The sequence below is a fragment of the Rhodoferax sp. GW821-FHT07G04 genome (genome assembly GCF_059418585.1).
Window position 1 is genome coordinate 1,028,136 of record NZ_JBWKQD010000001.1, and the last position, 57,671, is coordinate 1,085,806.

The 57,671-nt window shown below is 62.8% G+C and carries 44 protein-coding genes and 1 riboswitch (2 of these 45 cut by a window edge); of the genes, 22 read left to right on the forward strand and 22 right to left on the reverse strand.

What is annotated here, in order from left to right; translation table 11 throughout:
- A protein-coding gene (locus tag AC07OO_RS04785; protein WP_495080903.1) for a hypothetical protein crosses the window boundary here: on the reverse strand, positions 1-158 show its 5' end (the start). It extends 331 nt beyond the left edge of the window; only the first 158 of its 489 coding nucleotides appear in the window; it begins with the start codon at positions 156-158; the stop codon falls past the left edge of the window.
- 278 nt (positions 159-436) lie between these two features.
- Between AC07OO_RS04785 and AC07OO_RS04790 the strand changes: the two genes are divergently transcribed.
- The 8 genes from AC07OO_RS04790 to AC07OO_RS04825 all read left to right on the forward strand — a co-directional run bounded on the left by AC07OO_RS04790 (position 437) and on the right by AC07OO_RS04825 (position 16,213).
- Positions 437-1,288 carry a hypothetical protein gene (locus AC07OO_RS04790; protein ID WP_495080904.1) on the forward strand — a complete coding sequence of 284 codons (852 nt, stop codon included), beginning with the start codon at positions 437-439 and terminating at the stop codon, positions 1,286-1,288.
- Positions 1,289-1,294: 6 nt separating this feature from the next.
- Positions 1,295-3,058: an FHA domain-containing protein gene (locus AC07OO_RS04795; RefSeq protein WP_495080905.1), complete on the forward strand. Its 1,764-nt coding sequence runs from the start codon at positions 1,295-1,297 to the stop codon at positions 3,056-3,058.
- Entirely contained in the window at positions 3,055-4,956 is a 1,902-nt protein-coding gene (locus tag AC07OO_RS04800) for a heme-binding protein (RefSeq protein WP_495080906.1), read from the forward strand. Before AC07OO_RS04795 ends, AC07OO_RS04800 begins: the two co-directional genes overlap by 4 nt.
- On the forward strand, positions 4,941-6,749 hold the full coding sequence (locus AC07OO_RS04805) for a hypothetical protein (protein ID WP_495080907.1): 1,809 nt from the start codon (positions 4,941-4,943) through the stop codon (positions 6,747-6,749). The genes AC07OO_RS04800 and AC07OO_RS04805 overlap by 16 nt, the downstream gene beginning before the upstream one ends.
- A gap of 18 nt (positions 6,750-6,767) precedes the next feature.
- Complete coding sequence (locus AC07OO_RS04810) at positions 6,768-10,649, forward strand: hypothetical protein (RefSeq protein ID WP_495080908.1); 3,882 nt, start codon at positions 6,768-6,770, stop codon at positions 10,647-10,649.
- Positions 10,646-12,004, forward strand: coding sequence for a multiheme c-type cytochrome (locus AC07OO_RS04815; protein ID WP_495080909.1), 1,359 nt, complete (start codon positions 10,646-10,648; stop codon positions 12,002-12,004). The genes AC07OO_RS04810 and AC07OO_RS04815 overlap by 4 nt, the downstream gene beginning before the upstream one ends.
- Positions 12,005-12,015: 11 nt before the next feature.
- Positions 12,016-14,517, forward strand: coding sequence for a cyclic nucleotide-binding domain-containing protein (locus AC07OO_RS04820; protein WP_495080910.1), 2,502 nt, complete (start codon positions 12,016-12,018; stop codon positions 14,515-14,517).
- Positions 14,518-14,770: 253 nt separating this feature from the next.
- The gene (locus AC07OO_RS04825; RefSeq protein WP_495080911.1) at positions 14,771-16,213 is read left to right on the forward strand and encodes an MATE family efflux transporter; all 1,443 of its coding nucleotides are present in this window, start codon (positions 14,771-14,773) and stop codon (positions 16,211-16,213) included.
- A 136-nt stretch (positions 16,214-16,349) separates the two neighbouring features.
- Here AC07OO_RS04825 and AC07OO_RS04830 read toward each other — a convergent pair whose 3' ends face one another.
- From AC07OO_RS04830 to AC07OO_RS04845, 4 genes are read right to left on the reverse strand one after another with little or no spacing between them, the layout of a single operon-like run.
- Complete coding sequence (locus tag AC07OO_RS04830; protein WP_495080912.1) at positions 16,350-17,735, reverse strand: ATP-binding protein; 1,386 nt, start codon at positions 17,733-17,735, stop codon at positions 16,350-16,352.
- Positions 17,732-18,394, reverse strand: a complete 663-nt coding sequence (locus AC07OO_RS04835; RefSeq protein WP_495080913.1) for a winged helix-turn-helix domain-containing protein — start codon at positions 18,392-18,394, stop codon at positions 17,732-17,734. Before AC07OO_RS04835 ends, AC07OO_RS04830 begins: the two co-directional genes overlap by 4 nt.
- Before the next feature lie 10 nt (positions 18,395-18,404).
- A complete protein-coding gene (locus AC07OO_RS04840; RefSeq protein WP_495080914.1) occupies positions 18,405-19,277 on the reverse strand; it encodes a winged helix-turn-helix domain-containing protein in 873 nt (290 codons plus the stop codon).
- 11 nt (positions 19,278-19,288) lie between these two features.
- Positions 19,289-19,714, reverse strand: a complete 426-nt coding sequence (locus tag AC07OO_RS04845; protein ID WP_495080915.1) for a DoxX family protein — start codon at positions 19,712-19,714, stop codon at positions 19,289-19,291.
- A gap of 316 nt (positions 19,715-20,030) precedes the next feature.
- On the opposite strand from AC07OO_RS04845, the gene AC07OO_RS04850 reads away from it, so the two are divergent.
- A complete protein-coding gene (locus tag AC07OO_RS04850) occupies positions 20,031-22,946 on the forward strand; it encodes a TonB-dependent receptor (RefSeq protein ID WP_495080916.1) in 2,916 nt (971 codons plus the stop codon).
- A gap of 159 nt (positions 22,947-23,105) precedes the next feature.
- On the opposite strand, the gene AC07OO_RS04855 is transcribed toward AC07OO_RS04850, so the two are convergent.
- Together AC07OO_RS04855 and AC07OO_RS04860 are read right to left on the reverse strand one after the other, a co-directional pair.
- Entirely contained in the window at positions 23,106-24,227 is a 1,122-nt protein-coding gene (locus tag AC07OO_RS04855; RefSeq protein WP_495080917.1) for a hypothetical protein, read from the reverse strand.
- Positions 24,228-24,366: 139 nt separating this feature from the next.
- The gene (locus AC07OO_RS04860; RefSeq protein ID WP_495080918.1) at positions 24,367-25,929 is read right to left on the reverse strand and encodes a S8 family serine peptidase; all 1,563 of its coding nucleotides are present in this window, start codon (positions 25,927-25,929) and stop codon (positions 24,367-24,369) included.
- 67 nt (positions 25,930-25,996) lie between these two features.
- On the opposite strand from AC07OO_RS04860, the gene AC07OO_RS04865 reads away from it, so the two are divergent.
- Both AC07OO_RS04865 and AC07OO_RS04870 read left to right on the forward strand, forming a co-directional pair.
- Positions 25,997-26,512: a sigma-70 family RNA polymerase sigma factor gene (locus AC07OO_RS04865; RefSeq protein WP_495080919.1), complete on the forward strand. Its 516-nt coding sequence runs from the start codon at positions 25,997-25,999 to the stop codon at positions 26,510-26,512.
- Positions 26,509-27,276, forward strand: a complete 768-nt coding sequence (locus tag AC07OO_RS04870) for an anti-sigma factor family protein (RefSeq protein WP_495080920.1) — start codon at positions 26,509-26,511, stop codon at positions 27,274-27,276. Before AC07OO_RS04865 ends, AC07OO_RS04870 begins: the two co-directional genes overlap by 4 nt.
- Here AC07OO_RS04870 and AC07OO_RS04875 read toward each other — a convergent pair.
- The gene (locus AC07OO_RS04875; protein ID WP_495080921.1) at positions 27,273-27,797 is read right to left on the reverse strand and encodes a hypothetical protein; all 525 of its coding nucleotides are present in this window, start codon (positions 27,795-27,797) and stop codon (positions 27,273-27,275) included. The genes AC07OO_RS04870 and AC07OO_RS04875 overlap by 4 nt on opposite strands.
- A gap of 160 nt (positions 27,798-27,957) precedes the next feature.
- Positions 27,958-29,322, reverse strand: a complete 1,365-nt coding sequence (locus AC07OO_RS04880) for a hypothetical protein (RefSeq protein WP_495080922.1) — start codon at positions 29,320-29,322, stop codon at positions 27,958-27,960.
- Between the two features lie 176 nt (positions 29,323-29,498).
- Here AC07OO_RS04880 and AC07OO_RS04885 point away from each other — a divergent pair, with 176 nt between their 5' ends.
- A complete protein-coding gene (locus tag AC07OO_RS04885; RefSeq protein WP_495080923.1) occupies positions 29,499-31,640 on the forward strand; it encodes a CHASE2 domain-containing protein in 2,142 nt (713 codons plus the stop codon).
- 8 nt (positions 31,641-31,648) lie between these two features.
- Here the strand turns inward: AC07OO_RS04885 and AC07OO_RS04890 are convergent, their stop codons facing one another.
- From AC07OO_RS04890 to AC07OO_RS04905, 4 genes are read right to left on the reverse strand one after another with little or no spacing between them, the layout of a single operon-like run.
- On the reverse strand, positions 31,649-32,635 hold the full coding sequence (locus AC07OO_RS04890) for a sensor domain-containing diguanylate cyclase (RefSeq protein ID WP_495080924.1): 987 nt from the start codon (positions 32,633-32,635) through the stop codon (positions 31,649-31,651).
- Between the two features lie 11 nt (positions 32,636-32,646).
- Positions 32,647-33,270: a hypothetical protein gene (locus AC07OO_RS04895; protein WP_495080925.1), complete on the reverse strand. Its 624-nt coding sequence runs from the start codon at positions 33,268-33,270 to the stop codon at positions 32,647-32,649.
- The gene (locus tag AC07OO_RS04900; protein WP_495080926.1) at positions 33,263-33,640 is read right to left on the reverse strand and encodes a response regulator; all 378 of its coding nucleotides are present in this window, start codon (positions 33,638-33,640) and stop codon (positions 33,263-33,265) included. Before AC07OO_RS04900 ends, AC07OO_RS04895 begins: the two co-directional genes overlap by 8 nt.
- Positions 33,641-33,696: 56 nt before the next feature.
- Positions 33,697-34,725: an AraC family transcriptional regulator gene (locus tag AC07OO_RS04905; protein ID WP_495080927.1), complete on the reverse strand. Its 1,029-nt coding sequence runs from the start codon at positions 34,723-34,725 to the stop codon at positions 33,697-33,699.
- A 97-nt stretch (positions 34,726-34,822) separates the two neighbouring features.
- Here AC07OO_RS04905 and AC07OO_RS04910 point away from each other — a divergent pair, with 97 nt between their 5' ends.
- The 3 genes from AC07OO_RS04910 to AC07OO_RS04920 are packed head-to-tail and all read left to right on the forward strand — an operon-like array spanning position 34,823 to position 37,104.
- Positions 34,823-35,593 carry a class II aldolase/adducin family protein gene (locus AC07OO_RS04910; protein ID WP_495080928.1) on the forward strand — a complete coding sequence of 257 codons (771 nt, stop codon included), beginning with the start codon at positions 34,823-34,825 and terminating at the stop codon, positions 35,591-35,593.
- A complete protein-coding gene (locus AC07OO_RS04915; protein WP_495080929.1) occupies positions 35,590-36,480 on the forward strand; it encodes a bile acid:sodium symporter family protein in 891 nt (296 codons plus the stop codon). Before AC07OO_RS04910 ends, AC07OO_RS04915 begins: the two co-directional genes overlap by 4 nt.
- A 21-nt stretch (positions 36,481-36,501) precedes the next feature.
- Positions 36,502-37,104 carry a chalcone isomerase family protein gene (locus AC07OO_RS04920; protein ID WP_495080930.1) on the forward strand — a complete coding sequence of 201 codons (603 nt, stop codon included), beginning with the start codon at positions 36,502-36,504 and terminating at the stop codon, positions 37,102-37,104.
- Between the two features lie 16 nt (positions 37,105-37,120).
- On the opposite strand, the gene AC07OO_RS04925 is transcribed toward AC07OO_RS04920, so the two are convergent.
- The 6 genes from AC07OO_RS04925 to AC07OO_RS04950 form a co-directional block, all read right to left on the reverse strand.
- Positions 37,121-37,732, reverse strand: a complete 612-nt coding sequence (locus tag AC07OO_RS04925) for an OmpA family protein (RefSeq protein WP_495080931.1) — start codon at positions 37,730-37,732, stop codon at positions 37,121-37,123.
- Positions 37,729-38,211, reverse strand: a complete 483-nt coding sequence (locus tag AC07OO_RS04930) for a FecR family protein (protein ID WP_495080932.1) — start codon at positions 38,209-38,211, stop codon at positions 37,729-37,731. Before AC07OO_RS04930 ends, AC07OO_RS04925 begins: the two co-directional genes overlap by 4 nt.
- A 112-nt stretch (positions 38,212-38,323) precedes the next feature.
- Positions 38,324-39,016 (reverse strand): crotonase/enoyl-CoA hydratase family protein, encoded by a 693-nt coding sequence (locus tag AC07OO_RS04935; RefSeq protein WP_495080933.1) that lies wholly within the window; start codon positions 39,014-39,016, stop codon positions 38,324-38,326.
- Between the two features lie 56 nt (positions 39,017-39,072).
- Positions 39,073-39,609, reverse strand: a complete 537-nt coding sequence (locus tag AC07OO_RS04940) for an AAA family ATPase (RefSeq protein WP_495080934.1) — start codon at positions 39,607-39,609, stop codon at positions 39,073-39,075.
- Between the two features lie 25 nt (positions 39,610-39,634).
- Complete coding sequence (locus AC07OO_RS04945) at positions 39,635-41,809, reverse strand: TonB-dependent siderophore receptor (RefSeq protein ID WP_495080935.1); 2,175 nt, start codon at positions 41,807-41,809, stop codon at positions 39,635-39,637.
- Between the two features lie 90 nt (positions 41,810-41,899).
- Positions 41,900-42,003, reverse strand: a riboswitch (TPP riboswitch).
- A 78-nt stretch (positions 42,004-42,081) separates the two neighbouring features.
- A complete protein-coding gene (locus AC07OO_RS04950; RefSeq protein WP_495080936.1) occupies positions 42,082-42,594 on the reverse strand; it encodes an Lrp/AsnC family transcriptional regulator in 513 nt (170 codons plus the stop codon).
- Positions 42,595-42,732: 138 nt separating this feature from the next.
- On the opposite strand from AC07OO_RS04950, the gene AC07OO_RS04955 reads away from it, so the two are divergent.
- From AC07OO_RS04955 to AC07OO_RS04975, 5 genes are all read left to right on the forward strand, one after another.
- A complete protein-coding gene (locus AC07OO_RS04955; protein WP_495080937.1) occupies positions 42,733-43,827 on the forward strand; it encodes a saccharopine dehydrogenase family protein in 1,095 nt (364 codons plus the stop codon).
- Positions 43,828-43,858: 31 nt separating this feature from the next.
- Positions 43,859-45,379 carry an L-piperidine-6-carboxylate dehydrogenase gene (gene amaB, locus AC07OO_RS04960; RefSeq protein WP_495080938.1) on the forward strand — a complete coding sequence of 507 codons (1,521 nt, stop codon included), beginning with the start codon at positions 43,859-43,861 and terminating at the stop codon, positions 45,377-45,379.
- Positions 45,380-45,531: 152 nt separating this feature from the next.
- A complete protein-coding gene (locus AC07OO_RS04965) occupies positions 45,532-47,718 on the forward strand; it encodes a prolyl oligopeptidase family serine peptidase (RefSeq protein WP_495080939.1) in 2,187 nt (728 codons plus the stop codon).
- Between the two features lie 5 nt (positions 47,719-47,723).
- A complete protein-coding gene (locus tag AC07OO_RS04970) occupies positions 47,724-48,659 on the forward strand; it encodes a peptidylprolyl isomerase (protein WP_495080940.1) in 936 nt (311 codons plus the stop codon).
- Positions 48,656-50,149: a carboxypeptidase M32 gene (locus tag AC07OO_RS04975; RefSeq protein WP_495080941.1), complete on the forward strand. Its 1,494-nt coding sequence runs from the start codon at positions 48,656-48,658 to the stop codon at positions 50,147-50,149. The genes AC07OO_RS04970 and AC07OO_RS04975 overlap by 4 nt, the downstream gene beginning before the upstream one ends.
- 66 nt (positions 50,150-50,215) lie before the next feature.
- Here the strand turns inward: AC07OO_RS04975 and AC07OO_RS04980 are convergent, their stop codons facing one another.
- Positions 50,216-50,821, reverse strand: coding sequence for a DVUA0089 family protein (locus tag AC07OO_RS04980; protein ID WP_495080942.1), 606 nt, complete (start codon positions 50,819-50,821; stop codon positions 50,216-50,218).
- Between the two features lie 337 nt (positions 50,822-51,158).
- On the opposite strand from AC07OO_RS04980, the gene AC07OO_RS04985 reads away from it, so the two are divergent.
- Positions 51,159-52,037, forward strand: a complete 879-nt coding sequence (locus AC07OO_RS04985; protein ID WP_495080943.1) for a YbhB/YbcL family Raf kinase inhibitor-like protein — start codon at positions 51,159-51,161, stop codon at positions 52,035-52,037.
- Positions 52,038-52,078: 41 nt separating this feature from the next.
- On the opposite strand, the gene AC07OO_RS04990 is transcribed toward AC07OO_RS04985, so the two are convergent.
- Positions 52,079-52,939: a curli production assembly/transport component CsgG gene (locus AC07OO_RS04990; protein WP_495080944.1), complete on the reverse strand. Its 861-nt coding sequence runs from the start codon at positions 52,937-52,939 to the stop codon at positions 52,079-52,081.
- A gap of 142 nt (positions 52,940-53,081) precedes the next feature.
- Here AC07OO_RS04990 and AC07OO_RS04995 point away from each other — a divergent pair, with 142 nt between their 5' ends.
- Complete coding sequence (locus AC07OO_RS04995) at positions 53,082-54,638, forward strand: WS/DGAT/MGAT family O-acyltransferase (protein WP_495080945.1); 1,557 nt, start codon at positions 53,082-53,084, stop codon at positions 54,636-54,638.
- A gap of 160 nt (positions 54,639-54,798) precedes the next feature.
- Here the strand turns inward: AC07OO_RS04995 and AC07OO_RS05000 are convergent, their stop codons facing one another.
- Positions 54,799-57,671, reverse strand: partial view of an aconitate hydratase gene (locus tag AC07OO_RS05000; protein ID WP_495080946.1) — the 3' portion only. It continues 94 nt past the right edge of the window; the window shows 2,873 of its 2,967 coding nt (coding positions 95-2,967); the start codon falls outside the window, past its right edge; it ends in the stop codon at positions 54,799-54,801.

Here is a 57,671-nt window from a genome sequence, read left to right on the forward strand (position 1 = left end):
GGGGCTGCGGGTGATGCAGGCGTGGGCGTGACAAAGGGTTCAGCAGGTAAACGCCCCTGGCGGGCCAGCTCTTCACGGTAGGCGCGACCGGCTGCGCTACCGCCACCACCGGGTGCGGCCGCCGGTTCAGGTGTCTCCGGTGCTGCGGGTTCTGTCACGGCAACACCGGCAAGCGGCGCCCACAAGCCTTGCCGAGCAAAAGCATTGAACCGAGGCAACCCATGCACACCGTATTCAGGACCATGCTGACCCCATTTGTGCCGCTCCCCGCGAAGACGGAAGACCCGTCAATACGCGGAAAGCCGCTTGAGCACTATACGCCACACCACATGCATCAAAATGTAAACAAATCCCACTTTTTAAGTTGACTGACCGTATGATCAGCGGGGTCTTTCCTCCTACAGCGCGCTACAACTGATCAAAAACAGGCGGCAGAATGAAACACCAAGGGTTCTTAGAGTACCGGCATTTCCGCTATCTCAAAGTAGCCTGGGTGGGTAGTGCACTCGCCAGCCTGTTCTATGTCTGGCACCGGCTGTATCTCTTTCGCAATCCCGGTAAATTGGGTTATGGCGGCACCTGGCCTGGCTATTTTTTCGGTGTCAGCGCCGCCCTCTTGATGATTTGGCTGGCCTGGCTGGGCATACGCAAGCGACGCTACGACAGCAGCACCAGTACACAAGGGTGGTTGTCGGCACATGTCTATTTGGGCTGCGCCGTTGTGGTTTTGGCCAGCCTGCATTGTGGCTTTGAATTGGGCCTGAACACCCATTCACTGGCCTATGCGCTGATGTGGGTCGTGGTCGGCAGCGGCATCTATGGCGTCATCGTTTTCAACCGGGTACCCACTCGCCTGACCGAGGCCATGGGCGATGGCACGCTGTCTTCGCTGATGCTGCAGTTGCAAGACATCGATGCCCAGGCCCAGCGCCTGGCGCTGACCCTGCCCGACCAGTACAACACGCTGATACTGGAAGCCGCCAACCACACCCGCCTGCAAGGCACGGCCCTGCAGAATCTGCTGGGCACCACGGGCCGCAATTGCCCGACGACCCACGCCGTGGCCGTCATCGAACGCCTGAACACCCATTTGGACACGGCGTCGTCCCGCGCAGGGCGAGAAATCTACGCCCATATGGTGCGGCGCAAGGGCCTAGTCGACAAGATACGGCAGGCCTACCGCCTCAGCGCCAAGCTGCGGCTATGGCTGCTGCTGCATGTGCCCATGGCCTTGGCGCTGCTGGTGGCCATGGTGGCCCACATCGTCTCGGTCTATATCTACTGGTAGCACAGAATGATTCGCTGCACCATTGTTGAGACGACAGAGCAAGACGGCGAAACCGCGTCGCGCATTGCCCGCGCCACGGTATCCGAGACGCTGACCATGGGCCGTGCCGCGGCCTGCAAGATCTACCTTCCCGACCCGCGCGTGCGCCTGGAACACGCCAACATCCACCGTGCTGAAGACGGCTATGTCTACTTGACTGGTTTGGGTGGTCCGGTGGAGGTCGACGGTGAAGAGCAGGACCTGATACGCATGGCAGTCGGTCAAGTCATCAGCATAGGACCGTTTGAATTTGCAGTCGCTGCCGTAGAACATGGCCCCGATATCGAGCAGGTGCAATTGACGCTGAATTTCATGCACCGGCCAGCCGAGCAGGTGCGTGCCGATGCGCCGCGCTCCCAAGGGACTTTCCGCACTTCTTTCATTGGTATGCGCAGCCTGTCCTGGGCCGCAACCTTGCTGTGCCTGGTATTTCTCCTGATACTCCCAGTGTGGCAGGCCTACCAGCCGCCAGACTTCATCTCCGAAGACCAGGGCACCAACCTGGATGTGCTGTGGAACCCGGGAGAAATCTCTGTGGCCCACAAGACGATTGGCAATCAGTGCAAGAACTGCCACACCAAGCCATTTCAGCGTGTGCGCGACTATGCCTGTGTCTCCTGCCACCAAAACTCTGGGCCCCATATCCCCGGTCATGCGGGTCTGCAAGCGCAGACCTTCTCCGGCCAGCGCTGCGCCACCTGCCACCGTGAACACCAGGGCGAGGACGGCATGAAAAAGGTCGATGCCGTGAGTTGTGAGATCTGCCACAGCCAGGTCAAAAAATACGCGCCCGGTACCAAGCTGGTCAATGTCGGTGATTTTGGTCGGGAGCACCCCGATTTCCGCCTGAGCATGCCCGTTGGCGAACCACCCGCCGTGCCGCAGCGGTTTGAACGCAGCCCCACGCTGAAGGAAGCCACAGGGCTCAAATTTCCGCATGACGTGCATTTGCCGATAACAGGTATCCGCAGCCCCAATGGCCCGGCCGGCGCCGGCGGCCGCGTAGTGCTGGACTGCAAGAGCTGCCACCAGTTGGACAGCGCCAAGGTGCGCTACCAGCCCGTGCGCATGGAGCAAGCCTGCATCAGTTGCCACCGGCTGGGCATAGACATCCAAAACCCCGACCGACAGGTGCCGCATGCACAACCGGCGGTAGTGGTCCAAGCCTTGCGCGACAGTTTCTCTGCACTGACCCTGGACAAAAATCCATCACAGGTCGTGACCGTCAACTCCCTGCTACAAGGCCCCCAGGTCCTACCCCCACCGCCCATCATGAAGCGATCCGCCCAATGGGTGGACGACATGACACGGTCCGCGGCGCAATACATGTTTGAAGACCCCAAGGGCACCTGTCTGACCTGCCACACGATTGAGCGCGGCATAGCCAAGGATGGAGCACCCAACTGGACCGTGCAGCCGGTACTGGCCAACGACCATTGGTTCCCGCAATCCAAGTTCTCCCATGCGCAGCACGCCAACGCCGCTTGCAGCAGTTGCCACATGGCCAAGGAGTCCAAGGCCAGTTCCGACATCCTGATACCCGGCATCGCCGCCTGCCGCAATTGCCATATTGGCACTGTCATGCGCGACCTCAACCTCACCCGGCCCGACAAGGTCGTCAGCCAATGCAATAGCTGCCATGACTTCCACAGCCCGGTCCAACACGCCAGCTTTGCCAAGGAGAAGGCGCGCACGGCCAGCTCCCCTGTGCGCAGCGCCTCCGCTCCATGACGGCTTGTACCAAGTCCAACTGGGGCCAACGCGCCAGGTTGCTGGCGATAGCCGTTGCATTGCCTTTGTGGGCCTGCGGCGGTGGAAGCGGCGGTGGATCCAATGTGTCCAATCCCACTGCGGCGCCCGACTGCAGCAGCAACTGCGCGGTCGACAAGCTCAGTGTGACCGAAGTTGAAACCTTGGTGGCCCAGGCCGTGGTCGCTGCCCAGGCCCAGGGTGCCCGCGCCACCATCGCCGTAACCGACCGTGTTGGCAATGTGCTGGCGGTCTACAGCATGACCGGTGCGGCCTCTACCTTCCGCATAGACGGCGGCCGTGGTGTGCGCGGCGGCCTGGAACAGGTGGACGTGCTGCCCAGCAGCCTGGCGGCCATCAGCAAGGCTTTGACGGGTGCCTACCTGTCCAGCGCAGGCAATGCGTTTTCCACTCGCACCGCCAGCCAGATCGTGCAGGAGAACTTCAATCCACAAGAAGCCAGCCAGCCGTCAGGCCCGTTGTTTGGCGTGCAGTTCTCCCAACTCTCCTGCTCCGACCTGATGCGCCGAGAGGCCGATGCCAGCCTGGGCCCCAAGCGCTCGCCCTTGGGCCTGTCGGCCGACCCGGGTGGCCTGCCGGTCTACAAGAGCGGTCGCTTGGTTGGTGGCGTTGGCGTGATTGCAGACGGCATCTACGGGCTGGACCTGGACATCCGCAATGTGGATGCCGACCTGGACGAGCAAATCGCCGTTGCCGCCGTGCGCGGCTTCGGGGCCCCCACCGACATCACCGCCAACCGCATCACCGCCGACGGGCGCAGCCTGCGCTATGTGGATGCCGCGGCTGGCAGCAATGCAGCAGTACCAGCACTGTCCAGCTTGCCCGGCAGCCTGGTCAGCGTATCGGGCTATTTCAGCCCGCCTACCCGCACGGGCGTGGCCTTTGGCAGTGCCGAATCCGGCATCCGCAAAGACAGCGCCAACTTCGCAGCCCAAGGGGGCTATGTGGTCGTGGATGCGGCCAACAACAACCTCTACCCGCCCCGCAGCAGCGCAGATGGCCTGCTCAGTGCCGCGGAAGCCCAGCAATTGCTGGCGTCTGCACTGGACATTGCCAACCGCAGCCGCGCCCAAATCCGCAGGCCATCCGGCTCCTATGCCCAGGTCACGATATCCGTGGTCGGTGCCGGCGGTGAGGTGCTGGGCATTGTGCGCACGCCAGACGCACCGGTATTCGGGCTGGACGTGTCGCTGCAAAAGGCACGCAGCGCCGCCTTCTTCTCCAACCCTGGCAGTGGCGCAGCATTGCTGGCCCTGCCCGATGCCAACTACCTGAACCCGGTGGCCACCTCCTCCATTGCGGCCTATGTGGGCGCCACGCGCAGCTTTTTGAATCGACCTACGGCGCTGTCGGATGGCTTGGCCTTTAGCGCACGCTCCATCGGCAATCTGGCGCGGCCCATGTTCCCCGACGGCGTGGCCAGCACAGACAACGGTCCATTATCCAAGCCCTACGCGGCCTGGAGCCCGTTCAGCGTGGGCTTGCAGCTGGACCTGTCCATCAATGCCGTCACGGCCGCGGCCCTGGGCAGCCCGGCAGTGGGCTGCACGGGCCTGCCCAATCTGAAGAACGGGCTGCAAATATTCCCCGGTGGTTTTCCGCTATACCGCACCAATGGCAACACCGTGCAACTGGTGGGCGCCGTTGGCATCTCGGGCGATGGCGTAGACCAGGACGACATGATCGCCTTCCTGGGCATCGCCAATGCGTCGCGCGTCTTGGGCACCGGCCTGGGCCACCCACCCGCGTCGATGCGGGCCGACAGCATGGCTCTGCCCGGCGGGCGCCTGCGTTATGTGCAGTGTCCGCAAGCGCCGTTCAACAACAGTGACGAGCAGAACGTATGCGCTGGCCTGTAAAAAAACTACGCCAGCCCGGTGCACGCCGCACGGTCCTGGCGCTGGCCGTCTTGGCGTTGGCCCACGCACAGGCGAATTCGCAAGCGGCTCCTGCCCCAGCCAATGCAGAGCCCGCCATTGAATTGAAGCGCCCCCAATCCGAGCCACTGACCTTCACGCTACCCGAAATTGATCCGCGCCAGGTGCCACCGCCCGAGCGATTTGACCCACGCGTCAGTCTGCCGGTACCCGACCGCTGGCGGCTGGTCGAACAATTGGGCGTGCACGACCGGCGCTGGGACCCTTACAACCAAAACACCATCAAGGGCGATCGCCCGTTCGAGCCCCTGAGTGCTTGGGGACCTGACTGGTTTTTGAACCTGGGGGCCGTGTCTGACACGCTGCTGGAGACCCGCAATGTCACCACACCGGTGGGTGCGCAATCCTCCGCACGCCCGCAGGCCAACGATCTGTTTGGGCGTGGCCGGCAGACCGTGTTGGCGCAGACGCTGATCGTCAGTGCCTCGGTCGTCAAAGGCAATACCACCTTCAAGCCGCCGGACTACGAATTCAAGTTCACAGGCGCCTTCAATGCCACCGATGCGCGACTGGAAGAAGTGCGCGGCCTCACGGTAGACCCCCGCATTGGCACCGTGCGCAAGGACCGCCACTTTGGCCTGCAGGAGGCCTTCGCCGACGTGCACCTGCGCAATGTTTCGGACAACTACGACTTCGACTCGCTGCGTGTCGGCATACAGCCCTTTACCGCCGACTTTCGCGGCTTCCTGTTCAATGACCAGGCCCTGGGTGTTCGCCTGTTTGGCAACCGCAACAACAACCGCCAGCAGTACAACCTGGCGTGGCTGAGGCGGTTTGAAAAAGACACGAACTCCGGGCTCAACGACGTATCGCAGCGTATGCGCCGCGACGATACCTTCGTCGCCAATCTTTACCAGCAAGACTGGCCGGTGCTGGGCCACACCACACAATTCACGGTGGTGCACAACCGCAACCGCGAAGGGGGCGACGCCGACTACTACGACCGCAATGGCTTCCAGGTGCGCCCGGCCATCGTCGGTGATGTGCGCGGCCACGATTACGACGTAACCTACCTGGGCGCCAATGGCGATGGGCACTTTGGCCGCTGGAACCTCACGACCTCGTTCTACGCCGCGCTGGGCAATGCCAGCTACGACCCCATTGCCCAACAGTCCCAGCGCATCGAGGCCGGCTTTGCCGCCGCCGAACTGTCGCGCGACTTCGATTGGCTGCGCCTGCGCGCCACCTGCATATTGGCCAGTGGCGACAAAGATCCCTTTGATGGCCGCTCCACCGGCTTCGACGCGATTTTTGAAAACCCGCAGATAGCCGGTGCGGACACCAGCTACTGGATTCGCCAGGCCATACCTCTGATCGGCGGCGGCGGCGTGGCGCTGTCCGGGCGCAATGGCGTGCTGCCCAGCTTACGCTCCAGCAAAGACCAGGGCCAATCCAACTTCGTCAACCCCGGCCTGCAGTTGCTGGGCGTGGGTGCAGATATGGACCTGACGCCGCAGCTACGGTTGCTGGTCAACGTGTCCAATATTTCCTTCGCCGACACGGCGGTGTTGCAATACCTGCGCAACCAAGGCCCTATAGACCGGCAGCTGGGCACCGACTTTTCCGTGGGTGTGCAATACCGCCCCTTCAGCTCGCAGAATGTGGTGCTGAACGCATCGCTGGCCACGCTGGAGCCCGGCCGAGGCTACAAGCAATTGTTCGACAGTGGTGAGCGGCCCTACTCGGTGCTGGTCAACCTGTTGCTGACGTTCTAAGAAGACCCAGAGCCCACGATGACCTCGCGTTCCAAGTCCACCCTCTGGTTTTACGGCTCCGTATTGGTCACCGTGGCAGCATCGCTGTGGGCGGTGCAAGGCGCGTATTCTTCGGCCAGCCCCACTCCCAGTGACGGCGCAGCCAGCGTTGCCGCGCCCGACGCGCCGGCCCGCCAGACCGTGGCCCAGGCGCAAAGCAAATCGACAGGCTGCGAGTCCTGCCATACCGGCCTGGGCGAGGCCCGCGATTCGGCCGCCAAAGACCACCGCAGCATGCATGCCAACCCCGGCGTGGTGTTGGGCTGCACCGACTGCCATGGTGGCAACGCCTCCATCCTGCGACCGATCAACACCAAAACCCAGGATGCGGCCTACCAAGGCGCACTCAAAGCAGCCCATGTGCTGCCCCGCTTCCCCATCCAGTGGAACTACCCCTCTTCTGCCAACCCGCCGGGCAGCTTCACCCAGCTCAACCGCGAGTCGCCGGCCTTCATCCGCTTCATCAACCCCGGCGACATGCGCGTGGCACGCCAAGCCTGCGGTGCCTGCCACCTGGCTACGGTCCAGGCCAGCGAACGCAGCCTGATGTCCACCAGCGCCATGCTATGGGGCGGGGCCTCGTACAACAACGGTATCCTGCCGTTCAAGCGTTACCGCCTGGGCGAGTCCTACACGGCCCAGAGCGAGCCGGCGACCATCAAGAACCCGGTGGCGGTCAATCCGCACATGGCCGACATGGGCATACTGGACATGCTGCTGCCCCTGCCCGCCTGGGAGACCGTACCGCCGGCCGATGTGTTCCGCGTGTTCGAACGGGGTGGCCGTGTCATTGGCACGCAGTTCCCGGAAATAGGCCTACCCAATCTGGGTGGCGGCCTGCAGAAGCTGGACGAGCCCGGCCGACCCGACATCAAGCAGTCGAACCGCGGGCCGGGCACCGGTAGCCGTATCGCCGTGCCGCTGATCAACATCACCAAGACCCGGCTCAATGACCCGCACCTGTGGTTCCTTGGCACCAATGAGCAGCCCGGCGATTACCGCTCATCCGGCTGCACAGCCTGCCACACACCCTATGCCAATGATCGCGACCCCAAGCATTCCGGTCCCTATGCACGCTTTGGTCACCAGGGTCAATCTACAACGGCGGATGCCACCATTCCCAAGGACCAATCGGGCCACCCGATCTCGCACCAGTTCACGCGGGCCGTGCCCTCGTCGCAGTGCATGACCTGCCACATGCACCAACCCAATGTGTTTGTGAACTCGTTCTACGGCACGACAATGTGGGACTACGAGACCGACGCCCCCAGCATGTGGCCCAAGGAGCAAAAGTACCCCACGCCCGAAGAGGCCCGCAAGATACTGGCCCGCAACCCGGAAGAGGCGGCCACTCGCGGCAACTGGGGCGACCCCGAGTTCTCTAAAAAGGTGTCCGAGCTCAACCCGCAGTTGACCGACACCCAGTTTGCCGACTACCACGGCCACGGCTGGAACTTCCGCCAGGTGTTCAAACGCGACCGCAAGGGCACGCTGCTGGACGCCAACAACCAGCCGGTGCAGGACACCGACCCGCAGAAGTTCAAAAAGGCCGTGCACCTGACCTCCATCCACCTGGACGTAGGTATGCACTGTGTGGACTGCCACTTCTCGCAAGACGCCCATGGCAATGGCCACATCTATGGCGAAGTGGCTGCCGCCATTGAAGTGGATTGCAAGGACTGCCATGGCAGCGCCACGGCCTACCCCAAGCTGTTCACCACCGGCCCTGCCGCCAAACCTGGTGGCATGGACATGGCGCTCTTGCGCACCCAAGACGGGCGCAAACGCTTTGAGTGGCGCGGCGGCAAACTCTTCCAGCGCTCGGCGGTCGATCCCAAGCTGGAATGGGAAATGTCCCTGGTCAAGGACACGGTCACGCCCGGCCACCCCCGCTACAACGAGAAAGCGGCCCGCGCCAAGTTGATGCATGCGGGTGAGTCCGGCCAGAACGGCCAATGGGGCGCCACGGCCAACGGCCAGGGCTATGCCCACGGTGACGACAGCATGACCTGCTACAGCTGCCATCTATCGTGGACCACCAGTTGCTCGGGCTGTCACCTGCCGATACAGGCCAATGCCAAGACCGAGCGCCTGCACTACGAGGGCGGTGAGACCCGCAACTACGCCACCTACAACCCCCAGGTGGTGCGAGAAGATGTGTTCCAGTTGGGCCGACATGGGCCGGTCAAGGGCTCCAAGATATCGCCCATACGTTCCAGCTCGGCACTGGTGCTGTCGTCCACCAACACCAATCGCGAAAAAATCTATATACAGCAGGCGCCGGTGGCCGCCAGCGGCTTCTCGTCGCAGGCCTTTGCGCCCCACTACCCGCACACCGAGCGCAAGACCGAGACCAAAACCTGCTCCGACTGCCACATCAGCCAGACCAATGACAATAACGCCATCATGGCGCAACTGCTGCTGCAGGGCACCAACTTTGTGAACTTTGTGGGCTACAACGCCTGGGTGGGCGAGGCCGAACACGTGGAGGCCGTGCAGGTCACCGAGTGGGATGAACCGCAGGCCGTCATCGGCAGCTACCTGCACCGCTATGTCTACCCGGACTGGTTCAAGCAGCACCAGCGTGCAGAAGGCAAGTTGCAAGAAGCGCACGACCACGGCACAGCCGGTGCAGCCGAGTGCATCAGCCTGCGGGGCGAATACCTCTATGTGGCCGAAGGAGCCGGTGGCATGCGGGTCTACGACGTAGCCTCGATTGCCAACAAGGGGGTGTCGCAGCGCATCATCACCTCGCCGTTTTCAAGCCTGGGGCAGCAAACCCATATCGCTTCCAGCAACGCCACCTGTGTGGCCCTGCCTACCAACCAACCCATTGCGCCGCTGCGCAACCAGGGGGAGTTGATGTCAGTGACCAACCAGGAGCAGGCCTTTGACGCCATCTACCACTACGCCTTTATCAGCGATGCCAAAGAAGGGTTGATCGTTGTCGACGTGGACACGCTGGCCGACGGTGAATTCCGCAACAACTTCTTGCAGCGCGCCCTCACCTGGAACGGTGGCCCCGGCAACCCGGGTGTGCTCAATGGCGCGCGGCATGTGGTCGTGGCCGGGCACTACCTGTACATCACGGCCGACCAGGGCCTGGTGGTTGTCAACGTCGACAAGCCCTTGCAACCCACGGTGGCCGCCGTGCTGCCGCTGAAGGATGCCCGCGCCAGTGCCGTGCAGTTCCGCTACCTGTGGGTCACCACGGCCACAGGCTTGGAACTGGTGGATATCACCCACCCCGCCAAGCCGCTCCTGGTGGCCCAGGCCCAGGTACCGTTGCGGGATGCGCGCAAGGTCTACCTGGCCCGTACTTATGCCTATGTGGCTGCCGGTGCCGAAGGCCTGGCCATCGTCGACATCGAAAAGCCGGAAAGCCCGCGCCTGGTGCAGCGCTTCAACAACACCGACGCCCAGGGTCAGCCCGGCATGGGTGGCAAGTTGGGCGACACGCAGGACGTGATCGTGGGCTCCACCAACGCTTCACTGTTTGCCTATGTGGCCGACGGTGTGAACGGCCTCAAGGTGGTGCAGCTGACCGCACCCGATACGCAACCCAAGTTCTACGGTTTCTCCCCCGCGCCGGTGCCGCAGGTTGTGGCTTGGCGGCCCACCGTATCGCGGGCACTGTCCCTGTCCAAAGGCCTGGACCGCGACCGTGCCGTGGATGAGACCGGTGGCCAGATTGCGGTGTTCGGGCGTATAGGCTCGCGCCCCTTTACGCTGCCCGAAATGCAGAAGCTCTATCTGCGCAAAGACGGAACCGTCTGGACGGTGGTTGACACACCCACAAGGTCCGGCAACCAGCCGCAATCCAGCACACAGGCAGCGGCATCCCAAGGAGCAACACGATGAAAGGCCTGACCTACTCCCTGGCAAGGCGGCTTGCCGCGCTCACAGCCCTGTGCATGGCGGTGTCCGTCCACGGCGCAGCACCCACAGGCGCCACGCTGCCCGACCAATCTCCCGACACCACGCTGGGCGTGGTCAACTGCTCCAGCTCGCTGTGCCATGGCTCCGTCACCACCTGGCAAAGCTCGCCGGTGGCCCAGAACGAATACGTGGTCTGGTCCCGGCTGGACAAGCATGCCCGCGCCTACAACGTGCTGCTGAGCGATCGCTCGCGCAGCATTGCCAGCAAGCTGGGGCTGGCCAAGCCCGCCCATGAGTCCAAGGAATGCCTGGACTGCCATGCCCACAACCCCGCGCCCACGCGCACCGATGCCCGCCACAAGATCACCGACGGCGTGGGCTGCGAGGGCTGCCACGGCCCCTCCAGCCAATGGATAGCCTCGCACACCGCGCCCGATGCCAACCACGCAGCCAATGTGCAGCACGGCCTCTACCCTACAGCCGACCCGCAGGCACGGGCCAGTCTGTGCATGTCATGCCACTTCGGCAACGCCAACAAGTACGTCAACCACCGCACGATGGCCGCCGGCCATCCGCGTCTGAGCTTTGAGCTGGAGACCTTTACCAACCTGCAACCGGCCCACTTCAAGGTTGACGCGGACTACACCAAGCGCAAGGGCGCGGGCGCCACCAACAGCGCCAAGATCTGGGCACTGGGCCAGGCCATTGCGGTCAGCACGCAGATGGACATCCTGGTGGACCCCCAGCGCGGGCGTGACGGCGTGTTCCCCGAACCCACGTTGTTCGACTGCCATGCCTGCCACCACCCCATGGCCGACCAACGCTGGAAGCCCCGTACCGCTTTTGGCACCAGCATCGCGCCCGGCCTGATACGCCTCAACGACGCCAATGCGCTGATGCTGCGCCTGATACTGCGCCAGCTTGATGCCGAGCAATACGGCCGCTTCACACAGGCCGCGCAGGACCTGAACAAGGCCCTGGCCGGCAACGGCAAGCTGGCGGACAAGGCCGATGCATTGCGCCTGCAGGCCCAAGCCGCGGCCCAGAAGATTGGCACCTCCAACTTTGACGGCAACACCTTGCGTTCGATGGCACTCATCCTGATAGACGACGGTCTGGGCGGCCTCTACCCCGACTATTCCGGCGCAGAGCAAGCCACCATGGCCCTGGGCAGCCTCAGCAGCGCCATGCAGCAAACAGGCATCATCAAGAACCCGGCAGCCTACAACAAGGGCCTGGCCCAGTTGCGCGCCGTGCTGCTGAAGGACGAAGCCTACAAACCCGCAGAATTTGCCGCCAAGCTACGCGAGTTCCGCCCCCTGGTTGCAGCGCGTTAGGAAGAACCACCATGAACGCAGATTTCAAAGTCGCCATCATCGGTTCCGGCCCGGCCGGCTTGTCCGCCGCAGGTCAATGCGCTGACTTGGGAGTCAGGCACATCCTGCTGGAGAGCCAACCCCACTTGGCCGACACCATCTACAAGTACCAAAAGGGCAAACATGTGATGGCCGAGCCGGCCATCCTGGGCTTGCGCAGCCCCATCAGTTTCTCGGCTGGCAAACGTGAACGCATTCTGGACCTGTGGAACCAGGAGGTCGCCGCTTTGGCCGTGCAGGTGCAGCACAACGCCCAGGTGGTAAGCATCACCGGGGCCAAGGGCCGTTTCGTGATTGAGTTGGCCAGTTCTGAAATTGTGACGGCTGAGCATGTGGTGCTGGCCATCGGCCTACAAGGCAATCTGCGCACCCTGGGCGTGCCGGGTGAGAACCTGCCCGGCATCCAGTACCAGTTGGACAATCCCGAGGAATACCAGAACGAAACCATCATCGTCGTGGGTGCGGGTGATGCCGCAATCGAGAATGCACTGGCCTTGGCCAAGGCTTCCAACCGCGTGATCCTGCTGAACCGCAACGAAGAGTTCACGCGCTGCAAGGACGGCAACCTGTCTGACATCCAGGCTGCGGCACGCAGCAACCTGGTGAGCTGTCGCTTCAGCACCCAGGTGGACCGCATTGAGGAGATACCGGCCGGCGACGTGCAGGAAGACTTGAACCGCACGATGATGGTCTCGCACGTGGATTTGTCCAAGCGCAGTACCGGCAGAGGGCGCAAGCCCGGTCTGTCCGTGGTGCTCAACACCCCCACCGGGGAAGAGCGTGTGGAGTGCCACCGCGTCATCGCCCGCCTGGGCGCCATCCCGCCCCGCAAGCTGGTAGAGAGCTTTGGCGTGCAGTTCACCAGCCGCGACGCCACGGCACTGCCCGCCTTGTCCACCACCTACGAGTCCAGCGTGCCGGGCTTGTATGTGATCGGCGCCCTAGGCGGCTACCCCTTGATCAAGCAGGCCATGAACCAGGGCTATGAGGTCGTCGAAACCATCATGGGCCGCGCCGTGGAATCGGCCGATGAGCCACTGTTGCGCCAGAAGTTTGCCGACATCCTGAAACAACTGCCCGATCTGGGCGGCGTCAGCGGCGTGCTGGAGCTGGTGGGCAGCAGCGTGCCCCTGTTCGAAGGCCTGACAGCCCTGCAACTGCGCGAGGTGATGCTGGACAGTGACTTGCGCATGCTGCGCTCGGGCACCGAAATTTTCAAACGCAACGACTACAGCAACTCCTTCTTCTCCATCGTCTCCGGCACCGTCAAGATCCAGGGCGAGGCCCCGGCCAACGACATCATGCTGGAGAACGGCCAGTTCTTCGGCGAAATGGGCCTGATCTCGGGTCGGCGCCGCTCGGCCACGGCTGTGGCCGGCCTGGACTGCCTGCTGGTGGAGACGCCACGGCGCGCCATGCTCAAGCTGCTGGCCACCGTGGACTCGGTACGCCGCAACCTGGACCTGGTCGCGCTGCGCCGCGCTGTGCGCAAGTATGTGGCCGCCGACATCACTGAGGCCGACCTGAACACCATGGTCGAAGGCTCGGTCATCAAGCAGTTCAAGACGGGCGAGGCCTTGTTCAACGAAGGCGACCAGGCCGACGGCCTGTACCTGATACGCCGCGGCTCGGTCATGGTCTCGCACCTGCTGGGTGGGCGCGAGGTTGTCATCTCCTACGTATCGGCCGGCAACTATGTCGGTGAAATGGCGCTGATGATGGATGCACCCCGCTCGGCCACCGTGCGGGCTGCCGTGCCCACCGAGGCGATTGTGCTGGACGCCCAGTTGGTGATGGACATCATGGCGCGCAACACCGGCATGCGCAACCAGTTGGGCAAGCAGTACAACCTGCGTGTGCAGGCCAACCAGGCCGTGGCAGACGACACGCAGTCGGGCAACCTGATCTCTTTCCTGCTCAAGCAGGGCGTCGGCGAAGCCACCGATGTGCTGCTGATCGACGAGTCGCTGTGCGTGCGCTGCGACCACTGTGAGAAGGCCTGCGCCAGCACGCACGAAGGTGTGTCGCGCCTGGACCGCGAAGCCGGCCCCACCTTTGCCAACCTGCACGTGCCCACATCCTGTCGCCACTGCGAGCACCCGCACTGCATGAAGGACTGCCCGCCCGATGCCATCCACCGCTCGCCCAATGGCGAGGTCTTCATCAGCGATGCCTGCATTGGCTGCGGCAACTGCGAGAAGAACTGTCCGTATGACGTGATCCAGATGGCACCGTTGTCCACCAAGAAGAGCGGCAGCGGTCTGCTGTCGTGGATGTTCTTTGGTCTAGGCCAGGAGCCCGGCACGCGAGAGGCAACCGACCCCAAGGACAAGAGCGGCCAGAAGAAGGCCGTGAAATGCGATATGTGCAAGGACATCAAGGCCGGCCCCGCCTGCGTGCGTGCGTGCCCCACCGGTGCAGCGCTGCGGGTGAGTCCGGAGAATTTCTTGCGGTACGCGGGGACCAAGCGGTAGATTTCCATTCAGGGAGCAATTTCGTCAATACGCCCGCAGCAGGCCTGCTGCTTGGACCTTTGCCTGCGATGCGCAAACCAAGTCACGCCGTATCAATCGGGTAGTGGGTTTTGCGTAGGTAAAAGGAGGAGCCCGCGCAGCGGGCGGGGGACACGGAGCAAAACCCGCTACCCGATTGATACCAACGCCACCATGGCGCTCCCAGTCTCTGATGCTCGGCACCTTGATGCCAATCAGCGATACTGGTGCGTCAATGACTGACACGCCGCCTACACAAACCCCGCCTCCCGTACACGCCAGCTACTTCGCCTCACTGCGCGACAGCTTCTTCCGCATCCTGCCCATGGCTTGGCCAGTCTTGATCGGCCAGCTCGCCGTGCTGGGCTTCAGCACCGTGGACACCATCCTCGTGGCGCGCTTTGCCGCCAGCGATCTGGCGGCACTGTCCATTGGCATGGCGGCCTACATCACGATCTTCATCGGCTTCATGGGCATGGTGCTGGCCATCAGCCCGATGGCAGGGCAGTTATTTGGCGCTGGCAAACTGGAGGCCGCGGGCCAGCAGGTGCACCAGGCCATCTGGCTGGCGCTGGGTCTTGCCGTGGTGGGCAGCGCACTGCTGCTGATGCCCGGGCCGTTCCTGGCGCTGTCCAAGACCGGGCCCGAAGTGTCGGACAAGGTGCGCGGCTACCTGGGCATGCTGGCCTTCTCGCTGCCGGCCTCGTTGCTATTCACGGTGTACCGGGGCTTCAACACCGCGGTGTCGCGGCCCAAGGCGGTGATGGCGATACAGATCACCGGCCTGGCGCTAAAAGTGCCGCTCAGCGCGCTGTTCATCTACGGTTGGACCCTGCCGCTACCGGGCCTGGAGACGCCCTGGCGGGTGGCGCCCATGGGTGTGGTGGGCTGTGGCCTGGCTACCGCCCTGGTCATGTGGGCACAGACCCTGATCGCCTGGTGGGTGGTGCGCCATGACACCTTCTATGCCAAGTTTGGACTGCATGCGCCGGGCTTCAACCGGCCCCAGCGCAGCGCGATCCTGGCGCAGCTGCGCCTGGGCCTGCCCATGGGGGCGGCCATCATGATCGAGGTCACCGGCTTCAGCTCCATGGCGTTCATGATCTCGCGCCAGAGCGGCGATGCAGTGACCGGCCACCAGTTGGCGGCCAATCTGGTTTCCTTGATGTTCATGCTGCCGCTGGCGCTGGCCAATGGCACGGCTACGCTGGTGGCGCAGCGCGTGGGCGCCAATGACCCTGCCGAGGCGCGCCGCATAGGCTGGCATGGCGTGGAGATTGGCGTGGGCATTGCAGCCGTGTTGGGCGCGCTGGTGTTTGTGGCGCGCGAACCCATCCTGCACGCTTACACCGACAACCCCACCATCATTGCCGCGGCCATGCCGCTCCTGGTGTGGGTGTGGTGGTTCCACGTGGCGGATGCGGCCCAGACCATGGCCAATTTTGTGCTGCGCTCGCACCGCATCACGCTGATGCCGCTGGTCTTCTACGCCACATCACTGTGGGGCATAGGCTTGCTGGGCGGCTACCTCGTCACCACCAGCGACTGGGCACCGCCGGCTCTGCAAGGCGCTCAGGGCTACTGGGCGATGTCGACCGCCGGGCTGGTGGCGGCAGGGGCATCGCTGTGCGGTTTTCTGGCCTGGGTGCACCGGCAGGAGGCGCCGACTACAGGCTGACGCTGTCAAAGATAAAGATGCTTCAATATACCTAAACAGGGTATTTTTGAGGCTTCAGGGGACAAATCAGTGTTAAAAACACCTCTAGCCCTCGTCAAACTTACGTACTTAGCTACTGTTTTTATAGCGTACTCATTCAACAAGGTATCGCAATACTGAAGGTGATGCCCCGCCCATGCAAGCCACCGCTGGTGCTGATGTGCGCCCGGATCTGCTTGGCAGCCGACGCGACGATGGCCAGGCCCAGCCCCGAGCCCGAGATGTCCCGCTGGCTGCCGCGGTGGAAGCGCTCGAAGAGCTTGCCCTGCTCACGGGACGGAATGCCGGGACCGTCATCCGCCACCTCCACCTGCAGCGTGTTGTGGTCGGCCATGCGGGCGCGGACTTCGACGATGCCACCGTCCTGGCCGTAGCGCACGGCATTGCCGATCAGGTTGTCCAACACCGATTCGATCGCCTGGCCGGGCAGGGTCAACGGGATGTGCTCCGCACCGGTGTACGACAGCTCCATGCCGCGCTGGCTGGCCGCCAGTGCGTGCGCGGCCAGGCAGTCGCGGATGATGTCGGCCACGTCAATGGCGCTGGATTCCACCTCCAAGTTGGCATCCAGCCGCGCCAGGGCCAGCAGCTGGTTGACCAGGCGGGACGCGCGGGACAGCCCGCGACGCAGGCGCTCGGCCGCCACCTCGCGCGCGGCCGGCTCCTCGGCCTGTATCAGCGTGTCGACCTGGGCCGTGATCACCGCGATCGGTGTGCGCAGTTCGTGTGCGGCATCGGCCAGGAAACTGCGCTCGCGCTCCAGCAGCGCGCCCAGGCGTGCCAGCGTGGCGTTGAATTCGTCGACCAGCGGGGCGATCTCCAGGTATTGCGACGGCGACTGGATGGGCCGCAGATCACCCGGACGGCGCTGGTGCAGTTCGCGCGCCAGCACGTTCAGGGGGCGCAGCCCGGACTGCACCACCAGCAGGGCCGGCAGCAGGCACAGCATGGCAAACACCAGAATATTGGCGCTCTCGCCGCTCAGCATGATGGTGTGGAAAAAGGAGCTCCGGCTTTGGATGGATTGGGTGATCTCGATGAAATAGCGCTGGTCCGCCGACCACAGGCCATAGACCCGCAGGTCATTGCCTTGAAAACGCTGGTCGCTGAAACCCACGACACCGAACATCTGGCGGCCGTTGGTGTCGGCGCCCCTGCGGGCCTGCACCAACCTGCCCTTGGCATCCCATACATAGAAGAGGTTGAAGTCGTACGGCACTTCGGACGCAATATTGTCCGCATCGACATAGGTATCCAGGCCTGCTAGGGCCACCGACATCAGCTGGGGATCCGGCCATTGGTTGACTACCTTGGCGATCGTCTCGCCCATCAACACCAGCGCCCGCTCATAAACGCCCGTCTCGCTTCTGCGTGTGATGTAGAGACCCTGCAAGTACACGGCCCCCCACACCAGCGGGAGTGCGGCCAACAGCACAAAAGCGATGCGCCGGCGGATAGAGGGCTTGAAGAAACCGAAGTTCATAGCCCGATACGGTACCCCACTCCCCGCACGGTCAGTATGCAGTCCGCGCCCATCTTCTTGCGCAGGTTGTGGATGTGCACCTCCAGCGCATTGAACTCCATGGGCTCACCCAAGGGCGCCAGCGCCCGCACCAGCCGGTGCTTGGACACGACCTGCCCTGCATGGCGCGCCAGTTCGGCCACCACGTCGAACTCCATGCGGGACAGCTCCACCGGTTTGCCATGCTGGCACACCTCGCGCACATTCAGGTCAATCTGCAAGGAGCCCACCGACCACAGCGAGCTGGTGTGCCCGCCCGCGCGCCGCGTCACCGCGCGGATGCGCGAGGCCAGTTCTTCGGGCTCCACCGGATTGATCACATAGTCATCGGCACCCGCATCCAGCCCCGAGACCCGGGCCTGCAGGGCGTCGCGCGCCGTCAGCACGATGACGGGGAAGCGCGCACCGCGGCGGCGCCATTCCTTGAGCACGTCCAACCCCTCGCCATCGGGCAGGCCCAGGTCCAGCACCGCGCAGGCAAACAGCGTGTCCACGCCGTCGGCCATCTCCAATGCGGCGCGGGCCGTACGCACCCATTCATTGGTGAAGCCGCGCGCCACCAAGGCATGGAGCAGGGCCGTGCCCAGTTCCAGATCATCTTCCACCAACAACAAATGCATAGAAGACGCTTTATGCCATGGCCCGTGCCACTCCCTGCGCGGCCACGGCGTCTGCCGCACCCACCGATTGGGTGAACGCCATGCACAGCTGGTAACCCAAGCCGCTGACCGACTTGATGCGCACGCCCACGACGCCAGCCCCTTGCAGCCGCTTGCGCAAGCGGGACACCGCCACATCCAGCGCCCGCGAGCCATCACACAGGCCTGTTCCCTCACCGCCCCGTGTGGCCAGCGCCAGCTTGCCACGTGACGCCAGGCCGGGGTAGTTCAGCGCCAGGCATTGCAGCACTGCAAAACCTGCACGGCCGAGGTAGACCTTATGGCCGGCCACCCAACAGCTGCAGGACTCCGCCGCCAATACCAGCTCGCCCAAGGTCAACACCCTTTCAGCATCGCCCGGGGGCGCTTGCCGTGCAGTCTGCCAGGCCTTGCTGACCAGCACCGGCCATGCACTGGCGGGCAGGGTCTCTGGCCATACTTCATCAAACCCGGCGTGCAGGGCGGCGATGTACTGCGCATCCCCCAGGCCCGGGCCGACCAGCACCACGCGGCGCACACCGCTGGCGCGCAGCGCGGCCAGTAGCGGCTCATGGGGTATGCCCGCTACAGCTGGGGCCTGTACCAACACCAGGCTCAGCACACTGCGCCCCGCATGGCGCAGCAGCGCTACCACGTCGCTGAAGCGTTTGCAGGCTATGCCTTGCCGGCGGCAGGCCGCCGGCAGTGGCGCGCCACTGGTGTCGGCCGCATCCAACAGAGCCACTCCGGGCTGCTGGCGGCTGGGCTGGGGCAAGGCCGTGCGGGGTTTGAGCTGGTAGCCTGCCCGGCCACCGTCGGGCAGGTAGGGCAGACTTGGGCTGGCGGGTGTGTGAGACTGCAGCATCGCGACGTCCTTCAAGACCTCGCCTGCCCGCCATGGGCCGCCGCTTGTGGCGGAGCCGCCGCAGCAATCACCAGCAGCGCCAGCATCAGGCAGACGCTGTATTCGCACCCACCCGAGCCATGCTCGCCGACAAACCAGCCCCGATGGCGGTGGATCAGCACGATGCCACCCAAGGCAATGGAAAACAGGCCGATGGTGCAGTAGCGGACGTAATAGCCCGCGATCATCAGCGCCCCTGCCACCAACTCCACTGCGGTGATCAACCACACCACGGCCAGGCTTTCAGGAAAGCCGAGGTTGGCCATGTAGTCCGCGAAGCGCGGGATGGTGCCATTGGCGATGCGTGTAGCCGCATGTGCCATGAACAGCAACGCCGTGCCGACCCGCAGCGCGACCAGGGCCGCGGGCAATGGTAGGAATGGATAAGGACGGTTCACAAAAGGATCTTTCCTGTTGATTTGCACGGTACAGCGGGCTCGCACAGGGTGCCGACGAAGGCGTCAGAGGAGGTACCGCTGCCGATGCAGTGTAGGGCGTGCAAGCTTAGAAATTGCTTAGCACGGCGTCCCCGCATTCGTATCGTTTGGGCAACGGTTCCAGCGCGCTTAAGTAAACGCTAAGCATCGCAAACCTAGAGTGCCCGCACGGCTATAGACCTTGGCTACCACGATGTGCGTGCCAGGGTCGTGCCGACACCAAACCAATGACAGGGAGGAATGAGACTCCCGAAACTTTTATTGGAGAACTGATCTGATGTTTAAACACAGCAAGCTATGCACAGGCCTCGTGCTAGCGTTTGGAAGCCTGGCCATTGCACCGACCATCGCCACGGCGCAGGAGGTCAAAACCCTGCAGCGCGTGGAAGTCACCGGCTCCAGCATCCGCCGCGCGGACACCGAAACCTCGTCCCCGGTTCAGGTGGTCTCCAAGGAAGACATTCTGCAATCGGGCAAGGGCACGGTTGCGGAGTACCTGCAAACACTGACCGCCGATTCCCAAGGCTCGGTCCCCTTCACCTATGGACGCGGTTTCTCTGGCGGCACTTCCGCCGGCATCTCCCTGCGCGGCCTGGGCGCCAACGCAACCCTGGTGCTGATCAATGGACGCCGGGTCACCTCCGCCGTGCTGGCGGACGATGCGCAGCGCAGCTACACCGACCTGAACCAGATCCCGCTGGAAGCCGTGGAACGCGTGGAGGTGCTGAAGGATGGCGCGTCGTCCACCTACGGATCGGACGCGGTGGCTGGTGTCGTCAACATCATCCTGAAGAAGGACTACGTCGGCACGGTCATCAAGGCCAGCTACGGTATCTCTGAAAAAAATGATGGCAAAGAGCCGCGTGTTGCGCTCACGCATGGCTTTGGCGACATGACCGCCGATGGCTACAACGTGTTGCTGAACATCGAGGCCGGTAAAAAGAACCCCATCTACTACCGCGACCGCCAGGGCGTGGGCTCGGTCGGTGTGTCTGCCATTGGCCAGCCGCGCTGGGGGTTTGATCCCAACTCCACAGCCAGCCAGAACATCGGGCGACTGGGAGGCAATGGCTGGATTCCCGTGCAACCCGACGGAACCTTGGTCAACAACGCGGTCAATGCATCGGTGATCGGCAACGTCCGCAACCCCAACACACTGGATTACTACAGCCGCTCCAACCCCAATGGCGTGGGCTTTACCCGAACCTTTGCGGGTGCCCAGGCCTATTGCAATGCCAACGCCAATCTGCCGCAAAACGCGCCCGGAGCGGCTTGCATTGTGGACCAGCGCCAATTGGTCAACCAGATCCAGCCCGAGGTCAACACCTCCAGCTTCTTCGGGCGCTTTGCAAAGCAAATCAGTGGCGACCTGGAGGCTTTCGCCGAAGTCGCGTACTACAAGACCAGTTCGCACGTTGACGGGCTCGCACCCGGCCCCGGTGGCGCCTACTTCACGCCTGCGGGCGTGGCGGTGTCGCAAGCGGCTGCAACGGTTTTGGGTGCCAACCATCCCGACAACCCCTACTTCGGCACGGCCGCGCGCTTGTCTTACCTGCCTCTCTTTGACACGGGCATTGCGGGGACCGACTCGGAAGCCACCACCACGCGTTTTGTCGCGGGCTTGAAGGGTGTGGTCGCGTCCTGGGATTTTGATACCGCGTTCTCCTACTCGGAAGCCAAACAGACCGATACGTCCTTGAAGGTCATCGACTGGCGCGTAAAGAACGCGCTGCTGAATCCCACCGCTGCAAACGTCGCCGTTGCAACCGCCTGGAGCTCCAAGTACGCCGCATTGCCCGCCGGCACGTTCTGGCGCATCGGCGAAAACGCGGGCCTGAATTCAGCTGCCATGTACGACGCGCTGCTGGCGAACAAGTCGCGCGAAGGCTACTCGCGCAGCACCGCCGTTGACATGAAAATTTCGTGCGAAGTGGGGCAACTACCGGGTGGTCCCATTGGCATCGCTTTCGGTGGAGAGTTGCGCCGGGAAGAGAACAACCTCCCGCTGTACAACGGCATGGGTGACTATATCGGCCTGTCTCTCACGGCCTACGGTGGCAAACGCGATATCTCTGCCGTGTACACCGAGCTGTTGCTGCCGGTCACGAAAGAACTGGAGTTGAACGGTGCGCTGCGCTATGACCGCTATTCAGACGCTGGCAACGCGACGACGCCCAAGGTCGGCGCCAAGTGGAAACCCGCCAGCAACTTCGCGGTTCGCGGCACCTATTCCGAAGGCTTCCGCGCACCCTCTTCCACAGAGAACAGCTCCAGCGCGCTGGCAGCCTTTGGCGGTGCCACGGTCAATGACAACGCCCGTTGCGCCGGGCTGGCCGGTTTGCCGCAGGCGACCATTGATGCCAACTGCAAAGGCGTGGCACCCATCTTCGTGCAAACGGGCAACCCCGAACTGCAACCCGAGAAGTCCAAGAGCAGCACGCTGGGCATTGTGTGGGACGTTGCCCCCAGTACCAGCCTGACGGCGGACCTGTGGAGAATTCGTCGCACGGGATTGCCTGTCATCGAAGACCCACAAGCCGCGGTGGACGCTGGCCGTGTGGTACGGGACCCAGCCACCAAGCTGACCCCCAACGATCCGGGGCTCATCCTGAGCGGCTCCGTGGTGTTCAAGAACTCGGATGAAAGCCTGACCGACGGCCTGGATATCGAGTTGAAGAGCCGCTGGGACCTGGGTGCCGGCAATGGCAAGTTGACCACCGGTTTGACCTGGACACGTTTGCTGACCCAGCGTGTGGTGACATCCGCCGGTGTGGTGCACGATTACGCAGGCACCCATGGTGACTGCAATGTCTCGAACTGCATGGGTTCACCCAGGGACCGTGTCAGTGTGGCACTGACCTGGGACATGGGCCAATGGCGTCTGGGTGCCAACATCAACTACCGCGGCTCCATCGTCAACAAGCTGGAACAGTCGGACACCGAGTGCGCGCAGACCACCGCCAACGGTGCGGACTTCCCATCCGGTTGCAAGATTGACTCGTTCACAACCGTCGATCTGTCGGGTGCCTACAAGTTTGGCAAGAACACCGAGATATCCGGTTCCATTGCAAACCTGTTCAACACGGCGCCCCCGACCGACTTCCAGACGTATGGTGCGATCGGCTACAACCCGCTGGACTACTCGGGTGCCATTGGCCGCTACTTCCGCATCAACCTGCGACACCAGTTCTAAGCGCTCCGGCTGGTGCTCATAAGAAAAACATGACACCAGCCCTCGTGAAATCTGCGTGAGGTGCTATCAATTGGGTAGCAATTAAAAACCCGGGTCTGCCCACGCAGTACCCGGGTTCTTTTTTTGCCGCCATTGCTGGCGGGTTAGTGCAAGCGGATGTTAGTTGACGACCGACACCGTGCCGCGGGCCGATGCGTTGCCAGACGCCGAGGCCCCATTGTTAGATGCCTGGACAGAACCCGAGCCCGTCACGGAACCATTGGCGGCAACCTGCGGCTTGTGGCTGGCCGCCGCACCGGCCGTTGCCACACCGCTATTCACAGCAGCCGTACCGGTGGCAGCACCTTGCGCGGCGGTGGACTGTGCCACAGCTACATCACGATTCACCGTCTGCTTGGCGGCGGTCGACGTGCGAGCGGCTGCCTGGGCCGATGCATTGGCACCGGCCTTGGCAGTGCCACTGGCCTGCGCACCCAGCTTGGCGCTTTCAGCGCTGGCCGCGTTCACTTGCGCGTTGGCAGCGGTGGAGGTGCGGGCTGCAGCCTGGACCGATGCATTGGCGCCAGCCGCGGCAGTGCCACTGGCCTGCGCACCCAGCTTGGCGCTTTCAGCGCTGGCCGCATTCACCTGCGCGTTCGCTGCGGCTTCAGTGGACTGCTTGACGCGCAGGGTCTGGCCCATGGCCTGGCCTTGCGCATCGCTAGCCTGCTCGACGACGATCTGGCCGGCAGCACGGCCCTTGCGGGTCAGGCGCTCGGCTTGCAAGGTGATGTCTTCACCGGTGCTGACCACGGCGGCTTCGCGGGCGCTCGCCTGGTTGTTGACCGCAGTTGTGGTCTGACCGACTGCCGCACCGTTCACATCGACACGGCCCGTTGCGCCAGCACCGATCTGTGCGGCGGCCTGTCCGCTTTGCTGCACAGGGGCTGCCGCAGCGGCGGCCGGTGGTGCGGCGAAGACGCCCTGCACGCGGGTTTGGCCAGCCGCCTGGGCGGCTGCCGCGGCCGCAGCGCTGGCATTGGAAGTACCGGTGCTCATGGCGGCTGCGTTGAGGTTGGCTGCGTTCATTGACGCGGCATTCAAGGTACTAGTGCCCATGACCGGCATGGGGGTGCCAACACCCAGACGCCCGCTGGCTCCGCCGATCAGGCTGCCGGTGGCGCTGGTGGCTACGCCACCCACTCCGAGCAGGCCAGCATGGGCCGAGAGGGACAGGAACAGCGCCGACACAACAGCGGCGGCAGCCAGTTTGGGTTGCACAGAGGCTTGAGATTTGAACATGGTGAATGCTCCTTTGGCTTTTGGAAGGGCCGGCCATTCCGGCCCCTACATTGGGTACAACGAAGCCCGTTCGCAATTCCTTCCCACGCCATTTGTAATCAATTGCAACGGCGCGAAGCACCGGTCGCCAACGGAGGGATCAACGCCGTGACGGGTCTACCCCAACCAGACCCCAGCCATACACCGGGTCGCGGCCGGGTGCGCCAAGGTCCACAGCGTTGGCAATCAGGTGCGCCACGGCTGCTGCCGCAGCCTGTGGGCTGGGCGCCGCCATGCCCGCCTGCGCGGCCAACAGACCCGCAACCCGCGGTGCAGCAAACGAGGTACCGCGTGCCAACACATAGCCTCCGCCCGGTTCGGCCACGGCCAGCCCTGCGCCCAGCGCGGCAAACACCACCTGTGGACCTTGTGCGGCCTCGGGCAGGATCTGCTGTGATTGGTTGACTGCCGTCACCCCCACGACCCCGGCATAAGCCGCCGGATACAGCGGCGGTGCGGCCGGGCCATCGTTGCCCACCGCTGCCACCAATACATGGCCCTTGGTGAGCATGGCCTGCACCGCCCGCTCCAACGGGCGGTTGGATGGACCGACCAGGCTGATATTGACGACCGTCACCTTTTCACGCGCCATCCAGGCCAAGGCCAGGACGATGGTCTCCACGGCACCGCCCGCCGGCTGCCCGCAGTAAATGTCCGCCGCATACAGCACCGATCCCGGTGCAGCACCACCCAGCGCTGTGCCGCGCCCCACCAGCAACGAGGCCACGGCCGTGCCATGGGCACTGGGATGGGGTATGCCCTCACAACCCCACAGGTGCACCGTGGCACCCCGCAGCACTACGTGCTGGCGGTCCACTCCGCCATCGACCAGGCCTACCCGCATGGCAGTCACGGGCGCGGTTGGACGCTGGCTGGCTGCAGGCCCCCCCGCGGCGTCGCCGCTGCGGGTATAGACGTGGTTGAAGTCGGCATCCACATCCTTGCCCAGTGCGCGCAAGCGTGCAAGCCCCTCTGCGGTGCCCATGCCCAAGGGCGGGCGCAACACCAGTTCATGCAGGTTCAGGTCCGCCAGTGTGTGTTCGCGCAGCACAGCAAAACCCAAAGCCAGAGCGGCCCTCAACAAATGGGGCGGCGGTGATACCCACAGCAACTCCTGCCTGCGCATGGGCTCACCCAGGGGATCGGCCTCCAGCACGTCGGCGTGCAGGCGTAACAGGTCGCGCACGGTGGCGGCGCGCAGCTGCTGCAGTGGTACCAGGTTGCGCAGGCTGTCCCCTTCAGCGGCAGCCGGCTGCTGCTGGGACCCCGCGGCACTGGCGCCAGTTGCGGGCAGCGGAGCACCGGACTGCACAGTTGGCGATAGAGGCGCCAAGCCATTCTGCGGCAGGGGCAACACCTGCTGCAAGCCAGGCATTGGCAGTGCTGAGGGCAAGCCTTGCGTCGATGGAAGCTGTTGCAACAGGGGTAGGGACTGCCCGGTAAGGCTGGGTACGTTGGGCACTGCGGTGGGTAGGGCCGGCAACGGAGTCTGAGGCAATTGCGGTAGCTGGGACGTCTGCAGCACTGGCGTAGCTGAGGGTGTGGCTACCGGTGGCAAACCCAGTTGCGCCTGGGCAGGCCGGGCCAGCCACAGCCCCACGGCCAGGGCCGCTGCAAGGACCACGGTGCGTCGACCAGAGACCCAGGGATGGAAAGGCGTCATGTACATGCGATGATAACGAGCGACCCATGGAAGAAAATCCCTGGCCCACACGTTGTACCCCATAGAGATGGCTGATTCCTCTTCAATTCAACTGCGGGAAGACATTGCCGCCCTGCTGCCGCGCTTGCGACGGTTCGGCCGCACCCTGGCCCGCAACGCGGATGACGCCGACGACCTGGTTCAAATTGCAGTCGAACGGGCCCTGACGCACACCGAACAGTGGCGACCGGGCACACGACTGGACAGCTGGATGTTTCGAATCATGCAAAACGCCTGGATAGATGAAACCCGAGCCCGCGAGCGGCGGGGCCAAACCTTTGTCGAGGAAGAGGCCGGTGAAAACATCGGCGAAGCCACGAATGACGCGCAAATGGATGTGCTGGCCGTGCGCAAGGCCGTCGCGCAGCTGGGCGACGACCAGCGTGCCGTAGTCGGTCTGGTGTTAGTAGAAGGCCTGTCCTACCAGGAAGCCGCGGCCGTGCTGGAGATCCCCGTCGGCACGCTGACCAGCCGTTTGGCACGGGCACGCGAGACCCTGCAGAACCTGCTGGGTGGCGCCAGCAGTGAAGGAGTACCCACATGAAAGCAGCTACACCCGATACCGAAACGCTGATGGCCTTCGCCGACGGCGAACTGGACGCCACGCAGCACGCGCAGGTGCAGGACGCCCTGCAGGCTCAGCCCGAACTGCGCCAACGCGTAGAGCAGATGCGCCAACAGCGCATACAGCTCGGCGCTGCATTTGCCGGCGTGCTGGATGAACCGGTACCCGACCGATTGAACCGCCTGCTGCAGGCACCACCCGCCCCGGCTGCCGCCCATCCGCCCACTGCGGTTGTGGTCCCGCTGGACGCGGTGCGGGCCAAGCGTCAACGCCCCCGCTACATGCTGACCTGGGCGCAACTCGGTGGCATGGCCGCCAGTGTGGTGCTAGGGCTTCTGCTGGGCGCCCGCTTCCTGGGTTCCGGCGCCGACCCGGCGATGGGCCTGCACCAGGGCCAACTGGTGGCCGGGGGTGTGATCGACAAGGCACTGTCTACGCAACTGGCCAGCGAACCAATAGCCGGAGCCAGCGTGGCCGTGCAACTGAGCTTTGTCGACAAGGGCGGCCACTACTGCCGCAGCTTCAGCACCTCGGCCGCAGCCGGTCTGGCCTGTCAGCAGGCGGGACAGTGGGTGGTGCAACAGGTTGTCGCCATGGATACGCAGCCCAGCGGTGAAGTCCGCATGGCTGCCAGCGCCCTGCCGCCCGCACTATTGGACGCCGTAGACCAGCGCATGGCCCCTGGCGGTACGCTGGACGCCGCCGCAGAACGGGCTGCGCGGGCACGCGGATGGAAGAATTAGGACATGCCCAGGTGTTCGGGCACCACTGGGTCGCCGGCACGGCGGTGCTGTGTGCGCTGCAGCAACAGGGCCAACAACACGGCGGCCGCGCCCGACCCGGCCAAAGAGGGTGACGAACTCAGGAGCACGTGGGTCAGCCCGTTCAGCGCCGCGCCACTGACCTGTAGGGCGTGCTCCACCAAAGCCACCACGTCGCCGGGTCGCACCAATTGCACATCCGATGGGCGCAAGCCCGGGTCCGGCAAACCGCCACGCAGCCGGATCTTGGCAAAGATGCCATTGGCAATGGCAATCAATGACAGCACGCCAACGGGTCGCAGCAACTGCTCCAGCAGCCGGGTCTGCAGCGGCACCGGCGCGACCTCATACACCTTGCCAACCAGTTGGGCCAGCATACGTTCCTGGGCCTGCGGCGGGGCCCCCGCATAGACTTCTTGCACCAGTTGTTCGATGGGTATGGACGAGCGCCCGGAATTGGCGGGTGTGGGATCGGTGATGCGTGATGGATTGGTGGTGGACATGTGCTTCTCCCAACCGCGAATGGGGATGGAAAGCCTAGGCTAGCCCCTAGCTTCGTCGTTTTTTGCAGGCCCTACTGTCAGCATTTGTATCTGAAGGTTTCTACCGCACGAGACAGATACATCACGCAACACTTGGCGCGGGGCCAATGTGCGATGACCGCTATAGCGACCGTTCCAAGACGCCAAGGGCCTCGCGGCGCGACAGTGCGATCCGTGCACAAGCCTGGGTGATGGCGCAAACCATGTTGCGGTCCAGGGATTGCAAGAATTGCAGCGGGGTGCAGTGGCCATCGAACATACTGCGGGCCTGGGCCAATGCTTGTAGCGTCCCCTGGTGCCCGATGTAACGGTAGACAAAGGCGGTGATCGGCGAAGCCGTCAAATCATTGGTGGATTCCAGTGTGCGCCCTTTCTCGAACACGCGCAGCAGGTCAGGATTGACATCGCCCGTGGCGGGCACCACGGGCAAATAGTCCTCGACCCGTTCGGGGCGGCCGTAGGCGCTGCGTATTTCGCCCAGAAACATGGAGATAGGCCCGTCGGTACCGGTGCATTGGGCCAATGCTTCCACGATGGCAATGGACACAATCTTGGCCCCCAGAAAATCCACCGAGAAAACAATATTGCGCGTCGCGGCGGCACACAGTTCGGCCATCTCCGCCGCACTGGGCCACTCCTTGTAATATTGAAAGACGTGGACGGGATTGAGGGTGCGTAAGAACCCGTCCATGCGCGTCAGGCCATGGCGGTACTCCTGCAGGGTGTACATGCCCGCGACTTTGAGCGGCGCATTGGACTCCTCAATCAACAGCCAGGTGTTGGACAAAAACAGGCCAGGGTCGGCCTCGGCAAAGCTACCCACATCGCGGTTGGTCAGCGCGATCGCATCCGCCGCGACCCGGTCGGCAAAGGCCAGAGCCGCGCCCGCATCGCTGCCGTCAACGCAGAGGCTGTATTGCTGCTGCACGCGCAGCGCCAGGCGGTGGACGGCGGAGCGGCCTTGCGTATCGGGTGTACGAAACGGGATGGTGGCTTCGATGCACGCCAACACGGCAATCAGGTCTGCCGCGCCCAGATGGGCTTGCAGCAGGCGGGCCGCCACCACCGCGCTCAGGAACTCGTTCAAGCCGCCGTACAGTGGCAGAACCTGCCCCGGCGCAAAGTCGAACAGTGCAGCACACAGCGCCAGTGCCGAGTCATCCGCGCGCAGGGGTTGCAAGACCAGCGTGTCCCCTTCTTTGCGCGTCACACCATCCAGCAGGTAGGCGGCATGCTCCGGAAAACCCCCATCCAGTTGGTAGTACACCAGGTCGTGGAACAGCGCCGCCAAGACCTGTACCGGCTTCATGCCCTCGCACAGACCAAAGACATGGCCCGAGGTATGGTAGGCCCGCGTCTGCGATTCCATGGCGTGGTGCACCAGCATGGCCAGACGTTCGGTATCCACCATGCTGACCTTGGCGGGCAACGCCTGGAAGGCCGCATCAAACAGCGAAATGAAGCGGTTGATGGTTGAAATTGCCACGCGGAATGACTCCTTAGCAACGGTTACCGGAAGGTCTACAGACGCGCCCCAGCCGCAGCGCCAATGCGGGCAGATTAATGCCAGAATATAGCCGCCTCTTCGGCTGCGCGCACCCTATATCCTTCAACTTTTTTTCGCAATTGACCGCACGCCGTTTTTCAAAACTCCCGGGCGCCTTGTCCAGCATCGGGGCACTGAGCGGCGTATTGGGTTTGGCCGTGGCGGCGCTGGTCGTGTTTCTGGCCGAGCCGATTGCGATCCAGAGTTTGCGCCTGGCGCAGTTCGACCAATTCCAGCGCTGGCATCCGCGCCCCTATGCGCCTGCGCCGGTGCGCGTGGTGGACATTGACGAGGCTTCGCTGAAAGCCTATGGCCAATGGCCGTGGCCCCGCACCCAACTGGCCGCGCTGGTAGACAGGCTGCACGATGCCCGTGTGGCTGCCATTGCATTTGACGTGCTGCTGAGCGAGCCCGACCGCAATGCCCCCGGTGCGATGGCACGACTGTGGAACGCTCCCCAGGTGACGGCTGCGCTGGCCGGCTTGCCCGACCCCGACCAGGTCTTCGCCGACAGCCTGCGCAACAGCCCCACCGTACTGGGCAGCAGCCTGGCGCACAGCGCGATAGCGGCTTCTAGCGCTACGGTCGTGCCTTCCCTGCCCTACCGCATGGTCAGCAGTGGCGCCCCAGGCGCGGCCGCATGGTTGCAGGGTTTTGACGTGGCCCTGTGGCCCTTGCCCCTGTTGACAGCCCAGGCCAAAGGCGTGGGCGCGCTCAACGCGGCGCCCGACATTGACGGCGTGTTGCGCCGTGTACCGCTGCTATTGCGCGTTGGTGCAGCGGACCTGGTGCCGGGCCTCAGCGCCGAGGCGTTGCGGGTGGCCCAAGGCACGCCCAACTACCTGCTGCGCGGCCATGCCGCTGGTCTGCAGGATGTCCGCATAGGTGGCATCACCATACCGACCACGGCAGAGGGTGAAATCTGGCTGCACTACACCGCCCCCCAACCTGCGCGCCTGGTGTCGGCCGCCGATGTGCTGCGGGGGCAGGTGTCTTTGGACCAACTCCAAGGCCATATCGTGCTGGTGGGCAGCTCAGCCGCCGGGCTGATGGATGTGCGCAGCACCCCTCTGGGCCAACCGATGCCGGGGGTGCTGGCCCACGCCCAGGCCTTGGAGCAAATGCTGCTGGGCCAGTATCTGCAGCGCCCCTCGTGGGCGGCGGGTTTGGAGGCGCTGGTGCTGGTATTGGGTGCCGTGCTGGTAGGTCTGTTGGGGCTGGCCCTGCCTGTGCGATGGGCCGCCGTGGCATTGTTGGCCGCGCTCGGGGTAGCAGGGGGCGGCGCCTGGTGGGCCTTTGTATCGGGCCATGTGCTGCTGGATGCCGTCAACTCCGGCTTGGCGATGGTGCTGGTCTTCGGCCTGGCCAGTGGCATGCACCACCGGGTCACCGAACGCCAACAGCGCTGGCTGCGCACGGCGTTTTCCCGTTATGTCTCGCCCAACCGGGTCGAACACCTGGTGGCTCACCCCGAGCAATTGCACCTGGGTGGCAAGCGCCAGGTCTGTAGTTTTGTGTTCACCGACCTGGTGGGCTTCACACCCATGCTGGAAGCCAGTGACCCGGCCCAGGTAACAAACCTACTCAACGACTACCTGGAGGCCATGCTGGTCATCGTCTTCAAACACGAAGGCACCTTGGACCGCTTTGTTGGCGACGCCATGGTCGTGCTGTTCTCCGCGCCGGTAGAGCAGGCCGACCACCAGCAGCGCGCTTTGGCCTGCGCGTTGGACATGGATGCCTTTGCCACCGCCTATGCGGCGCGTTTGCGGGCTGCCGGCGTGCCCTGGGGATTGACCCGCATCGGCGCGCACAGCGGCGAAGTCATTGTGGGCAATTTCGGTGGCAATGCACTGTTTGATTACCGCGCCCTGGGTGACCCCATCAATACCGCTGCCCGCTTGGAGAGCGTCAACAAACACCTGGGCACGCGGGTATGCGTATCGGATGCCTTGCTACAGGGTTGCAGCGGCGTTGCGGCGCGCCCCATAGGGCGTGTGCTGCTCAAAGGCAAAGCCCATGCCTTGGCCGTGTTTGCGCCTGAGGCCACGCTGGACGCTGCCCACTGTGTTGCGTCAGCCGACTACGCGGCGGCCCTGCACTGCCTGCAGTCAGGCCCCGGCCACGACCCTGCACACGCACAGACCTTGCTGGAAACCCTGACCCGGCAGCACCCGCAAGATCCACTGGTAGCTCTGCACCTGCAACGCCTACGCCAGGGCGCGACCGACGATCTGATCGTCATGGCCGACAAATAAGAACAGGCTCAGTCCGCCACTGGCGTGGGCTCCGCATGGCAGGTGATGCGGTTGCGTCCGGCCCGCTTGGAGTCGTACAACGCCTTGTCGGCGTAGTTGACCAACTGTCCGGGGGTCACGCCATCGCCCAGCTGGGTGACGCCTATGCTGACCGTGACCTCCACATGGGTGCCATCCAGCAGCTGCACCTGCATGCCTTCTGCGGCCTTGCGCAGGCGCTCCAGCAGCACGGCGGCGCTCTCCAGGCCGATATGGGGCAGCATCAGTGCAAACTCTTCGCCACCGTAACGGCACAGGGTATCCGACGTGCGCAGCATGCCGCGCAGCTTGGTGGCCAGCGCGCGCAGTACCTCATCCCCCCCGGTATGACCATGCTGGTCGTTGACACCTTTGAAGTGGTCCACATCGATCATGGCCAGCGAAAACGGCCAGTTGTAGCGTCGGCTGCTCAGGATCTCCTGCGTGATCTGCTCGTCGAAGAAGCGGCGGTTGTAGAGGCCGGTGAGGCTGTCGCGCTGGCTGGATTCTTCCAGGTCCAAGGCCTGGTCCATCGTATGGTCCAGCACCCGCTTGACCTCCGCAAGCGCCGACGCGTCGTGTATCGTGATGCAGGCGCCCTGCACCGAACCGTCGTGGTCATACACGGGGAAGATGGACGTATCCTGGTGCATGAACTCCGCCTCGCCCGACTCCAGCGACGAGGCCTTGAAACGAAACACGTAGGGGCGTTGCTTCCAGGAGCTGAAGGACGCCGTCTTCAGGATCAGGCAGCTCTTGATTTTCTTCTCCAACCAATTGCGGTTGAGCTCGGGAAAAGAGTCGAACAGGTTCTTGCCCAGCACGGCGTCGGCGCGCACATTGCTGTTCAGTTCCATGAAGCGATTCCACACCACGACGGTGAAGCGCCGGTCCACGACCACCACGCCCACGGTCAGCATGTCGTCGACCACACGTGGAAAGTCAAACGGCAGCAACAGGTTGGAAGCCAGGTCCATGGCAGGAGCCGTCAAATGCGTTTGGCAAGGGCTTGCTTGACCGCAGGCAGGCAATCCGGCTGCACCATGATCATCAGCTCGAACGGCACGTCATGGGCCTCCAGGTGGAAGATGATGTCGATCTCCAGCATCTTGCCGGTCCAGGCCTGCGCATCGGCAAACAAGTAGTTGTCGGCCTCGGCCGACGGTGCATCGAACGCCACCACGCGCGGTGGGCGCAGGCCGGTGCGTAGCTCCAGCAGGGCAGCAATCTCGACCACACAGGTGCTGGCCAAGGCGTTGCCCAGCTCCAATAGCAATTCCTCCCGCTGGCGACGGCCGTCACCATCGCGGTCATCAAAGCCCAACACGTCACGCAATGCCGCATAGCTGGCCGGCCCATAGATGATGGCGATGCTGCCGGCGAGCTCACCAAAGAATTCCTGGTCCAGCACGCTGATGCGCGCATGGGTCCGTATGAGCCGGGCCCGGGTTTCCTGGATGTCGGAGGCCCCTACCGCGCGGATGTCGGGCACCCGCAGATTGACAAAACCGGAGAAGGCCTCGGCCAACGTGGCACCGGCCTTGCCCATGGCCACGTTAACGGTCTCGCCCAGAACGTCGCGCTCGTCCTCGTTGAACAGTTCGTCATCCATGCAGGGCTCCCAGTTGGGTGAGCACGGCACGTAGCGCGTCCATCTTGATGGGTTTTTCAATAAAGGCCGAGGCGCCCAAAGAAGCCACGCGCTCCTTGGCCTGGCGCTGAATGTCGGCGCTGACCACGATGACACGGGTATTGACTTGGCGCCGCCGCAGCTCGGTCAGCACATCAAAGCCGCTGACACCGGGCATCGTGAGATCCAGCAGCACCAGGTCGACAGAACGCTTTGCGAGTTGAGCCAGGGCGTCTTCGCCACCGGTGGCCTCCAGGCACTCCACATCGACCCCGAGCAACTCACGTACCAGGGCCAGATTGACCTTGCGCGAGCTCTTGGAGTCGTCGACAACCATCAGGCTTGCAGTCATGGGACCCTTTCTGCCATTGCGGCCAAACAGTGCCTTGCGTCGAGCGATTGCTGCGTTTACAGCTTATCACACCCGTTTGGTTTTGGTGCTGCATTTCGCCAGTCGCCGGGTGTGTGTCCGGTCCACCGTTTGAAGGCCCGGTTGAAGGCACTGGCCTCTGAAAAACCCAGTGATTGCGCGACGTGGGCAAAGGCTTCCGCGCCCTCGGCCACAGCTGCGCACGCCTTGGTCTTGCGTACCGCGTCAATGAGCTCCGTATAGCTCCAACCCTGCGCCAACAGGCGGCGGGCAAACACGCGGTCACTCAGCGCAAATTGCTGTGCGGCCAGCGCGCGCGCTGGTACCCCGTGGACCAGGTTGCTGGCCAACCAGGCACGCACCTGGTCCAGAAAATCAGGCCCCGCCGATAGTGCGGCCAGACGTGCCGTCGCGTACTCGCGGTGCAGGGCTGCCAGTTGCCGGTCGGCCAGCGGCAATGGGCGGTCCAGCACCGCGTTGTCAAGCTGCAAGCCGCTGAAGGCCTGGTCAAATTCGGGTGCGATGCCAAACACCGCAAGGTAGCCGGCCATGGGGCCGAGTTGGGCATGGCTGAACTGCACTTTAGCGGGCGTGAACTCCCGGTCACCCACCCAACGGCTGAAGCTGACCACGGCCGCCAGAACCGATTCGATCTGGTGCGGGCTGAAGGCCAGGTCGCCCTGCTGCGGGTGGTAGATCAACCAGCTTTGGTCGTCCCCGGCAATGAGTTGGAACCGCCCGCCGTCGCTGATCAGTCGGTTGAAGCGCTGCGTCAGCGCAATCGCCTCGCGCAATGTGGGAGAGGACTGCAGGATAAAGCTGACCACGTTGAAGCTGGCGGGCCCGACCAAGGCACCGGCCTTGAGACCAAAGCCGGGGTCTTGCGTCAAGGCGACCGCGGCACGCCACAACCGCGTGATCGCATCGATAGGCCAGCGCCCCTGTTCCAGCCAGTGGGGCTCTATGCCGGCATGGGCCATCACCTGGGCGCGGGTCAAGCCGTGGCGTTCGGCGGCGGCAAACACGGTATTGACCCAGCTGATGGACACCGTGGCTTCTGCGGTCAATTTGTATGGCTCCTGCAGTCAAGGGGTTCGCCATGATATGCCGCTATCGTTGCGCCCAGACAACTTTCCCCTATAAGAACCCTTGGAGACAACACACATGCACATTCCCGCCGTTCAAGACCAGGTCAGCCCCGAAGAATGGCAGTTGCGCGTCGACCTGGCGGCCTGCTACCGCTTGGTTGCGCTTTATGGCTGGACCGACCTGGTGTTCACCCACATCAGCGCCAAGTTGCCGGAGTCGGTATCCGGTGCGGGCAGGCACCATTTTTTGATTAACCCCTATGGGCTGATGTTCGACGAAATCACAGCCAGCAGCCTGGTCAAGGTGGACGAGCACTGCAACAAGGTCATCGACTCGCCATTCCCGGTCAACCCGGCCGGTTTCATCATCCACAGCGCCGTGCACGAGGCGCGCCCTGACGCCGGCTGCGTGCTGCACACCCACACCCGCGCCGGTGTAGCCGTGAGCGCGCAAAAGTGCGGCATCCTGCCGATCAGCCAGCAGTCCACCTTTGTATTGGCGTCGCTGGCCTACCATGGCTACGAAGGCGTTGCCATACGCGACGACGAAAAGGTGCGGCTGCAGGCCGACCTGGGCCAGGCCAGCTTCATGATGTTGCGCAACCACGGCCTGCTGGTGGTGGGCAAGACCATTGCCGAGGCGTTTTTGGCGATGTACACCTTCGAATCCACCTGCCAGATCCAGCTGTCCGCGCAGGCGGCCGGTGAACTGGTCCATGTGGACCCACGCATAGTCGACGGTGTGGCCGAAGCCATGCGTGTACAGACAGGTGGCATGGGCGGCGCGTTTGTGTGGCCTGCTCTGATCCGCAAGCTCAACAAGCTGGATGCGGGCTACCAGTCATGAACGGCACCCTCATACTGACCCAATTGCTGGTCGTCGCCCTGGCCTTGATCATGTTCGGCCTGGGCCTGTCGCTGGGGGTGGAGGATTTCACCCGCCTACTCAAGCACCCCAAGGCCGTGGTCGTAGCCCTGGTCTTGCAAATCGTCGTGTTGCCGGCCGCATGCTACGGGCTGATTGTGGCGCTGCAGGTGCCGCCGCTGTTTGCCGTGGGCCTGATGCTGCTGGCCGCTTCGCCAGGCGGTATTTCGGCCAATCTGTACAGCCACCTGTTTGGTGGCAACGTGGCGATGAATATCTCGCTGACAGCCGTCAACACCGTACTGTCCATCGCCACGCTGCCGGTGATCAGCAACTCGGCCATCAACACCTTTGCCAAGACGGGCCAGGTGGTGCCGCTGCAGTTCGGCAAGGTGGTGGAAGTCATCACCATCGTGCTGATACCGGTGGCCATCGGCATGTGGGTGCGCACGCGCAAGCCCGCCTTTGCAGCGCGCTCGGAAAAGCCGATGAAAGTGTTCAGTGCCCTGGTGCTTGCGCTGGTGTCTATAGGAGCCTTGGCCAAGGAATGGGCATCGATCACGACCACTTTTGCCGACGTGGGCTTGGCGGTCGTGGCCTTCAACCTGATCAGCTTGCTGGTGGGCTACTACCTGTCGCGCGTTGCCGGACTGGATCGGGGCTTGGCCACCGCCATCAGCTTCGAGATCGGCATCCACAACTCCACGTTGGCCATCTTCATTGCACTGGCGGTCTTGCGCGACATCCAGTTGGCACTGCCCGCCGCCATCTATTCGGTCAGCATGTACATCACCGCCACCCTATTTGGGCTGATCGTGCTGCGGCGAAGCCCGCCGGCGGCCCAAGCAACGGCAAACGCTTCGGTCTGAGCGATGAAGAGGAAATCTTCTATGCGAGCCTACCGCGTTGCAATGTTGGCCGCGTGCACCTTGGGCCTGTCACTACCCACTATATTGGCGTTCGCACAGGCTGCCAAGCCTGCGGAAGGCGTCTCCTACGAGCCCGAAATTACACTGGCGGGCAAGACCTTGCAGCTCAATGGCACGGGCATTCGCAAAAAGCTGTTCTTCAATGTGTATGCAGCCGCCCTGTACCTGCCGCTCAAAGCCAGAACCCCGGCTGAGGTCTATAGTGCGCCCGGCCCCAAGCGCTTCAAGGCCAGTTTTCTGCGCGAGCTGGATTCGGCCGGCTTTGGCAAGACCACGATGCAGGTGATGAATGACAACCTGCCCAAGGAGCATATGTCGCGTTGCATACCGGGCTTGCTCAAGCTCAGTGACGTGTTCGCCGCCAAGAAGCGCATTGGCCCCGGTGAGAGCTACACCATTGACGAGATCCCCGGCAAGGGCACCGTCGTCAGCATCAACGGAGCAGCGGTGGCGGAGATTGCGGAGCCCGAATTCTTCACCTGCCTGATGTACAACTACTTTGGTGACAAGCCCGCCGATGCCAATCTCAAGGTCGGCCTGCTAGGCGGGGCTGGCGACAAGTAGGTGGACAGCGCTGCGCTCAGCGCAGCGTGATCTCCACGCGGCGGTTGCGCGGTTCGGGCGTGTCGTCCGGCGTGGGCACCAGCAGGTTGCGCTCACCGTGCGATTCGATGCTCATGGTGGTGTTGGCCAGGCCCATGGCGCGCAACTGCTCGGCAATCGCCGTAGCACGCTGCAGAGCCAGCACCTCGTTGGCATCGGCAGCACCCTGGGTGTCGGAGTGGCCAATCACCGACATGTCCACCGAAGGCCGTGCCAACGCGTGCTCCACAATGGTCTGCAGCAAAGCCTTGGACTCCGGCGTCAACTCGGCACCACCGGTTTGGAAGTAGAGCAGGAATTGCTCGGGCTGTGTCGGGCGGGCCTTCATGGCGGCGCCAAAGTCGCGTTGCAGTTGCTCATTGCTGACATCAAAGGGGGGCTTGCTGCCATCCAGCAGGGCACCCTGCTGCGCCTTGGTCAGGGTCTGCTCGCCACGCTGGCCTTGCACGACGACCTTGCCCAGGCTGCCGTCCAGGCTGGGCAGCAGCGCCACATAGGACTGGGGGCCAGCGCAGGCGGTCAGCAACATGCCGATCAGGGTCGCGTATGCCAGCTTCACACCGGGCCACTGAACAATGTGCCGGTTCATTGCGCGTCCTCCACCTTGGCCACAAATTGGGTGCCGCGCACACCGATGATGCCGGTCGGCGTCTTGACCGTAACCGCTTCGGGCTTGAGTTTGGCGATAACACCCGACACATAGTTCAAGCTGCCCTTGAGCAGGCTGGTGCCCAGGCGCAATTGGCCCTGCGCCGGGGCGTATAGATATTCGTCCACCGTCAGCTCGGTATCGGGGCCGAAGGACATCACGGTGTTGTCTTTGAACGTGACGCCCAACGATGCATTGGCCAATGTCTTGAGTTGGCTGCCCAGCAAAACCGGTGTGCCGGGTGTGGCGGGTGTGCGCTGGCCGGCGGTGCTGACCCAGGCCTCGCCAGTCACGGTCTTGACATAGCCTATCGGCGCGGGTGTTGTGGTCTGGGCGCTGGCGCACGTCACCGCAAGGCCAGCCACAAGGCCTGCGGACAGCGCACGCAGCACGAACTGTGCGGTATAGGACAGGGACATGGTTTCTCTCAGGATCTACAAATGACGAATCGGCATTGCCCCGCCTTGCTATCAAAAGTGGAGCGAAATGAGTAATAAATACGAGGGCTAGCGGCCTATTTTCCAAGTGCCGTTACATCAAACTGATGGTTTTATCCAGTTCGATGGCGGCGTCCAGGGTTTCCAGCAAAGCCTTGCGCACCTTGCGTTTGGTGTTCTTGTGGGCATTCATATTGAGCTTCTTCATCTGCTGGGCCACCTCCACCGCGGCACTGAGCAACTGTTCAGGCGCCACCACCTGGTCCAGGAAACCGGCGGTCACCGCGCCTTGGGGTGTGAACATCTCGGCATTGATGACAGCACGCTGGAAGGCCGGGGTGGTCAGGCGGTCGCGCGCAATGGCGATGCCGACATGGTGCATGGTCATGCCGATCTTGACCTCGTTGAGGCCAATGCTGAAGGGGCCGTCCACGCCAATGCGGTGGTCTGCCGACAAGAGCACGAAGGCGCCCTTGGCCACGGCATGGCCGGGGCAGGCCACGATGATGGGCTGGGGATGGGCCAGCATGCGACGCGCCAAGGTGGAGCCAGCCGCCACCAGATCAATGGCGGCCTGGGGGCCAGCCATCATGACCTTGAGGTCGTAACCCCCACTCAAAATGCCGGGCTGGCCGGTGACGATGACGACGGCACCCGCGGCCTCGGCCTGGTCCAGCCCCCGGTTGAAGCTAGCGATCAGTTCATGTGAAAACGCGTTGACCTTGCCATTGTTCAGGGTCAGCGTGGCGATGCCATCTTCCAGGCTGTAGACAACCAATTCGCTCATGGTGGGGCTCCCGCAGAAATCAAAAAAGCCAGTCTAACCGCACAGCGGTGCGCAGGCTACTGCGGCGCCAATGACTGCAAGGCGTTCAGGCTGGTCTGCAAGCGTTGCTCGGCGGAGCCCGCGATACGCACACAGGGCCAAGCTCCTTGTGCCAGCACCTGCTCAAGCCGCGCATGCACCATGGCACGCGCCTGCACGCCGTCGCGTTGCAGACCGTCGGACACCCAGGGGATGTCAGGCTCCAACAGCAGGGTGGTTGCATAGCGGGCGTGCAGGCCATAGGCCTGCGGGTACAGTGAGGCGTCACCAAACACCACGTCGCTGTAGACGGCGGTCAGCAGGGGGGCGGTGTCGCACAACACCAATGGCAACTGTTCACGTTGGGCGAGGGTGTAGACCTCGGTCTCCTGCCGCAGTTGTTCTTGCAGTATGTGGATCTGCTCTACCTGCAGCGGAGTGCGGCCCTGCTGCAGCGTGAAGCTGCGCAGATACTCCGGCACCCACAGACCGCCCGTGCGATGGGCCAAGGCCTGTGCCAGCGTGGTCTTGCCGGTGCATTCGGCGCCTATCAGGCAAACCAGGCGGGGCTGCATGCCAGTCCAGTCTAAGCCCTAGGCCTTAAAACTCGACAGTGACCCGCGCCCGCACCGTGCGCGGTGTGGATGGGAACAGATAGGTGCCGCCCCAGTACTGGGTGGGTGCCTCACGCCAGTAGTTGCGATCAGTCAGGTTCTCGACATTCAGGCTCCACTGCGTAGCCTTGCCTATGAGGCGGTTTTGGTAGCGCAGGCCGGCATCCAGCTGCCAAGCTGTGGGCAGGCCCACACTGCCGTCCGCGGTCACGGTCTTTCCACTCTCGTGGGTCAGCAATCCACTGAGCGACAGGCCGGGCAAAGACGCAATCTTGTAGTCCGCAAACAGCGACGCCTTGGTCTTGGGCACATTGGTGACCTGTTGCCCCACCAGTGCGGGGTCGACCGCATCGGTGTACTTGGCGTCCAGCAGCAAGAGGCTGGCCTGTAAGGAAAGCTGTTTGTCAACCTGCCCCACCGCCATCAGTTCCACCCCGCGGTGGCGGGCTGTCTTGCCCCCGGCTATGCGCAGCGGCACGCCAGTGGCTGTGGCCTGGTCATCGGCATAGGGCTTGTTGACGCTGAAGGCCGCTGCGGACACCAGAAGGCGCGGATGAGCCTGCCACTTCAGGCCCAGCTCAGTCTGGTCGCTCTTGAGCGCGGGCAACACCTCTCCCGCATTGACAAATTTGCTGGGGCGGTTGGGCACGGCCTCCAACTCGGCGCCTTGCCCCCAAGACGCATACAGCATGGTGCTGGCCGCAGGCGACCACGACAACCCCGCCCAAGGCGTGGTGACGGTTTGGTCGATGGCGATGGCGCGCGAGCCGTCGCTGCGTTCACTGCTGCGATTCAGGTGCGAGGTGCGAAAGCCCACAAAGCTGCGCACACTGGGGCTCAGATCGCTGGACAGAGACGCATAAGCATCGACTGCGCGTTCGCGGCTGTTGGTGTTGAGATCGTTGGCCGAGGCGTCGGCGGGCAGCACGCTCGGCGTGTTGATGTTGGTCGTGCCCACAAAGTTGTAGGCCTGCTTGGGTGCGAGGTCGGTGCGCGCCTGACGGCCGCTCAGGCCCAGGGTCAACTGGTGGACCACGCCAGCTGCCTGCAGTTTGCCCTGCATCCTGGCATCCCAGGCCCAAGTGCTTCGCTCTTCGTTTTCACTGCGGTAGTCGTAAATGTCCACATCCCCATTTCCACAAAGGCCAGGATAGACATAGTTGGCTCCGGTGCTGCAACCATCGGGAAAGGCCAGCCGGTCCTGCACGACGGTGCGCTGTGTGCTCAGGCCCAGATGGGAACTCCAATACGCCGTGATCTGGTGGTCAATGGCGAATTGGGCATTGGTGCTGGTAGCCTCAAAGGGCTGCGACCAGGTTTGGTTGTTAAGGTTCAGACGGGAGTAGTTGCTGGCGGGCAGGGTATCGGCCACACCATCGCCATTGGTGTCCAACAGGCCCAGGCCGGGCACCGAAGGCTGCTTCTTGTGGTGGTATTCCAGATCGGCCGACAGTTTGGTGCGGCTGGTGGCCTGGGTCGCCAGGGCCAGGCTGGCAAACTCACGTTTGCCCTCGGCACGGTCAAACACCGTGCGCAGGTCCTCCGCGGCCAAGTTCACGCGCACACCTACGGCCCCCCAGGCGGTGTTGCTATCGACATGCACCTTGCTGCCGCCATTGCCGTCTCCACCTACCGTGGCGGTGGTGAAGTTGCCGGCCTGTGGCGCCTTGGTAACAAAGTTCACGAGGCCACCGGGCGCTGAGACGCCAGCCTGCATGCCGGCCACGCCTTTGAGCACCTCAATACGCTCTTTGTTTTCCAAGGCGATGGGCGCGTAATTGGACACGGGCAGACCATTGCGCAGGTAATTGTTGCCCTGGTCCAGTAGAAAGCCGCGCACCGACAGGCCTTCGATATAGCCCGTGGTGTTGTAGCTGTCGGCCAGCGATGCATCCAGTTTGATGGCTTGCGACAGGCTGCTGGATGCTGTGGCAGACAGCAGATCGGCGCTCAGCACCGTGATGCTCTGGGGAGTCTGCGCCAAGGTCTGGCCCAGACCGCCGACGTCGGCACGGTCAATGTCCAATACCGGGGCAGACTTGCCGGTGACGGTGACTGCTTGCAGGCTTGGGGAGGCCGTCTGCGCCCAAAGGGGTGCGGCAAGCAGCACGGTCAGCGCGGCGGCGCAGGGGGAAAGTTTTACATTGAGATGGAGCGCCATCGCATATCCTTTTCGTTGTTCGATGGCAGGGATGCAGACAGCAAGGCTATGGGCCGAACGGCGCACCACGGGTGATGGAGCAATCGTTGGCATGTTCTCACCACGCTTCCCTGCGCAAGTATTACCTTGATCAAGTTCCAGGGTGTTATCTCAGCCAACCACCCCAAAAGCAGCCAGCACCCCTAGCGTTTGCAGGTCAGCGGCGAAGGCCGACCCGATAACGCTATTGTAAGCGGCGCCCCTAAAAGGCAGCCTGCGCACAGGGCCATGGGTCAGGTGCGATCTATCTTCCACTCCAGCGCTACGGACGTTGTGGTCTTCACCACACCATCAAAATTGCCCATCTCATCCAGCAGCGTATTCATGCGCAGCGCGGACTCGGCTCGCAGCAGCACCACGTAGTCAAACTCGCCACTGACAGCGCAGAGTTGGCGCACCTCGGGCATGCGGGAGATCTGGCGCACGACCTCGCGGCCGGCCTTGGGTTGGACCGTAATGCCCACAAAGGCTTGCAGACCCATGTCGCGCACATCCTGGCCCAAGCGCACGGTATAGCCGGCGATCACACCTTCGCGCTCCATGCGGCCCAGGCGCGCCAGCACCGTGGTCCGCGCAGTGCCCAACTGGCGAGCCAAGTCAGCTGTGGAGGCACGGGCATTGGCCTGCAAGAGCGCCAACAGGTCACGATCCAGCTGATCGCGCAGGGTGCTGGTGCGCTCCAGTAATGCGCCCGTCGCTGCCGTGCTGGTTTTGACAGTTCTAGACGGCTTCGCGCGGGTACTCATGCTTGGGGATATTTCATATTGACTAAATACTATGACGAATCGTCTGTTTTATCAACCAATTCGTCAAAATGCCTATTTAATTCGTCCGAACCTGCACCTAGACTTCTTTCATCCAAACTTATTAACCAGGAGATTTCCATGCGTGTTGTTCTGATGGGTGCGGGCCACATTGGCCAAACGATTGCCACTTTGTTGTCCGGATCGGGTGACTACCAGGTCAAGGTCGTGGACCGCAGCGAAGAAGCGCTGAAGAAGCTGCGCCACCTGCCATTGGAAGTGGCACAGATCGACACCTCGGACGCCGCCGCTTTGCGCGCCGCGCTCAAAGGTTATGACGCCGTCGTCAACGCCCTGCCCTACCACCTGGCCACGATGGCTGCAGCCCAAGCGCTGGAGGCCGGCTGCCACTACTTTGACCTGACCGAAGACGTGGCCGCCACCCGCGAGATCATGCGCATGGCCGAAGGTGCCAAGACCGCCTTCATGCCCCAATGCGGCCTGGCACCCGGCTTCATTGGCATCGTGGCCCACCACCTGAGCAAGAAGTTCAGCAAGCTACACGAAGTGAAGATGCGCGTGGGCGCACTGCCCGCCTTCCCCACCAATTCATTGAAATACAACCTGACCTGGAGCGTGGACGGCCTGATCAACGAATACTGCCACCCTTGCGAAGCGATTCGCGACGGCGAAATCATCGAAGTGCTGCCGCTGGAAGGCATGGAGCATTTCTCGCTGGATGGCACCGAGTACGAGGCCTTCAACACCTCCGGCGGCCTGGGCACGCTGTGCGAGACCCTGAAGGGCAAAGTCAATACACTGGACTACAAGACCGTGCGCTACCCCGGCCACTGCGACATCATGAAGATGCTGTTGCAAGAGCTGGGTATGAAACATGACCAGGAAACGCTGAAGGACATTCTGCGCAAGTCCATCCCGCTGACCATGCAGGACGTGGTGCTGGTGTTTGTGACCGTCAGCGGCGAGCGCGACGGCCACCTGGTGCAGGAAGTTTTTGCCCGCAAGATCTTTGCGGACCGCGACGAAAAGGCCCCGCTGAGCGCCATCCAGATCACCACCGCCGCCGGCATCTGCGCGGCTGTCGATCTGTTCCGTGAGGGCAAATTGCCGCAATCTGGTTTCATCCGCCAAGAACAGGTAGAGTTGCCAGCTTTCCTGGCCAACCGCTTTGGCAAGGCGTACCAACAGTCGCGCCAAGTTGAGTCCATCGGTTAAGCCTGCCGTTTTTACCGCTTACGGAGACACCATGTCCAATCCCCATGATTCCATCCAAACCCTGCTGACGCGCCTGGGTGTGTCCGCCACTGCCTATACGGGTGGTGCGCTGGCATCCCGCTCACCCATCGACGGCGCAAACCTGGGCCAAGTGCACGAAACCGCCTTGACCGAAGTGGCGGCTGTCATCGGCCGCGCGCACGCCGCGCACCAAAGCTGGCGCTCCGTGCCCGCACCGCAACGCGGTGAACTGGTGCGTCTGCTCGGTGAAGAGCTGCGCGAACACAAGCAGGCACTGGGCACGCTGGTGTCGCTGGAGGCCGGCAAGGTCCTGTCCGAAGGACTGGGCGAAGTGCAAGAGATGATCGACATATGCGATTTCGCCGTGGGCCTGTCGCGCCAGCTGTACGGCCTGACCATTGCGTCCGAGCGGCCCGGTCACCGCATGATGGAAACCTGGCATCCGCTGGGTGTGGTGGGTGTGATCACCGCGTTCAACTTCCCCGTGGCTGTGTGGGCGTGGAATGCCGCCTTGGCCCTGGTTTGCGGCGACACCGTGGTGTGGAAGCCGTCCGAGAAGACTCCGCTGTGCGCGCTGGCCGTGCAGGCCGTGTTTGACCGTGCGTGCCAACGTTTTGGTGCGGACCGCACGGCCAACCTGTCGCAATTGGTGATGGGTCGCGCAGACGTGGGTCAAGCCCTGGTCGACGACACCAAGGTCGCTCTCGTATCGGCCACCGGCAGCACCCGCATGGGCCAGGCTGTGGGTCCACGCGTGGCGGCACGCTTTGGCCGCAGCCTGCTGGAACTGGGTGGCAACAACGCCATCATCGTGGCGCCGTCTGCCGACCTGGACATGGCCGTGCGTGCCGTGGCCTTCGCCGCAGCCGGCACCGCGGGCCAGCGTTGCACTACCGCTCGCCGCCTGATCGTCCACAAGTCAGTCCATGCGGACCTGGTCTCGCGGCTGACCCGCGCCTTTGCCAGCTTCAAGATCGGCTCGCCACTGGAAGAGGGCACGCTGGTCGGCCCGCTGATCGACGGTGCCGCATTTGATGCCATGCAGTCTGCGCTAGAGCAGGCCAAGGCCCAAGGCGGTGTGGTGGCCGGCGGTGAACGTGCCTTGCAGGACCGTTTCCCCAACGCTTTCTATGTGCGCCCGGCCCTGGTGCAGATGCCCGCGCAGACCGAGGTGGTGCGCCACGAGACCTTTGTGCCCATCCTGTATGTGCTGCAGTACAGCGAGCTGTCTGAAGCCATTGCGTTGAACAACGATGTGCCCCAGGGTCTGTCGTCGTCCATCTTCACGACCGATGTGCGCGAGGCCGAGCAGTTCATGTCGGCAGCGGGCTCCGACTGCGGTATTGCCAATGTCAACATCGGCACTTCGGGCGCCGAAATTGGTGGTGCCTTTGGTGGCGAGAAGCAGACCGGCGGCGGCCGTGAATCGGGCTCGGATGCGTGGAAAGCCTATATGCGCCGCGCGACCAATACGGTCAACTACTCGCGGGAATTGCCGCTGGCACAGGGCGTGCGTTTCGACCTGGGCTAAGGAACAAGCTGGCGTGCTCGCTACGTAGCGAGCACGCCACCGGCGCTGTCCAACCCCAGCAAACCGCCGTCCACCCCTCCGATACACCGGTCTGTCCATTGGGCCTGGTAGTCCGCGTTATGCTTGCGGGCTTACCAACACCAAAGGTAGCCATGAACCGGTTGATATCCAGAACCATCATCCAGCCGGCACTGGGCGCACTGCTGATCGCAGTGGGGTCTGTGTGCTGTGCCATCGAGAACCCGAGCGCGCCCGTTGCGCCAGTCAAAGAAGTTCGCGAAACACTGCACAGCGTCACGCTCACTGACCCCTACCGCTATTTAGAGAGCGTAAAAAACCCCGAGGTGCAGACCTGGTACAAAGGCCAAGGCGAATATGCCCGTGCCACACTGGACCGCATTGCCGGCCGCGATGCGCTGGAGAAGCGCATCACGGAGTTGACCTCGGCCAACGGTGACGCCATCAGCAGCCTCATCCGCCTGCAGGGTGACAGAGTCTTTTACCTCAAGCGCCCCAAGGGCGAACGCCAATACAAGCTGGCCATGCGCCTGGGCCTGCAAGGCGCCGAACGCATTCTGGTCGACCCGGAACTGGAAGCCAAACGCACCGGCGTGCCGCATGCCGTCAACTACTTCCGGCCGTCGTGGGACGGCAAGTATGTGGCCTATGGCATGTCAGCTGGCGGCTCGGAAGATGCGTCCCTCTACGTGCTGGAGATCGCCACCGGCAAGACGATGGGCCAGCCCATTCCCCGCGTACACGAAGGTCTGGTGCATTGGCTGCCGGACAGCCACTCGCTGACCTTCAACCAGCTCAAAGCATCCACACCGGGCGAACCCGAAAGCGAAACCTATCTGGACAGCCGCGTGATGTGGCTGAAGGTCGGCGCCACGAACGCACAAGCCGTGTTCGGCCCCACGGTGACAACCCAGTTGGGACTGGCGCGCTTGGACGTCGCGTCCATCCAATTTGCGACGGCCAGTCCCTGGATGATTGCGCGCACCACCGACACCACGTTGCCTGAAGGCTTGCTGTTCGTGGCCCGCACCTCGGATCTGGGCAAGCCCCATACCGTGTGGACCCGGATCTCAGGCTACCAGGACAAGATCGAGGCCATAGACCTGCGTGGCGACTACCTGTATTTCATGACCCATGCCAATGCCCCCCGCAAGCGGATCATGAAACTGGACCTGCGCAAACCGCGTTTGCAGAATGCGGTGGAAGTAGCCACCGCCCCCGCCGACGGCGTGCTGGAGGATTTCACGCTGACACGCGACGCCCTCATTGCATCGGTACGCCAAGGCACAGAAATCGTTCCACGCCGCTACCGCGATGGCAATACGCAAGGCGAATCCATACCCATGCCCTTCAAAGGGGCCGCCACCGTCAGCCGTGACCTGGCACATGCCTACACCGATGTGCTGTACACCTTGAGCGGGTGGACCCAGACACCGCGGAGTTTTGTGCTCCAGGGCGATGTCTCGGTCGACACAGGCCTGCATACCACTCCAGCCTTGCCGCATCCGCCCGACGTGGAAGTGGTGAACGTGGAAGTACCCAGCCACGATGGTGCACTCGTCCCCATGACCCTGCTCTACAAGAAGGGGCTCAAGCGGGATGGCAGCAACCCGACCCTGCTCAACGCCTATGGCGCCTATGGGCATTCCATCACCGCGGGCTTCTCCGCTGCGCGCCTGGCCTGGATCGAGCAAGGTGGGGTGCTGGCACTGGCCAATGTGCGCGGCAGCGGTGTACATGGTGACACCTGGTACCGCGCGGGCCAAAAGGCCACAAAGTCCAACACCTGGAAAGATGGCGTGACCTGTGCCGAGTACCTGATCGCACAAGGCTATGCGACGCCGAAGACCTTGGCCGTCATGGGCACCAGCGCGGGCGGTATTTTTGTGGGTCGCACGGTCACCACGGCGCCGCAATTGTTTGCTGCGGCCATCTTTGATGTGGGCGTCATGGATGCCGTGCGTGCGGAAGACAGCGCCAATGGCATTACCAATATTTCCGAATTTGGTAGCTTTGCCAACGCCAAGGAATTTCCGGCATTGCTGGAGATGAGCACCTACCACCACATCGTGGACGGCACGCCCTACCCGGCCGTACTCTTAGTGCATGGCATGAATGACCCCCGTGTCGATGTATGGCACAGCGGCAAGGCTGCAGCACGCCTGCAAGCCGCTTCCAGCAGCCACAAGCCCGTGCTGCTGCGCCTGGACATGCAAGCCGGCCATGGCATGGGCAGCACCGCCACCCAGCGCAATGCCATGTCCGCCGATATCTACAGCTTCCTGCTGTGGCAAATGGGCAAGACCACCCTCAAGGAGTGATGAACGTGAATACGCCTACCAAGACCCAACTGGCCATAGCCTGCATCGCCCTGGCAGCGTGCCAGGCAGCCATCGCAGCCAAACCACCCACCGTCAGCCAGGCCGACATCATCAAGCAGTCGGCCCCCAGCGATTGGCGCAAGCTCGAACCGGAGAACACACTGGTCATGGAGATCAATGGCCAGTCCGTGATTCTGGAACTGGCACCGCGCTTTGCGCCCAAGCATGCCGCCAATATCCGCACGCTGACCCGCGAGGGCTACTACACCGGCTCCGCGGTGGTGCGCGTGCAAGATAACTACGTCACCCAGTGGGCTGATCCTGCAGACGACGAAAAAGAGAAGGAAAAGCTCAAACCCCTGGGCACGGCCCTGGCCGAATTGCCGGCTGAGTTCTCGATTCCGTTCAAAGGTTTGCCCATCACCAAGTTCACCGACCCCGATGGCTGGGCGCCGGTCAGCGGTTTTGTAGACGGCATGCCGGTGGCTGCCGACCCGGCGAAGAACAAAGCCTGGTTGGCACACTGCTATGGCGTCGTGGGCGCAGCGCGCAGCACCAAGCCCGACAGCAGCAACGGTACCAGCCTGTATGCCATCAACGGCCAGGCACCACGGGCCTTGGACCTGAACATCACCGTGGTAGGCCGCGTCGTCAAGGGCATGGATGTGTTGTCCTCCATGCCGCGCGGTCCCGGCCCCATGGGCTTTTACGACAAGCCGGAGGCCTACATCCCCATCACCCGTGCGCGCATGCTGGCGGACATTCCCGCCGCCGAGCAACCCAACATCGAAATCATGCGCACGGACACCGCCACCTGGCGCTCGCTGGTGGAAGCCAGCCGCCACGCCATTGGGGGTTGGGCCGTGCGCAGTGCCTTGCACAGCAACATCTGCAACCGCAGCGTACCCACACGCCCCATTCCAAAGGACGGCACACCATGACAGCAGCATCCGCTTTGGCGTCGTTGAACGCCACCTTCAAGCGCCTGCACCACTACAGCCATCTGGCATCCATCGCCAGTTGGGACCAAGCAGCCATGATGCCTGCCAAGGGCAATGAGGCGCGTGCGGCGGCCATGGCCGAACTGCAGGTGCTGATGCACCAGACGCTGACCAATCCTGCGCTGAAGGCCCAATTCGATGCGGCACAGCAGGCCAATCTGCCCGAGGCCGACCAGGCCAGCCTGGTAGAGATGCACCGCGAATGGGCACTGGTCAATCAACTACCACAAGACCTGGTGGAGGCGCAGAGCCTGGCCAGTGCACGATGCGAACACGCCTGGCGCACCCAGCGCAAGGCCAATGACTGGCAAGGCTTCCTGGGCAATTTCCGTGAGGTTGTTGCGTTGGCCCGCCAAGAAGCCCGCTTTCTGGCGGACGCGACTGGCAACACACCCTATGAAGCGCTGATGGACAAGTTTGAGCCTGGCATGCGGGAGAGCGCCATCACCCAGCTATTCGGCGAAGTCAAAACCTGGTTGCCGGATCTGATCAATAAAGTGCTGGCCAAACAGCGATCTGAAGCCGTTGTCCAGGCCGACGGCCCTTTCCCTATCGAACAACAGCGTGCGCTGGGCGTAGAGATTATGAGTCTGCTGGGTTTTGATTTCGAAGGCGGTCGACTGGATATCTCCACCCACCCGTTTTGCGGCGGCGTCCCGCAGGATGTGCGCATCACCACCCGCTACAACGCGGCCAGCTTTGCGCCCAGCCTGATGGGCATCATCCACGAAACTGGCCATGCTCGTTACGAGCAGCGCCTGCCGCGCGACACGCTGTACCTGCCGGTGGGCCGCGCGCGCTCCATGGGCATACACGAGAGCCAGAGCCTGTCCTTCGAGATGCAGTTGGCGCGCAGCCCGGCCTTTCTACGCCTGATTGCACCCTTGGTAAAGAAGCATCTGGGCGATCAGCCGGCTTTTGACGCCAGCAATCTGGCGCGCCTCTTTACCCGGGTGCAGCGCGGCTTTATCCGCGTGGATGCCGACGAATTGACCTACCCGGCCCACGTGATTTTGCGGTTCGAGATTGAGCGAGCCTTGATTGCCGGTGAAATCGAGGCCGAGGATATCCCTGCACTGTGGACCACCAAGATGCAGGACTACCTAGGGGTGGATGTGGCGGGTGATTTCAACAACGGCTGCCTGCAGGACATCCACTGGCCTTCCGGCATGTTCGGCTATTTCCCCAGCTATACCTTGGGTGCCATGTATGCCGCGCAGTATTTTGCGACCATCCGCAAGCAGCATCCTGACATGGATACCCGCATTGCAAACGGCGATCTGTCGCCCGTCATGGCCTGGCTGGACGCCAATATCTGGAGCCAGGCCAGCCGCTGGTCCACGGATGCATTGGTGAGCCGCGCCACCGGCGAGCCCCTCAATGCCAAGCACTTTCGCCAGCACCTGGAGACCCGTTACCTCGGGGCGTGAAAGCACGCACGACACAATGCAAAAAGCCCCGCCAAGCGGGGCTTTTTTTTCACTCTAGTGCAGACCTCAAGCGGCGGACGCGCTCTTATTGCGATTCTTGCGACGGGTCACCGCACCCAAGATGCCCAGGCCAGCCAGCAGCATGGCGTAGGTTTCGGGTTCGGGCACTGCGTTGACAGCAGAGTCCACACCAGACAGGTGCACGCTGTAGTGCGAACCCATGTTGCCGTGGTTGGCGGGTTGTGTCCATTGCGCCAACGGGATGGCGGTCTGGTTGTCAAAACGGAAACCTTGGGCCAGGGTCGTGCCGTTGGCAAAGTTGTTGTAGGTTGCGATCGTAAACTTGTAGCTACCAGCAGCCAGGCTGGCAAAGGTCAGACCGGAGTCGTAACGGGTTTGCCCTGGGGCAATGCCAGCGTTGTCGTCATTTTGGCCAATCAAGGACCAGCCCGTGTTGGACTGGGACCAGACAGCGGTGATGGGGTCGAAGTTGACCCCATTCAGGAAAGAATCGGTCCACACCTTGACATTGGTGGCGTCAGTCAACAAAGAGAAGTTGATCTGGATGACGTCTTTGTGCGTAGCGATGTTGCCGTCAAAGTCAAAGGTCGCCGCTTGAGCGCCAGCCGCTGCGGTCAACGCCAGAGCCAAGGCAAGAGATTTGAGTTTCATGCTGATTTTTTGTTTCTGCAAAATGGGATGAAGGCCCGCCCTCCCGAGCAAGGCCTGAAGCTAAACACCACCCCGCATATACGGGACCTCGGTGCCGCGAGGGAGTGTAAGTGGGGGGTATCGAAGCTCCAATAGTCCGAATGGACTATCTACCCACGACTCCGGACAGAGAAGGTCGGACCGCCCTCTGCCTTAAAACCCGGCCACACAATCGCGTGACAATTTGAAACACTTTACTTTTCGTCAAAAAGATGGTTCATTGGGGCAAAACCGTGTGCTATTGAAAAGAGAGCGACTCTCATGCACAATCACCGGGTCAATATATGGGATATCTAAAATGAAATTTCTAGTTTGCGTGGGATTGAGTGCCGCTTTGCTGGCAGGGTGCGGAGGCAGCGGTGACAGCAAGGGCAATGACTGCACACTCGGCGTCAATTCCTGCAATGTTCCGCCTGTCGCCAACGCGGGGGCCCCACAGAATGTGTTGGTTGGTTCCACCGTTACGCTGGACGGCACTGGAACTACAGACGCCAACAACGATTCGATCACTTATTCATGGTCGATTCTGCAACGCCCGACGGCCAGCACGGCCAGCCTCACGTCCACGACATCGGCCAAGACGACATTTGTTCCTGAAGCCGCCGGTCTCTATGTGATCACCTTGGTGGCAAGCGACGGAAAAAGCAATAGTGCGCTAGCCACGACCACAGTGACCGCAAGCGCCACCAACTTGACTATCAACTCCACGTCCTACGTCGATGGCGGTGCAATTCCGCTGCGCATTGCTGCCACATCTGCTGGCGGCAGCAATACCTCACCGCAATTGAATATTTCGGATATTCCTAACGGTACCAAGCGGTTTGCCATCATCATGGACGACGAAACTGCTCCTTGCCAAGCCGGCATCAGCGCGTGTCGTCATTGGGGCGTCTTCAATCTCCCGGTCGCAAAGACAGCCATCGCCGAAGGTGAAAATCTATTGCTCCAAAGCGGCGTGGTTTATGGCAGCAACTACACCATCGGCCCCGGCGGTACTGCTGGCATCGGCTATTCAGGTCCTGCAACCTCGCAGCACATCTACAAACTGACTGTTTATGCATTGACCAGTAACGTCACTTGGGTCACGACCGTACCAGAATACAGCCGCGCCAAGTTCGAGTTGGACTTCAAGTCCTTCATCATCGGCAAAGCGACGCTGACCGGCGTACTCCCTTAACTCATCAACCCGTCCACACCCTAAAACACCCAGCCCGGGCCTCATCGGCCTTGGCTGGGTGTTTTTTTGGTCGCCACGGGTGGCGGCAAGTCCTTGGCCATCAATTCACGGGCCTGCACCACCAGTTTGTTGTGTGCATCCAGAAACGCGGCAGCAATGACCTTACCTTCGTTGGTGTTGCTCCACCCCATCCCGCCCGCCCCGCCCATGCCACCAAAGGCAAGGCCACCTAAGCCCAGGTCAGTGGTGCGCGCAGAGCCGGTTGCCGCAGCGACCTGCTCCGTGGTTTCGTTGTCGGTCAGCAGCAACGCCACTTGGGCTTCCTTGAACTTGATCTGCTCCACAACCCCGATCAATGCACCCAGATCGCGCACGATGGGGATATGGGCCAATATGCCGCCCAGACTGCGCCCGGCGTCTTGCTCGCTGAAGGTCAGGTTGGGAATCAGCGTGTATTGCGCCTCATAGCCCTTGCCTTTTTCCACGGTGTTGCCCTGCTTTCGCAGAATGCCGCTCTCCTTGAGCTGCTGCTCCTGTATCGTGCCATGCAGCCCGGCGGAACGGTCCACGACCCGAAAGCAACCGCTTTGCTGCGCCAGCAGGCGCACCAGCGGCACGGGTGAACTGGGCAGGTTATAGCTGCTGCTCATGGTGTAGCCATTGGGGTTTTCGGCCAAAGCCAGCGTGGCCACCGGTCCGTCACACTTGACCAGGGACTGGTTAGCGCCCTTGGCGCCTGCGGGGCCCGCCGAACCCGTGACTTCGGAGCTCCCGCCCCCCAACTCAGTACCTTTCTTGCCGCAAGCCGACAACACGGTGACAGCGCACAGCAGCACCGCAGTAGCGGCAGGAACGCGCGCAAAGGAACGCGAAAAAGAACGGAATAGAACAGGTGAAGACATGGATAGAAGTTCCTCGAAAATGCGGCCGAATGGTAACCGAGGCCAGGCCTGCATCTAGGTGACAGCCAAGCCCACGGCACCCCTTCGCATTTGTCAACGGGCATGCTATTGTGGTCGCTCTTATTTTGCGAAAGGCGTAACCATGAAACATCTCAGCGGCGTAGATTCCGCGTTCTTGCATCTGGAATCGCCAGAAATGCCCATGCATGTGGGTTCCCTCAACGTGCTGGATTTGCCCGAGGGCTATAGCGGCGATTTTTTCGAAGACACCAAGGCCTATATCCAGCAGCGCATGCACCTCGCCGAGGTCTTCACCCGCAAACTCGCATTGATGCCGCTGGATCTGTCCAACCCGGTGTGGGTCGAAGACGAAGACATTGACCTGGACTACCACATCCGCCACGTCACACTGCCCAAACCCGGCAGCAATCGCCAATTGCAACAATATGTAGCACGCCTGCATTCCAGCCTGTTGGACCGTAGCCGCCCCTTGTGGGAGTTCTTTGTCATCGACGGCCTGAAAAGTGGCCAGGTGGCGCTGTACAGCAAGCTGCACCACGCCGGCATCGACGGCCAGGCTGGTGTCGCAGTGGCCCAGGCCATGTTCGATCTGGCGGCCACCGGCCGCGTCATCAAACCGCCGCGCCCGCGCGCCCGGCGCAACCAGTACCAATTAGGCATTGCCGAACTGCTGGGTGCCGCCGTGCGTAACACCGTGCAGCAATCGGTTGGCCTGGTTAAGTCGCTGCCGCTGATTGCCAAATCTGCCAAAAACGCACTGGTCCCTGAAAAAGGGCCAGACGGCAAACGCGATTGGTCGCTGCCCAAGGACTTCAAGCTGTTTGCGCCCCGAACCTCGCTGAATGTGGCCATTACCAACCAGCGCACCTTCGCCGGGCGCACGGTGCCGCTGGCCGAAGTAAAGCTGATCGCCAAAGCCCTGGGCGTGTCGCTGAACGACGTGGTCATGGCCACCACCGCCGGCGCGCTGCGCACCTATCTGAAGGAAAACAACGAATTGCCCGCGCAGTCGCTGTCCGCCGCCGTGCCGGTGAGCCTGCGCCCCGAGGGTGACACCACGTCCAATAACCAGGTCAGCATGGTCACGATGAGCCTGGCCACCGACATCAAGGACCCGCTGGCCCGTATCCGCAAGATCAACGAATTGTCGGCCAGCACTAAGGCCAAGATGAGCCGCTTCAAGGCCGCCATCCCCACCGATTTTCCGCTGCCCGCAGCGCCCTGGCTGATGTCGGCCGTGGCTTCGCTGTTCAGCCGCTCGCGCCTGGCCAATGTGATGCCGCCCATCGCCAATCTGGTCATCTCCAACGTCGCCGGCATTCCCGTGCAACTCTACTTTGCTGGCGCCAAGGTGGTCAGCTATTACCCGGTGTCCATCCCGGCCCACAGCATGGCGCTGAATGTGACCGTACAAAGCTACAACGGCCGCCTGGACTACGGCCTGATCGCATGCCGCCGCGCGTTGCCCGACGTCAATGACCTAGCCGACAGTCTTCTGGCCGAACACCGCACGCTGCTGGACCTGGCCCGCGCGCAGACACCGGCCTTGTCACCTTCCGCGGTAGAGGCACTGGCGGCGCCCGCCAAGCCCAAGGTTGTTGAGGCAGCTAAACCAACACCCGCCGTGGTCAAGCGCCCGGCAGCCAAACGAACCAGGCGCGCAGTGGCGACGGCCTGAGTCGTTCGATTCCACACAAAAAAGGGCGGCCTTCGGGCCGCCCTTTTTTCTTGCCACCCGCTAACCCGAAAGCCTGGGCGGCAGAGCGTTTTGCGCAGGTAAAGGGGGAGCCCGCGCAGCGGGCGGAGGACACGGAGCAAAACGCTCTGTTGCCCAGCGCCTACACCAGCAACTGCCGCAGCACGTAGGGCAGGATGCCTCCGGCCTGGTAGTAGTCCACCTCAATGGGCGTGTCGATCCGTAGCAACAGCGTGTGGTGGGTCTGCGAGCCATCGGCGCGGGTGATGACCAGTTGGGCCTCGCTTTGCGGCGTCAGCTTGGCATCGGGGATGATGTCCACCGTCTCGGTACCCGTCAGGCCCAGCCGGGCCCAGGTATCGCCGGCCTTGAACTGCAGCGGCAGCACACCCATGCCCACCAGGTTGCTGCGGTGGATGCGCTCAAAGCTCTGCGCCACCACCGCACGAATGCCCAGCAGTGCAGTGCCCTTGGCCGCCCAGTCGCGGCTGGAACCAGTGCCGTACTCTTCGCCAGCAAACACCACGGTCGGAATGCCCGCCGCCTGGTAGTGCGTCGCCGCGTCGAATATGGTCATGCGCTCGGCTGCCCCGGGTGCGCCCTGGTAGAGGGTGAAGCCCCCTTCCTCGCGTGAGCCATCGGCCTTGGACGGCAGCATCAAATTCTTGATGCGAACATTGGCGAAGGTGCCACGCACCATGACCTCGTGGTTGCCGCGGCGCGCGCCGTAGGAGTTGAAATCGGCCTTTTGCACGCCATGCGCCAGCAGCCATTGCCCAGCCGGTGCACTTTCTTTGATGGAGCCGGCGGGCGAAATATGGTCCGTGGTGATGGAGTCGCCAAACAGCGCCATGATGCGGGCACCCCGCACCTGGGTTGCAAGCCCGGTGTCGGCGGAAGTGCTTACGCCATATTTGGCTCTAGCCCCCGTCAAATCTACATTATCCGCTTCTGATTTTATAGCAAACGTCTCGAAAAATGGCGGCTCAGCGATGTAGGTGCTGGTGGGCCAGGTGTAGGCCTGACCGGACACGCCCTTGATCTTGTCCCACAGTTTGCCGGGCTCGGTCGTGACCTTGGCGTAGTTCTCGCGAAAGGCTTTGCCCTTCATCGCAAATTTCAGCAAGGCATGGATTTCCTCGCTGCTGGGCCAGATATCGCCCAAGTAGACATCCTTGCCACCCCTGCCCTGGCCCACGGGCTCCGTCATCAGGTCCCGCGTCACGGTGCCGGCAATCGCGTAGGCCACGACCAGAGGCGGACTGGCCAGGAAATTGGCTTTGATATTGGGGTGAATGCGGGCCTCGAAGTTGCGATTGCCCGACAACACAGCGGCACAGACCAAGTCGTTGTTGGTGATGGCCTCGTTCAGTTCCGGTGTCAGGTCACCAGCGTTGCCAATACAGGTCGTACAGCCGTAACCAGCCAGCGCAAAGCCCAGTTTCTCCAGATAGGGCAGCAGGCCGGTCTCGGTCAGGTATTCGGTGACGATGCGCGAGCCCGGTGCCAACGAGGTCTTGATGTGGGGCTTCACCTTCAAGCCCGCCTCCACCGCCTTCTTGGCCAACAGCCCGGCCGCCAGCAGCACGCTGGGATTGGAGGTGTTGGTGCAACTGGTGATGGCAGCAATCAAAACATCACCGTGACCGATCGTGATGTCCGCGCGGCTTCCGCCCGTCGCGGCTACGGCCACGGCCACGGCCACGGGAGCATCGTGGTGCGCCTCCAGCGTCGGCTTGTTGGCATCCATCTCCGCAAGCGGGCGTGCAGCGCCCAGGGCAGTCGGTGGGGCCTGCGGTATGGTGGCCGCAGCGGGCTCACCAAAGCCCCGCACCAGATGGCGGGTGTGGAACACGGCGGCCTGCTGGTTGAAGCCATTCTCGGCATTGGGTTTGGAGAACAGCGATTCGAACTGCCCTGCAACCTTGCCCAGCTCAATGCGGTCCTGCGGCCGCTTGGGGCCGGCCAAACTGGGTGTGACCTGCCCCAAATCAAGCGTCACCACCTGCGAGTAATCGATGTCACCCGCCAAGGGCACGCCAAACAGCCCCTGGGCTTTGAAGTAAGCCTCAAAAGCCTGCATCTCAGCCTGCGTGCGCCCCGTACCGGCAAAGTACTCCATGGTCTTTTCGTCAACGGGAAAGAAGCCCATCGTCGCGCCGTACTCGGGTGCCATGTTGGCGATGGTTGCGCGGTCGGGCAGGCTCAGCGTGCGTGTGCCTTCGCCGAAGAATTCGACAAACTTGCCCACCACCTTGTGCTGGCGCAGGATCTCGGTCACGGTCAGCACCAGATCGGTGGCCGTCACACCTTCGCGCAGGCGTCCGCGCAACTCGAACCCCACCACGTCTGGCGTCAAAAAATACACTGGCTGGCCCAGCATCGCCGCCTCGGCCTCGATGCCGCCCACACCCCAGCCCACCACGCCGATACCGTTGATCATGGTCGTGTGGCTGTCGGTGCCTACCAGCGTGTCGGGGTAGTACAAAGGATCGGTCTTCTTGCCCTTGGCATCGCGCTGCGGCGCCTTGTGCACGCCGCGGGCCAGGTATTCCAGGTTGACCTGGTGCACGATGCCAAAGCCGGGCGGCACGACGCCAAAGGTGTCAAAAGCCTGCATGCCCCACTTCATGAATTCGTAGCGCTCGCGGTTGCGCTGGAATTCCAGCTTCATGTTCAGGTCCAGCGAGTTTTTCTTGCCATAGTGGTCCACCATCACCGAGTGGTCCACCACCAGGTCCACTGGCACCAGGGGCTCAATACGTGCCGGGTCCTTGCCCAGGCGCTTGGCGGCACTGCGCATCGCGGCCAGGTCAGCCAGCAGCGGGACGCCGGTGAAGTCCTGCAACACCACACGGGACACCACAAAGGGTATCTCCGCGCTGCGCTCAGCCCGTGGCTGCCAATTGGCCAACTCTGCGACGTGGTCGGCTGTCACCTTCTTGCCATCGCAGTGTCGTAAAACGCTTTCCAGCACGATGCGCAAGGACATTGGCAGTCGCTTTACAGTGGGAA

Excerpts from the sequence above, each read along its gene's own strand:
- AC07OO_RS04900 (WP_495080926.1), bottom strand. The coding sequence starts at position 33,640 with ATGACTGCAAGCCTGATGGTTGTCGACGACTCCAAGAGCTCGCGCAAG.
- AC07OO_RS04985 (WP_495080943.1), top strand. The coding sequence starts at position 51,159 with ATGAAATTTCTAGTTTGCGTGGGATTGAGTGCCGCTTTGCTGGCAGGG.
- AC07OO_RS04920 (WP_495080930.1), top strand. The coding sequence starts at position 36,502 with ATGCGAGCCTACCGCGTTGCAATGTTGGCCGCGTGCACCTTGGGCCTG.
- AC07OO_RS04955 (WP_495080937.1), top strand. The coding sequence starts at position 42,733 with ATGCGTGTTGTTCTGATGGGTGCGGGCCACATTGGCCAAACGATTGCC.
- AC07OO_RS04910 (WP_495080928.1), top strand. The coding sequence starts at position 34,823 with ATGCACATTCCCGCCGTTCAAGACCAGGTCAGCCCCGAAGAATGGCAG.
- AC07OO_RS04875 (WP_495080921.1), bottom strand. The coding sequence starts at position 27,797 with ATGTCCACCACCAATCCATCACGCATCACCGATCCCACACCCGCCAAT.
- AC07OO_RS04855 (WP_495080917.1), bottom strand. The coding sequence starts at position 24,227 with ATGTTCAAATCTCAAGCCTCTGTGCAACCCAAACTGGCTGCCGCCGCT.
- AC07OO_RS04795 (WP_495080905.1), top strand. The coding sequence starts at position 1,295 with ATGATTCGCTGCACCATTGTTGAGACGACAGAGCAAGACGGCGAAACC.
- AC07OO_RS04790 (WP_495080904.1), top strand. The coding sequence starts at position 437 with ATGAAACACCAAGGGTTCTTAGAGTACCGGCATTTCCGCTATCTCAAA.
- AC07OO_RS04830 (WP_495080912.1), bottom strand. The coding sequence starts at position 17,735 with ATGAACTTCGGTTTCTTCAAGCCCTCTATCCGCCGGCGCATCGCTTTT.
- AC07OO_RS04995 (WP_495080945.1), top strand. The coding sequence starts at position 53,082 with ATGAAACATCTCAGCGGCGTAGATTCCGCGTTCTTGCATCTGGAATCG.
- AC07OO_RS04840 (WP_495080914.1), bottom strand. The coding sequence starts at position 19,277 with ATGCTGCAGTCTCACACACCCGCCAGCCCAAGTCTGCCCTACCTGCCC.
- amaB (WP_495080938.1), top strand. The coding sequence starts at position 43,859 with ATGTCCAATCCCCATGATTCCATCCAAACCCTGCTGACGCGCCTGGGT.
- AC07OO_RS04990 (WP_495080944.1), bottom strand. The coding sequence starts at position 52,939 with ATGTCTTCACCTGTTCTATTCCGTTCTTTTTCGCGTTCCTTTGCGCGC.
- AC07OO_RS04870 (WP_495080920.1), top strand. The coding sequence starts at position 26,509 with ATGAAAGCAGCTACACCCGATACCGAAACGCTGATGGCCTTCGCCGAC.
- AC07OO_RS04800 (WP_495080906.1), top strand. The coding sequence starts at position 3,055 with ATGACGGCTTGTACCAAGTCCAACTGGGGCCAACGCGCCAGGTTGCTG.
- AC07OO_RS04865 (WP_495080919.1), top strand. The coding sequence starts at position 25,997 with ATGGCTGATTCCTCTTCAATTCAACTGCGGGAAGACATTGCCGCCCTG.
- AC07OO_RS04850 (WP_495080916.1), top strand. The coding sequence starts at position 20,031 with ATGTTTAAACACAGCAAGCTATGCACAGGCCTCGTGCTAGCGTTTGGA.
- AC07OO_RS04950 (WP_495080936.1), bottom strand. The coding sequence starts at position 42,594 with ATGAGTACCCGCGCGAAGCCGTCTAGAACTGTCAAAACCAGCACGGCA.
- AC07OO_RS04925 (WP_495080931.1), bottom strand. The coding sequence starts at position 37,732 with ATGAACCGGCACATTGTTCAGTGGCCCGGTGTGAAGCTGGCATACGCG.
- AC07OO_RS04860 (WP_495080918.1), bottom strand. The coding sequence starts at position 25,929 with ATGACGCCTTTCCATCCCTGGGTCTCTGGTCGACGCACCGTGGTCCTT.
- AC07OO_RS04815 (WP_495080909.1), top strand. The coding sequence starts at position 10,646 with ATGAAAGGCCTGACCTACTCCCTGGCAAGGCGGCTTGCCGCGCTCACA.
- AC07OO_RS04975 (WP_495080941.1), top strand. The coding sequence starts at position 48,656 with ATGACAGCAGCATCCGCTTTGGCGTCGTTGAACGCCACCTTCAAGCGC.
- AC07OO_RS04930 (WP_495080932.1), bottom strand. The coding sequence starts at position 38,211 with ATGTCCCTGTCCTATACCGCACAGTTCGTGCTGCGTGCGCTGTCCGCA.
- AC07OO_RS04915 (WP_495080929.1), top strand. The coding sequence starts at position 35,590 with ATGAACGGCACCCTCATACTGACCCAATTGCTGGTCGTCGCCCTGGCC.
- AC07OO_RS04945 (WP_495080935.1), bottom strand. The coding sequence starts at position 41,809 with ATGGCGCTCCATCTCAATGTAAAACTTTCCCCCTGCGCCGCCGCGCTG.
- AC07OO_RS04890 (WP_495080924.1), bottom strand. The coding sequence starts at position 32,635 with ATGGACCTGGCTTCCAACCTGTTGCTGCCGTTTGACTTTCCACGTGTG.
- AC07OO_RS04895 (WP_495080925.1), bottom strand. The coding sequence starts at position 33,270 with ATGGATGACGAACTGTTCAACGAGGACGAGCGCGACGTTCTGGGCGAG.
- AC07OO_RS04980 (WP_495080942.1), bottom strand. The coding sequence starts at position 50,821 with ATGAAACTCAAATCTCTTGCCTTGGCTCTGGCGTTGACCGCAGCGGCT.
- AC07OO_RS04825 (WP_495080911.1), top strand. The coding sequence starts at position 14,771 with ATGACTGACACGCCGCCTACACAAACCCCGCCTCCCGTACACGCCAGC.
- AC07OO_RS04820 (WP_495080910.1), top strand. The coding sequence starts at position 12,016 with ATGAACGCAGATTTCAAAGTCGCCATCATCGGTTCCGGCCCGGCCGGC.
- AC07OO_RS04805 (WP_495080907.1), top strand. The coding sequence starts at position 4,941 with ATGCGCTGGCCTGTAAAAAAACTACGCCAGCCCGGTGCACGCCGCACG.
- AC07OO_RS04940 (WP_495080934.1), bottom strand. The coding sequence starts at position 39,609 with ATGCAGCCCCGCCTGGTTTGCCTGATAGGCGCCGAATGCACCGGCAAG.
- AC07OO_RS04965 (WP_495080939.1), top strand. The coding sequence starts at position 45,532 with ATGAACCGGTTGATATCCAGAACCATCATCCAGCCGGCACTGGGCGCA.
- AC07OO_RS04810 (WP_495080908.1), top strand. The coding sequence starts at position 6,768 with ATGACCTCGCGTTCCAAGTCCACCCTCTGGTTTTACGGCTCCGTATTG.
- AC07OO_RS04935 (WP_495080933.1), bottom strand. The coding sequence starts at position 39,016 with ATGAGCGAATTGGTTGTCTACAGCCTGGAAGATGGCATCGCCACGCTG.
- AC07OO_RS04835 (WP_495080913.1), bottom strand. The coding sequence starts at position 18,394 with ATGCATTTGTTGTTGGTGGAAGATGATCTGGAACTGGGCACGGCCCTG.